At 61.2% G+C, this 57,671-nt stretch carries 54 protein-coding genes, 1 tRNA gene and 1 pseudogene (2 of these 56 cut by a window edge); 41 read left to right on the top strand and 15 right to left on the bottom strand.

The genetic code is table 11. The annotated features are described in order from the left end of the window. Positions 1–517, bottom strand: the 5' portion of a protein-coding gene (gene phoU / locus FEF26_RS03035) for a phosphate signaling complex protein PhoU (RefSeq protein WP_138252055.1). Its footprint begins 140 nt before the window's first position; the window shows 517 of its 657 coding nt (coding positions 1–517); the start codon lies at positions 515–517; the stop codon falls past the left edge of the window. A 176-nt stretch (positions 518–693) separates the two neighbouring features. Between phoU and FEF26_RS03030 the strand changes: the two genes are divergently transcribed. The 12 genes from FEF26_RS03030 to katG all read left to right on the top strand — a co-directional run bounded on the left by FEF26_RS03030 (position 694) and on the right by katG (position 16,425). Next, positions 694–1,932, top strand: a complete 1,239-nt coding sequence (locus FEF26_RS03030) for a sensor histidine kinase (protein WP_166432895.1) — start codon at positions 694–696, stop codon at positions 1,930–1,932. Positions 1,933–1,958: 26 nt separating this feature from the next. Next, positions 1,959–2,639: a response regulator transcription factor gene (locus FEF26_RS03025; protein WP_138252053.1), complete on the top strand. Its 681-nt coding sequence runs from the start codon at positions 1,959–1,961 to the stop codon at positions 2,637–2,639. 71 nt (positions 2,640–2,710) lie between these two features. Further along, on the top strand, positions 2,711–4,345 hold the full coding sequence (purH, locus tag FEF26_RS03020; protein ID WP_138252052.1) for a bifunctional phosphoribosylaminoimidazolecarboxamide formyltransferase/IMP cyclohydrolase: 1,635 nt from the start codon (positions 2,711–2,713) through the stop codon (positions 4,343–4,345). 133 nt (positions 4,346–4,478) lie between these two features. After that, the gene (gene mgtE / locus FEF26_RS03015) at positions 4,479–5,822 is read left to right on the top strand and encodes a magnesium transporter (RefSeq protein ID WP_243730373.1); all 1,344 of its coding nucleotides are present in this window, start codon (positions 4,479–4,481) and stop codon (positions 5,820–5,822) included. A 60-nt stretch (positions 5,823–5,882) separates the two neighbouring features. Next, the gene (locus FEF26_RS03010; protein ID WP_138252051.1) at positions 5,883–8,102 is read left to right on the top strand and encodes an NADP-dependent isocitrate dehydrogenase; all 2,220 of its coding nucleotides are present in this window, start codon (positions 5,883–5,885) and stop codon (positions 8,100–8,102) included. 57 nt (positions 8,103–8,159) lie between these two features. Next, the gene (locus FEF26_RS03005) at positions 8,160–8,678 is read left to right on the top strand and encodes a gamma carbonic anhydrase family protein (protein ID WP_138252050.1); all 519 of its coding nucleotides are present in this window, start codon (positions 8,160–8,162) and stop codon (positions 8,676–8,678) included. 109 nt (positions 8,679–8,787) lie between these two features. Continuing rightward, positions 8,788–9,768 (top strand): TIGR03885 family FMN-dependent LLM class oxidoreductase, encoded by a 981-nt coding sequence (locus FEF26_RS03000; RefSeq protein WP_138252049.1) that lies wholly within the window; start codon positions 8,788–8,790, stop codon positions 9,766–9,768. Further along, positions 9,765–11,459, top strand: coding sequence for an alpha-amylase family protein (locus FEF26_RS02995; RefSeq protein ID WP_341805135.1), 1,695 nt, complete (start codon positions 9,765–9,767; stop codon positions 11,457–11,459). Before FEF26_RS03000 ends, FEF26_RS02995 begins: the two co-directional genes overlap by 4 nt. A gap of 154 nt (positions 11,460–11,613) precedes the next feature. Next, positions 11,614–12,483, top strand: a complete 870-nt coding sequence (locus FEF26_RS02990) for a hypothetical protein (RefSeq protein WP_138252048.1) — start codon at positions 11,614–11,616, stop codon at positions 12,481–12,483. A gap of 27 nt (positions 12,484–12,510) precedes the next feature. Then, complete coding sequence (locus FEF26_RS02985; RefSeq protein ID WP_138252047.1) at positions 12,511–13,533, top strand: hypothetical protein; 1,023 nt, start codon at positions 12,511–12,513, stop codon at positions 13,531–13,533. 111 nt (positions 13,534–13,644) lie between these two features. Continuing rightward, positions 13,645–14,091: a Fur family transcriptional regulator gene (locus FEF26_RS02980; RefSeq protein WP_138252046.1), complete on the top strand. Its 447-nt coding sequence runs from the start codon at positions 13,645–13,647 to the stop codon at positions 14,089–14,091. A gap of 63 nt (positions 14,092–14,154) precedes the next feature. Beyond that, positions 14,155–16,425 (top strand): catalase/peroxidase HPI, encoded by a 2,271-nt coding sequence (gene katG / locus FEF26_RS02975; protein WP_138252045.1) that lies wholly within the window; start codon positions 14,155–14,157, stop codon positions 16,423–16,425. A 142-nt stretch (positions 16,426–16,567) separates the two neighbouring features. On the opposite strand, the gene FEF26_RS02970 is transcribed toward katG, so the two are convergent. Both FEF26_RS02970 and FEF26_RS02965 read right to left on the bottom strand, forming a co-directional pair. Beyond that, positions 16,568–16,786 carry a hypothetical protein gene (locus FEF26_RS02970; protein WP_138252044.1) on the bottom strand — a complete coding sequence of 73 codons (219 nt, stop codon included), beginning with the start codon at positions 16,784–16,786 and terminating at the stop codon, positions 16,568–16,570. 254 nt (positions 16,787–17,040) lie between these two features. Further along, the gene (locus FEF26_RS02965; RefSeq protein ID WP_166432892.1) at positions 17,041–17,961 is read right to left on the bottom strand and encodes a serine hydrolase; all 921 of its coding nucleotides are present in this window, start codon (positions 17,959–17,961) and stop codon (positions 17,041–17,043) included. Between the two features lie 90 nt (positions 17,962–18,051). Between FEF26_RS02965 and FEF26_RS02960 the strand changes: the two are divergent. Next, positions 18,052–19,241 (top strand): annotated as a pseudogene (locus FEF26_RS02960) (IS3 family transposase). Here FEF26_RS02960 and FEF26_RS02955 read toward each other — a convergent pair. The 4 genes from FEF26_RS02955 to glyA form a co-directional block, all read right to left on the bottom strand. After that, entirely contained in the window at positions 19,147–19,755 is a 609-nt protein-coding gene (locus FEF26_RS02955) for a Cpe/LpqF family protein (protein WP_138252042.1), read from the bottom strand. The pseudogene FEF26_RS02960 and the gene FEF26_RS02955 sit on opposite strands and share 95 nt — an antisense overlap. A gap of 67 nt (positions 19,756–19,822) precedes the next feature. After that, positions 19,823–20,845, bottom strand: a complete 1,023-nt coding sequence (locus tag FEF26_RS02950; RefSeq protein WP_138252075.1) for an LLM class flavin-dependent oxidoreductase — start codon at positions 20,843–20,845, stop codon at positions 19,823–19,825. Positions 20,846–20,873: 28 nt separating this feature from the next. Continuing rightward, entirely contained in the window at positions 20,874–21,761 is an 888-nt protein-coding gene (locus FEF26_RS02945) for a bifunctional methylenetetrahydrofolate dehydrogenase/methenyltetrahydrofolate cyclohydrolase (RefSeq protein WP_138252074.1), read from the bottom strand. Positions 21,762–21,772: 11 nt separating this feature from the next. Further along, the gene (glyA, locus tag FEF26_RS02940) at positions 21,773–23,044 is read right to left on the bottom strand and encodes a serine hydroxymethyltransferase (RefSeq protein WP_138252041.1); all 1,272 of its coding nucleotides are present in this window, start codon (positions 23,042–23,044) and stop codon (positions 21,773–21,775) included. A 111-nt stretch (positions 23,045–23,155) separates the two neighbouring features. Here glyA and FEF26_RS02935 point away from each other — a divergent pair, with 111 nt between their 5' ends. Further along, complete coding sequence (locus FEF26_RS02935) at positions 23,156–24,292, top strand: serine hydrolase (protein ID WP_138252040.1); 1,137 nt, start codon at positions 23,156–23,158, stop codon at positions 24,290–24,292. A gap of 202 nt (positions 24,293–24,494) precedes the next feature. Here FEF26_RS02935 and FEF26_RS02930 read toward each other — a convergent pair whose 3' ends face one another. Together FEF26_RS02930 and FEF26_RS02925 are read right to left on the bottom strand one after the other, a co-directional pair. After that, the gene (locus FEF26_RS02930; RefSeq protein ID WP_243730372.1) at positions 24,495–26,261 is read right to left on the bottom strand and encodes an ABC transporter permease; all 1,767 of its coding nucleotides are present in this window, start codon (positions 26,259–26,261) and stop codon (positions 24,495–24,497) included. A 25-nt stretch (positions 26,262–26,286) separates the two neighbouring features. Then, entirely contained in the window at positions 26,287–27,294 is a 1,008-nt protein-coding gene (locus tag FEF26_RS02925) for an ABC transporter ATP-binding protein (RefSeq protein ID WP_138252039.1), read from the bottom strand. A 186-nt stretch (positions 27,295–27,480) separates the two neighbouring features. On the opposite strand from FEF26_RS02925, the gene FEF26_RS02920 reads away from it, so the two are divergent. The 4 genes from FEF26_RS02920 to FEF26_RS02905 all read left to right on the top strand — a co-directional run bounded on the left by FEF26_RS02920 (position 27,481) and on the right by FEF26_RS02905 (position 31,806). Then, positions 27,481–28,275 (top strand): ABC transporter ATP-binding protein, encoded by a 795-nt coding sequence (locus tag FEF26_RS02920; protein WP_138252072.1) that lies wholly within the window; start codon positions 27,481–27,483, stop codon positions 28,273–28,275. Then, the gene (locus FEF26_RS02915) at positions 28,272–29,555 is read left to right on the top strand and encodes an ABC transporter permease (protein ID WP_138252038.1); all 1,284 of its coding nucleotides are present in this window, start codon (positions 28,272–28,274) and stop codon (positions 29,553–29,555) included. The genes FEF26_RS02920 and FEF26_RS02915 overlap by 4 nt, the downstream gene beginning before the upstream one ends. Before the next feature lie 63 nt (positions 29,556–29,618). Then, on the top strand, positions 29,619–30,242 hold the full coding sequence (locus FEF26_RS02910) for a hypothetical protein (protein ID WP_138252037.1): 624 nt from the start codon (positions 29,619–29,621) through the stop codon (positions 30,240–30,242). 82 nt (positions 30,243–30,324) lie between these two features. Next, entirely contained in the window at positions 30,325–31,806 is a 1,482-nt protein-coding gene (locus FEF26_RS02905; protein WP_166432891.1) for an MFS transporter, read from the top strand. Here FEF26_RS02905 and FEF26_RS02900 read toward each other — a convergent pair. Then, positions 31,790–32,128, bottom strand: coding sequence for a hypothetical protein (locus tag FEF26_RS02900; RefSeq protein ID WP_138252035.1), 339 nt, complete (start codon positions 32,126–32,128; stop codon positions 31,790–31,792). The two genes, FEF26_RS02905 and FEF26_RS02900, sit on opposite strands and share 17 nt — an antisense overlap. A gap of 69 nt (positions 32,129–32,197) precedes the next feature. On the opposite strand from FEF26_RS02900, the gene FEF26_RS02895 reads away from it, so the two are divergent. The 3 genes from FEF26_RS02895 to menC all read left to right on the top strand — a co-directional run bounded on the left by FEF26_RS02895 (position 32,198) and on the right by menC (position 34,886). Beyond that, positions 32,198–32,764, top strand: a complete 567-nt coding sequence (locus tag FEF26_RS02895; RefSeq protein WP_208012831.1) for a hypothetical protein — start codon at positions 32,198–32,200, stop codon at positions 32,762–32,764. A gap of 141 nt (positions 32,765–32,905) precedes the next feature. Beyond that, positions 32,906–33,760: an exodeoxyribonuclease III gene (locus FEF26_RS02890; RefSeq protein WP_138252071.1), complete on the top strand. Its 855-nt coding sequence runs from the start codon at positions 32,906–32,908 to the stop codon at positions 33,758–33,760. Between the two features lie 13 nt (positions 33,761–33,773). Then, the gene (gene menC, locus FEF26_RS02885; RefSeq protein WP_138252034.1) at positions 33,774–34,886 is read left to right on the top strand and encodes an o-succinylbenzoate synthase; all 1,113 of its coding nucleotides are present in this window, start codon (positions 33,774–33,776) and stop codon (positions 34,884–34,886) included. Between the two features lie 33 nt (positions 34,887–34,919). Here the strand turns inward: menC and FEF26_RS02880 are convergent, their stop codons facing one another. Further along, positions 34,920–35,756 (bottom strand): hypothetical protein, encoded by an 837-nt coding sequence (locus FEF26_RS02880; RefSeq protein ID WP_138252033.1) that lies wholly within the window; start codon positions 35,754–35,756, stop codon positions 34,920–34,922. 154 nt (positions 35,757–35,910) lie between these two features. Here FEF26_RS02880 and trpS point away from each other — a divergent pair, with 154 nt between their 5' ends. Together trpS and FEF26_RS02870 are read left to right on the top strand one after the other, a co-directional pair. After that, positions 35,911–37,023: a tryptophan--tRNA ligase gene (trpS, locus tag FEF26_RS02875; RefSeq protein WP_138252032.1), complete on the top strand. Its 1,113-nt coding sequence runs from the start codon at positions 35,911–35,913 to the stop codon at positions 37,021–37,023. 5 nt (positions 37,024–37,028) lie between these two features. After that, the gene (locus FEF26_RS02870) at positions 37,029–38,138 is read left to right on the top strand and encodes a YihY/virulence factor BrkB family protein (protein WP_138252031.1); all 1,110 of its coding nucleotides are present in this window, start codon (positions 37,029–37,031) and stop codon (positions 38,136–38,138) included. A 58-nt stretch (positions 38,139–38,196) separates the two neighbouring features. Here FEF26_RS02870 and FEF26_RS02865 read toward each other — a convergent pair whose 3' ends face one another. From FEF26_RS02865 to sdhC, 4 genes are all read right to left on the bottom strand, one after another. Then, on the bottom strand, positions 38,197–38,982 hold the full coding sequence (locus FEF26_RS02865) for a succinate dehydrogenase iron-sulfur subunit (protein WP_138252030.1): 786 nt from the start codon (positions 38,980–38,982) through the stop codon (positions 38,197–38,199). Further along, positions 38,982–40,769 carry a succinate dehydrogenase flavoprotein subunit gene (gene sdhA / locus FEF26_RS02860; protein ID WP_138252029.1) on the bottom strand — a complete coding sequence of 596 codons (1,788 nt, stop codon included), beginning with the start codon at positions 40,767–40,769 and terminating at the stop codon, positions 38,982–38,984. Before sdhA ends, FEF26_RS02865 begins: the two co-directional genes overlap by 1 nt. 64 nt (positions 40,770–40,833) lie before the next feature. After that, positions 40,834–41,343, bottom strand: a complete 510-nt coding sequence (locus FEF26_RS02855; protein ID WP_138252028.1) for a succinate dehydrogenase hydrophobic membrane anchor subunit — start codon at positions 41,341–41,343, stop codon at positions 40,834–40,836. Between the two features lies 1 nt (position 41,344). After that, on the bottom strand, positions 41,345–41,749 hold the full coding sequence (gene sdhC, locus FEF26_RS02850; RefSeq protein ID WP_279536470.1) for a succinate dehydrogenase, cytochrome b556 subunit: 405 nt from the start codon (positions 41,747–41,749) through the stop codon (positions 41,345–41,347). Positions 41,750–41,992: 243 nt separating this feature from the next. On the opposite strand from sdhC, the gene FEF26_RS02845 reads away from it, so the two are divergent. The 18 genes from FEF26_RS02845 to FEF26_RS02760 all read left to right on the top strand — a co-directional run. Further along, positions 41,993–43,162 (top strand): mannose-1-phosphate guanylyltransferase, encoded by a 1,170-nt coding sequence (locus tag FEF26_RS02845; RefSeq protein WP_243730370.1) that lies wholly within the window; start codon positions 41,993–41,995, stop codon positions 43,160–43,162. Then, on the top strand, positions 43,152–44,435 hold the full coding sequence (locus FEF26_RS02840) for an amidohydrolase (protein WP_138252026.1): 1,284 nt from the start codon (positions 43,152–43,154) through the stop codon (positions 44,433–44,435). The genes FEF26_RS02845 and FEF26_RS02840 overlap by 11 nt, the downstream gene beginning before the upstream one ends. A 9-nt stretch (positions 44,436–44,444) precedes the next feature. Beyond that, on the top strand, positions 44,445–44,849 hold the full coding sequence (locus FEF26_RS02835; RefSeq protein ID WP_138252025.1) for a cytidine deaminase: 405 nt from the start codon (positions 44,445–44,447) through the stop codon (positions 44,847–44,849). Further along, positions 44,846–46,162: a thymidine phosphorylase gene (locus FEF26_RS02830; RefSeq protein ID WP_138252024.1), complete on the top strand. Its 1,317-nt coding sequence runs from the start codon at positions 44,846–44,848 to the stop codon at positions 46,160–46,162. The genes FEF26_RS02835 and FEF26_RS02830 overlap by 4 nt, the downstream gene beginning before the upstream one ends. A gap of 10 nt (positions 46,163–46,172) precedes the next feature. Then, the gene (locus FEF26_RS02825; protein WP_138252023.1) at positions 46,173–46,904 is read left to right on the top strand and encodes a DedA family protein; all 732 of its coding nucleotides are present in this window, start codon (positions 46,173–46,175) and stop codon (positions 46,902–46,904) included. Between the two features lie 30 nt (positions 46,905–46,934). Then, positions 46,935–48,074 (top strand): adenosine deaminase, encoded by a 1,140-nt coding sequence (locus tag FEF26_RS02820; RefSeq protein ID WP_138252022.1) that lies wholly within the window; start codon positions 46,935–46,937, stop codon positions 48,072–48,074. Further along, positions 48,071–48,472, top strand: a complete 402-nt coding sequence (locus FEF26_RS02815; RefSeq protein ID WP_243730380.1) for a MazG nucleotide pyrophosphohydrolase domain-containing protein — start codon at positions 48,071–48,073, stop codon at positions 48,470–48,472. Before FEF26_RS02820 ends, FEF26_RS02815 begins: the two co-directional genes overlap by 4 nt. 59 nt (positions 48,473–48,531) lie before the next feature. Then, entirely contained in the window at positions 48,532–49,818 is a 1,287-nt protein-coding gene (gene eno, locus FEF26_RS02810) for a phosphopyruvate hydratase (RefSeq protein ID WP_138252020.1), read from the top strand. A 232-nt stretch (positions 49,819–50,050) separates the two neighbouring features. Further along, on the top strand, positions 50,051–50,677 hold the full coding sequence (locus FEF26_RS02805) for an FtsB family cell division protein (RefSeq protein WP_138252019.1): 627 nt from the start codon (positions 50,051–50,053) through the stop codon (positions 50,675–50,677). A gap of 11 nt (positions 50,678–50,688) precedes the next feature. After that, entirely contained in the window at positions 50,689–51,300 is a 612-nt protein-coding gene (locus FEF26_RS02800; RefSeq protein ID WP_138252018.1) for a DUF501 domain-containing protein, read from the top strand. Next, on the top strand, positions 51,297–52,271 hold the full coding sequence (locus FEF26_RS02795; RefSeq protein ID WP_166432890.1) for a Ppx/GppA phosphatase family protein: 975 nt from the start codon (positions 51,297–51,299) through the stop codon (positions 52,269–52,271). The genes FEF26_RS02800 and FEF26_RS02795 overlap by 4 nt, the downstream gene beginning before the upstream one ends. Then, positions 52,268–53,752 (top strand): S8 family peptidase, encoded by a 1,485-nt coding sequence (locus FEF26_RS02790; RefSeq protein WP_138252016.1) that lies wholly within the window; start codon positions 52,268–52,270, stop codon positions 53,750–53,752. Before FEF26_RS02795 ends, FEF26_RS02790 begins: the two co-directional genes overlap by 4 nt. Positions 53,753–53,839: 87 nt before the next feature. After that, positions 53,840–55,216 (top strand): NAD(P)/FAD-dependent oxidoreductase, encoded by a 1,377-nt coding sequence (locus tag FEF26_RS02785; protein ID WP_138252015.1) that lies wholly within the window; start codon positions 53,840–53,842, stop codon positions 55,214–55,216. 56 nt (positions 55,217–55,272) lie between these two features. Beyond that, positions 55,273–55,346, top strand: a tRNA-Leu gene (locus tag FEF26_RS02780). A 71-nt stretch (positions 55,347–55,417) separates the two neighbouring features. Then, positions 55,418–55,936 (top strand): TetR/AcrR family transcriptional regulator, encoded by a 519-nt coding sequence (locus FEF26_RS02775; RefSeq protein WP_138252014.1) that lies wholly within the window; start codon positions 55,418–55,420, stop codon positions 55,934–55,936. 78 nt (positions 55,937–56,014) lie between these two features. Further along, the gene (locus FEF26_RS02770) at positions 56,015–56,638 is read left to right on the top strand and encodes a biotin transporter BioY (RefSeq protein WP_138252013.1); all 624 of its coding nucleotides are present in this window, start codon (positions 56,015–56,017) and stop codon (positions 56,636–56,638) included. Beyond that, positions 56,635–57,345, top strand: coding sequence for an energy-coupling factor ABC transporter ATP-binding protein (locus FEF26_RS02765; RefSeq protein WP_138252012.1), 711 nt, complete (start codon positions 56,635–56,637; stop codon positions 57,343–57,345). The genes FEF26_RS02770 and FEF26_RS02765 overlap by 4 nt, the downstream gene beginning before the upstream one ends. Positions 57,346–57,422: 77 nt before the next feature. Continuing rightward, positions 57,423–57,671: the start of an energy-coupling factor transporter transmembrane component T family protein gene (locus FEF26_RS02760; RefSeq protein ID WP_166432889.1), read on the top strand. It continues 318 nt past the right edge of the window; only the first 249 of its 567 coding nucleotides appear in the window; the start codon lies at positions 57,423–57,425; its stop codon lies off the right edge, out of view.

Raw genomic sequence — 57,671 nt, 5'->3', positions numbered from 1 at the left:
ACTCCGGCTTGGCGATCGTGGTGAAGATCCCGGCGTGGAGCTCGTTGATCTGCTCATTCAGGGCGAAGATCTCAGAAACCAGTCCCAACTCACGGGTGTCCATGAGTTCCACGAGCTTCCTGGCGATCTCAACGTCTTTCGCCGCCATATCGCGGTACACCGTTACCAGCGGCGCGGGTGCCACTGGGTCTGGATAACGCAACCTCGTCAGCTGGGCGATATGCCGGGCCAGGTCGCCCATCCGCTCCAATGAGGTCGACATCCGCAGTGCGCCCACCACCAGCCGCAGGTCAGAGGCCACCGGTCCCTGCAGGGCCAGCAGTTCGATGGCCTTCTCATCGAGGTCATTCTGCTTGGAGTCGATCCGCGCATCGGCGGCAATGACCTCCTCCGCCAGCTGAACATCAGCGGTTTCAAACGACCGGTAGGCCTTCTCCATCGCCTCGGTCACCAACGCTGCGATGTCACTGAGCTGATCGCCCAGATTGTGAAGATCGTCCTGAAAGAGTTTGCGCATACTAAGTGGTCCTTTCTTGGCGCAGGGGCATGGTCAGATACTCCCCGGGGCGGATGAACACCGTCCCGCTGATCAGGCAACCAACAGGTGAACAGCTTATGAACTGTTGACCATCTGTCCACCGTTCGGCAACCGCCAGGCGATTTTTGCGCCTAAGCTGGGGCACTGTGGATTCCCTGCTCATTGCGGTACTGGCCGGCGTCGTCGGCATCGCCATAGGCGTGGTCGGTATGCACGCCTTCCGTGTGAGTGAGCGTCAGCGCGCCGAGGGAATCGATGTGGACGAGCCCACGATGCCCGAAGGCGCCAATGAAGTCCTCGCGTCACTGGGATTGGCCTACATTGTGGTGGACACAGTAGACGGTGTGGTCCGGGCGAATCCGGCCGCCTACGCATTCGGCCTGGTCCGCGGCCATACGGTGGTTCACCGGGAGGTGCTCCGGCTGACCGCCCGCGTCCGCGGCGACGGAGTCATCATCGAAGAGCAGCTGGAGCTTCCCCGCGGCCTGCAGGGGGAGACCTCCATTGTGGTGAACCTCAGAGTCGCACCCCTGGGGGATGAGTACATTCTGGTGCTGGCCGATGACCGCACCGAGGTCAGCCGAACCGAGGCGGTCCGCAACGATTTCGTCGCGAACGTCTCCCATGAGCTGAAGACCCCTGTCGGCGCTATCAGCCTGCTGGCGGAGACCATCGAGGGCGCGGCCGAGGATGATGAAGCCGTCCGCCGCTTCTCCAAACGCCTCCACAAGGAGGCGAACCGGCTCGCCGTTCTGGTCCAGGACATCATTGAACTCTCCCGGGTGCAGGGCAAGAACGTTGTCCACGCCGGTGTCCCGGTGGACCTCAGCATGGTGATCGCCGAAGCTGTGGACCGCTCCAGGTTGCCGGCGGAGGTCAAGACCATCGACCTGCGCGTAGGCGGAGACCTGCCGCGCCGGGTGCACGGCGACCCGGACCAGCTGACCATGGCTTTCCGCAACCTCATAGACAACGCAGTCCGCTACTCTCCGGAGGACACCCGGGTGGGGATCGGCCTGTCCTCCCGGGACGGGATCGTCCAGGTGACCATCACCGACCAGGGGATCGGGATCGCCCCGGAGAACCAGGAGCGGATCTTCGAACGGTTCTACCGGGTGGACCCCGCGCGCTCGCGGTCCACCGGAGGCACCGGACTGGGATTGAGCATCGTCAAGCATGTGGTGAGCAATCATGGTGGCGAGGTTGCGTTGTGGTCGCAGCCGGGCCGCGGGTCCACCTTCACCGTGCGGCTGCCCGAACTTGAAGAGGGCCTCGATGACCTCAGCGGCCTGGGGTATGAGGATTTCACGCACGACGACGCCGCACTGAGCCCCACCGAAAACACCTCTGACCACGCGCCACGCATCGAGAAGAAACAACGTCCGGCCTCCTAGCCGGATTCCATACAAGAGGAGACACCTTGACCAGGATTCTCATCGTCGAGGACGAGCCCTCGTTCTCTGAGGCGCTGTCCTACACCCTCCAGAAGGAGGGCTACGACGTGGTAGTTGCCGAAGACGGTAATGAAGCAGTCGACATTTTCGACAGAGAGGGTGCAGATTTGGTGCTGCTGGACCTAATGCTCCCCGGCCAGCCTGGGACGGAGGTGTGCCGGCAGATCCGATTGCGCTCGGCAGTACCGGTGATCATGCTCACCGCGAAAGATTCAGAGATCGACAAAGTCGTGGGCCTCGAACTCGGTGCCGATGACTACGTGACAAAGCCCTACTCCTCCCGCGAGCTGCTGGCCCGGGTTCGCGCCGTGCTCCGGCGGCATGTGGACACCGAGTTCGACGACTCCTCCACCATCGTGGCCGGCCCAGTCCGGATGGACATCGAGCGGCACAGCGTGGAGGTGGCTGGGCGCAGTGTGAGCCTTCCGCTGAAAGAGTTCGAACTCCTGGAAATTCTCATCCGCAACGCAGGCCGAGTTCTCACCCGCGGGCAGATCATCGACCGCGTCTGGGGCAGTGACTACGTTGGCGACACCAAGACTCTCGATGTGCACGTGAAGCGGCTGCGGTCCAAAGTCGAAACTGACCCCGCCAACCCCCGGCTGCTGGTCACGGTCCGTGGCCTCGGCTATAAGTTCGACGACTGAGTCGGCAGAACGGTCCGGGCATCCAGCTAGACTGGCCCATGGTCCAGTTCGGAGATGTATAAGGAGAGACGATGACCAGTTCAGAAGGCTTCCACCCGATCAGGCGGGCGCTCATCTCCGTGTTCGACAAGACGGGCCTTGCGGAGCTCGCCGCAGGTCTGCACCAGGCCGGGGTTGAGATTGTCTCCACCGGGTCCACAGCGGCACGGATCGCTCAGACAGGCGTTCCCGTCACCGCAGTAGAGCAGGTGACAGAGTTCCCAGAGATGCTCGACGGCCGCGTCAAAACTCTGCACCCGCGCATCCACGGCGGCATTCTGGCTGACCGGGACAATCCGGAGCACGTGAGAACTTTGGACGATCACGGCATCGCCGCATTCGATCTGGTCGTCGTCAACCTCTACCCCTTTGCCGAAACTGTGGCATCCGGCGCGGCCGAGGACGAGATCATCGAGAAGATCGACATCGGTGGTCCCTCCATGGTGCGCGCAGCAGCCAAGAACCACTCCTCAGTGGCCATTGTGGTCGACCCCCTGCGCTACCGTGAAACAGTCTCAGCCGCTCAAGGCGAAGGGTTCAGCCTCGCTGCCCGCAAACGTCTGGCCGCCCTGGCATTTGCCCACACTGCGAGCTATGACACCGCAGTGGCCCGCTGGACTGCGGCAGAGTTCGCTGATGACGTGGACACCGCGGACATTCCCGCACCGGCCACGCTGGGTGAGGGCCGGAAGGTGGAGTTCCCGCGCTTCGCCGGATTGGCACTAGACCGTGTTCAGACCCTGCGTTACGGAGAGAACTCCCACCAGCCGGCCGCACTCTACGCCGAGCACAATGGTAGGCCTGGCCTGGCCCAGGCCAGTGTGCTGCACGGCAAGGAGATGAGCTACAACAACTACGTCGATGCTGACGCCGCGGTGCGTACCGCATATGACTTCGACGACCCGGCTGTGGCCATCATCAAGCACGCGAACCCCTGTGGTGCGGCCACCGCGGCCACCATCGCCGAGGCGCACCGGGCGGCCCACGCCTGCGACCCGCTCTCCGCATTCGGCGGCGTCATCGCCGCCAACCGGGAAGTCAGCGCGGAGATGGCATCAGCAATTGCTGAAATCTTCACGGAGGTCGTCGTCGCCCCAGCTTTTGAGCCGGAGGCACTGGAGATTCTGAAACGGAAGAAGAACGTTCGGCTGATCCAACTCAGCTCACAGCACAGCCGGGATCCTGTCGAGTACAAGCAGATCTCCGGTGGCATGCTGCTGCAAGCGTCCGACCGTTTCCAAGCATCCGGTGATGAGCCTTCAGGGTGGAAGCTGGCTGCCGGACCAGCAGCAGAAGGTGCCCAGCTTCAGGATCTGGCCTTCGCCTGGCGGGCGGTGCGTTCGGTGAAGTCCAATGCCATCCTGCTGGCTAAGAACCAGGCGACTGTGGGTATCGGCATGGGTCAGGTCAATCGACTGGACTCCTGCCGGCTCGCAGTCCAACGCGCCAACACCCTTGGCGGAGACGGCGTGGAACGCGCGCGGGGATCTGTCGCGGCTTCTGACGCCTTCTTCCCCTTCGCCGACGGGCTGCAGAGTCTCGTCGCCGCAGGGGTCAGCGCGGTGGTCCAGCCTGGCGGTTCACAGCGCGACGCAGAGGTCATCGCCGCAGCGGAAGAGGCGGGGCTGACCATGTACCTCACAGGAACCCGGCACTTCTATCACTGAGAGTTTAGGTAGGCTACCCCAAATGAGCCGATCGAGTAGCTAGCCCCGCGGTGCAGGCATGGACTGTCTTGGCACCGACTGGGGCGTTCTGTGACCACAGCAGACCTCAAACCTGACCAAGGGCGGCGGAGCCATGACAGATATGACCGAACAGCTTGATGACCTGGCGGATCTGATCCGTGACGAGCGGCTGACCGATCTCCGGGTGGCTCTTGATGAGCTCAACACCGGAGATGTTGTTGACTTCCTGGAACGTCTGGGTGTGAAGGACCGCGCCGTCACGTTCCGCCTGTTGCCCAAGGACACTGCCGTGCATGTGTTCGACCAGCTGGATCAGGCGCTCCAGCATGAAATTGTTGAAGGGCTCAAAGACGGCGACGTCGCGCACTTCTTCGAATCCCTGGACCCTGATGACCGTGTGCGGCTCATGGATGAGATGCCAGCATCAGTGGCGCGCAAGATGCTGCGCCACTTGGACGCCAGGGAACGCTCACTGACGAACATTGTCCTCGGTTACGCCTCCGGGACGATTGGCCGCGCGATGAGCCCCGAGTTCGTGGCGATCCCCGAACACTGGACGGTGAAGCAGGCCATGGAAAAGATTCGTCGAGCCGGCGTCGACGCAGAGACCATCTACACGCTTCCGGTCGTTGACGGGCATCGTCTACTTAAAGGCGTGGTGTCGTTGCGCGAACTGATGTTCAGCGATGAAGACACTGTGGTAAGTACCATCATGTCTGAGGCGGATTCTGTCGATGCCGATCATGACGCGGAGGATGCAGCGCGCCGGTGCGCTGATCGGAAGCATCTCGCGGTGCCGGTTACCGATAAAGAACACCGCGTCGTGGGCATCTTCACCGTCGACGACGCTATGGACATCCTGGAGCGAGCCGAAACTGAGGACGCCGCCCGCCACGGTGGCGCCGAGCCGCTGCACCGGCCATACCTTTCGACCCCGGTCCTGACAATTATGCGCTCGCGGATCGTGTGGCTGCTGGTGCTCGCACTGGGCGCCACACTGACGGTGCAGGTTCTCGACACCTTTGAAGAGACACTCGAAGCAGTCGTGGTGCTTGCCCTGTTCGTGCCGCTGCTCATCGGCACCGGCGGAAACACCGGCAACCAGGCCGCGACTACGGTCACCCGCGCGCTGGCTCTGGGCGATGTCGCCACCCGCGATGTCTTTCGGGTGTTGTGGCGCGAAGTGCGCGTGGGGATCACACTGGGCTCGGTGCTGGGCGTATTGGGATTCCTGCTCGTCAGCTGGCGCTGGGACTGGGACGTTGGGGCAGTCATTGGTCTGACGCTGCTCGCAGTCTGCACACTGGCGGCCTCAGCTGGCGGAATGATGCCGCTGCTGGGCAAGAAGATCGGTGCCGATCCGGCCGTCTTCGCTAACCCGTTCATCTCCACATTCGTGGACGCCACAGGCTTGATCATCTACTTCCTGATCGCCATGGCCGTCCTCGGACTCTGACAAGTTGATAGATTGACCTCATACCGCAAATCCGTTCGACCTCAAGGGAGCTGCCGCTCTATGGCAAAAATCATCTTCACCAATACTGACGAAGCGCCAATGCTGGCCACTTTTTCGTTGAAGCCCATCGTGGAGGCATTCGCCTCAACTGCGGGCGTGGAGATTGAGACACGCGACATCTCACTGGCGGGGCGCATCATCGCGCAGTTCCCCGACTACGTCGGCGAGGACAAAGCCGAGCCGGATGCGCTTGCTGAGCTGGGCAAGCTCGCCAAGACACCCGAGGCGAACATCATCAAGCTTCCCAATATCTCCGCCTCCACCCCTCAGCTCAAAGCAGCCATCGCGGAGCTTCAGCAGCACGGATACAACCTTCCAGAGTTCCCCGAGTCCCCTGAGACTGACGAGGACAAGGACGTGCGCGCCCGCTATGACAAGGTCAAGGGCTCGGCAGTCAACCCCGTGCTGCGTGAAGGAAACTCCGATCGGCGCGCCCCGGCCTCCATCAAGCAGTACGTCCGTTCGAACCCGCACCGCATGGGGGAGTGGAGCAGCGAATCCAAGACCGCTGTGGCCACCATGGGCGAGCATGACTTCGCCGCCAATGAGCAGTCCGTCATCATTGAATCCGCAGATGAGCTCACCATCCAGCACGTAGCCACAGACGGCACGGTCACCACGCTGAAAGAGGGCCTCACCGTCCAGGCCGGCGAGGTGGTGGACGGTACGTTCATGTCCGCCAAAGCGCTGGATGCGTTCCTTCGCGAGCAGGTCGAGCGCGCCAAGAAAGAGGACGTTCTCTTCTCCATGCACCTGAAGGCCACCATGATGAAGGTCTCTGACCCCATCATCTTCGGTCATGTGGTCCGCGCGTTCTTCCCCACAATCTTCGAAAAGTTCGGCGACCAGCTCGCTGAAGCAGGACTGTCACCCAACGACGGCCTGGCCTCCATCCTCTCCGGCGCCAAGAAGATGGGCACCGTGGGTGAGAAGATCCAAGCCGAGTACGAGCAGGCGCTCAAGGACGGTCCTAAGATGTCCATGGTGGATGACCGCAAGGGCATCACCAACCTCCACACTCCCTCCGATGTCATCGTTGATGCCTCGATGCCGGCCATGATTCGCAATGGTGGCCAGCTCTGGGGCCCCACCGGAGAAACTGACGACACCCTGGCGGTCATCCCAGACTCTTCCTATGCAGGCGTCTACCAGGCGGTCATCGACGACTGCCGGACTAACGGAGCGTTCGATCCCACCAAACTGGGCACAGTGCCCAATGTGGGACTCATGGCCCAGAAGGCCGAAGAGTACGGCTCACATGACAAGACCTTCGAAATCCCCGCCGACGGCACCGTTCAGGTCCTGAACTCTGCCGGCGATGTGCTCATCGAGCACCAGGTGGAGACCGGCGACATCTGGCGCGCATGCCAGACCAAGGACGCCCCCATCGAGGACTGGGTCAAGCTCGCCGTCAATCGTGCCCGGGACACCGGATGGCCCGCCGTGTTCTGGCTGGACGAGAACCGAGCGCATGACGCCAACCTCATCAGCAAGGTCAAGACCTACCTGGCGGATCACGACACTGATGGCCTGACACTGGACATCCTCAACCCGGTGGAGGCCACCAAGTACTCCGTGGACCGTATCCGTCGCGGAGAGAACACCATCAGCGTCACCGGCAACGTGCTCCGCGACTACCTGACCGACCTTTTCCCCATCCTGGAGTTGGGAACCTCAGCGAAGATGCTCTCCATCGTCCCGCTGATGGCCGGCGGTGGACTGTTTGAAACGGGAGCCGGCGGCTCTGCTCCTAAGCACGTCCAGCAGCTCACCGAGGAGAACTACCTGCGTTGGGACTCCCTGGGTGAGTTCTTCGCGATCGTCCCCTCCCTGGAAAAGTACGCTGAGCAGGCAGATGCCCCACGAGCCAAGGTCCTCGCAGCAGCCCTGGACAAGGCGACGGCGACCTTCCTCATGGAGAACCGCAGCCCAGGCCGCAGCCTCGGCACCATCGACAACCGCGGCAGCCACTTCTACCTGGCTCAGTACTGGGCCCAGGAACTGGCTGACCAGAACGACGACGCGGACTTGGCCTCCCTGTTCAAGCCCGTGGCAGCGGCGCTGGTGGAGCAGGAAGACACGATCCTCACCGAACTCAAAGAGGTCCAGGGAAGCCCCGCCGATATTGGTGGGTACTACCGGCCCGATGAGCAGAAGGCTTTCCGCGTGATGCGGCCCTCAGCCACCCTGAACAAGATTGTCGACGACCTGGTCAACTGACCAGGCTGTTGGCCTACCACGGCACCTCCACCATTCCGGCCGCGAAGGGAGAACCTCTTGGCTCATGTGATCACCGTTGCGGACAAAACCCCCCGGGTGGGTGAGCGGGTGTTTCTCGCGCCCACCGCCGCCATCACTGGGGACGTCGTCATGGACAACGACTCCAGTGCGTTCTATGGGGTCTCCGTCCGCGGTGACAGATCTCAGATCACCATTGGGGAGAAGACCAACCTCCAAGACAATGTCTCCGTCCACTCAGACGCCGATGCCCCCTGCACCCTGGGTGTCGGCGTCTCAGTGGGGCACGGGGCGGTGGTGCACGGCTGCACAGTCGGCGATGGCGCACTCATCGGCATGAACGCCACCGTGCTGTCCTACTCCACCATTGGCTCCGAATCGCTCATCGCAGCGGGAACAGTGGTGCTGGAGGGTACGGAAGTTCCGCCCAGATCACTGGTGGCGGGCATCCCGGGAAAAGTCCGTCGGGAACTCACCGAGACTGAGGTGGCCGGACTGCGTGAAAACGCTGAGGTCTACCTGACGTTGAAAGAGCAGCATATCGAAGCTCTCACCTAGGCCACCTCCAGCTGATGCCCAGCTAGCATTCACTGGATCTCGGGAGGGCACCCCTAGTGTGCGGTACACCATGAGGAGTAACCGACACGCAAGATAAGGGTGAGCACGCTTGACCATATACGGATTCCACGCCTCTCAGGAGCAGATAGCCCCCTCGCAGCTGTTGCGCGATGTCCAGCACGCTGAGGCCGCCGGTTTCGACGCCGCGATGAGTTCGGATCACTTCTTCCCCTGGTCCGAACGTCAAGGTCACTCCGGATTCACCTTTGCCTGGTTGGGTGCGGCGATGGCCTCCACCAGCTTCCCTATAGGTTCGGTCTGCGCACCCGGGCAGCGCTACCACCCGGCGGTGGTGGCACAGGCCACCGCCACCATCGGCGAGATGTTTCCGGGTCGCTACTGGGTGGCTCTAGGGGCCGGTCAGGCCATGAATGAGCACATCACCGGAGACAAATGGCTCGATCTGGAAGACCGAAGGACCAGACTGGAAGAATCGGCGGACATCATCCGGAGGCTCCACGCCGGTGAATGGATCGGCGGGCACAAGGGGTTCGTGGAGGTTGATGAAGCCTACCTCTACGACAGACCTGAAACGCCCATCCCGCTATACGCAACCTGCATCACTGCAGGGTCGGCCCAGCGGGCCGCGAAGTGGGCCGACGGATTCATCACCCTCAACCTCCCCGGAGGTGGTCATACGGAGGTACTCAAAGCCTACCGTGGAGCCGGGGGCCGAGGCCCAGCCATGCTGCAGATACACCTCAGCTGGGCGGAGTCGGAAAAGAAAGCCCAGGAGATCGCCTACGAGCAGTGGCGCACCAACGTCTTCGGGCCCCCACTGGATCAAGACCTCCCCACCCCGGAGCACTTCGACTCAGCCGCTTCTGAAGTCAGTCTCCGCACCGTCCTGAAGGCCGTGTGGGCGTCGTCGTCCCTCACCGCCCATACCGAGTGGATCGCTGAAGCGAGCCAGAGTTTCGACCACATCTACCTGCACCACGTGGGACAAGACCAGGCCCCATGGCTGGACGCTGCAGGAGAGCACGTCCTGCCCGCACTGGCCGAAGACAACCCGACGACGGGAGCATGATGCGGATCACCGAGACTGCCGACCTTTGGTACAACAACGCGGTCATCTACTGCATTGACGTGGAGACCTATCTGGATTCCACCGGTTCCGGCACTGGTGACCTCCACGGAATCACTCAGCGGATCGACTACTTGGCCGAAATCGGAGTCACGTGCCTGTGGCTCATGCCGTTCTACCCATCCCCGCGCAGAGACAACGGCTACGACATCTCCGATATGTACGGTGTCGATTCGCGCTACGGAGACCACGGCGACTTTGTGGAACTCATCCGGGTCGCTCACGACCGCGGCGTCCGAGTGATCATCGACCTGGTCATCAACCACACCTCCGACCAGCACCCCTGGTTCAAAGCCGCGCGCCGCTCCACCGACAACCCGTACCGGGACTACTACGTGTGGCGGGCTGATGACCCCGGCGACACCAGCGACCAGGCCATGTTCCCGGATGAGGAAGATGGCATCTGGACACTCGACGAGAGAACCGGTCAGTGGTACCTCCACCACTTCCTGCACACTCAACCTGACCTCAACACCGCGAACCCGCAGGTGCGTGACGAAATCGCCAAGCTCATGGGCTTCTGGCTGCAGCTAGGGGTGGATGGGTTCAGGGTCGACGCCGTGCCCTTCGCCATTAACCAGCGCACTCTGGTGGGGATGGACGAACACGAGTTTGAAGAACCCCACGACTATCTCCGGGAGCTGCGGGGATTCCTCCAGCGCAGGGCATCAGGTCAGGGTTCGGCCATCATGCTGGGCGAGGTCAACCTTCCCCACGAAGAGCAGGTCGCGTTCTTCGGCGGTGAGAACAGCGATCAGCTCACCATGCAGTTCGATTTCTTCACCAACCAGCGGCTCTTCCTCGCCCTAGCCCGGAACGACGCCGCCCCCTTGGCTGAGGCGCTGCGGTCGCGTCCTACTGGTCTCCGCATAGAGTCGCAATACGCCAACTTCCTCCGCAATCATGACGAACTGACTGTGGACCTGTTGGACGAGGACGAGCAGGACGAGGTGCTGGATGCCTTCGGCCCCGAGGAGGACATGCGGTTCGCCGGGAGAGGGCTCCGGCGCAGACTTCCGGGGATGTTCAACGGTGACCCGCGAAAGCTGAAGATGGCCTACTCTCTGCTTTTCACTCTGCCCGGGACTCCCGTAATGTTCTACGGCGAGGAAATCGGTATGGGAGAGAACCTGGATGTGCCGGGCCGGGAAGCGGTGCGGACCCCTATGCAGTGGAGTTCAGGCAAGAACGCAGGCTTCTCCACCGCGAAGCCATCGCAGTTGAGTCGAGCGGTCACCCACGGCCCGTTTGGGCCGGAACACGTCAACGCCGCCCAAGCGCGCCGGGACCAGAGTTCGATGCTCCACCACATCACGCGGTTGGCTAAGCGGTACCGGGAATCTCCCGAACTGGGGTGGGGTGACGTGACCGTCATTGACACCGAAGTTCCTCAGGTGCTGGTGCATATGACCACATGGGAGAACCGGTCCATGGTGCTGCTGCACAATTTGGGCTCGGAGCCGACGATTGTGCCGTTTGCGTTGGAGGATCTGGAGCCGGGCACACCGCTGGTGGACCTCCTCAGTGAGGAGTCATGCGAACTGGATGAGGACCGTATGACCCGAATGCCTATGGACGGCTACGGGTACCGGTGGCTGCGCGTGGCTAACGAGGACGATCATCGCCTCCTTTGACGCTGTGCGGTAGTCCAGTGTGGCAATGCAAGTTTTTTTCAGAGCGCGGGCCTACGCTGGAACGATCATTCTTGCCGCTGTGTCCGGCGTACGCCAAGGACACGTCCAGATACGGCAAATACTCTCGCAAGGACTTATGTGTAGGAGGTGAACCGTGAAGCGTATCACCGTGGCGATCGCTGCACTCGCGGCCGTAAGCCTGGCTGGCTGCAGCAACCCCTTCGATGCACGCGATGCAGAGACCACGGGGCCGGGCCAGCTGGAGGCTGACGCCACAGAGGCTGAGGTGCCCGCTTTCGGTGACATCCGCGAGGACATGTTCTCCGCAATGCTCGCCGCAGACTCTGTGAGCATCAACGGCGAGGTAGAGGCCGGGGAGGCTGACCTCGACGAGCTTTTCGATGGGCTCGATGATGACACCACCGGGTCTCTGTCCATCTCAGGGGCACTGGATGGCAGCGAATCAGAGATGAGCTTTTCGGCAGGTGGCTCCAGCTTCACCCAGCGCGCCGTTGACGGACAAGAGTACTTCCGCGGTGAGGACTTCGCCGCGCTCCTGGTCAGCGAACTTGATGATGAAGTCGCCGACCTGGTGGAAGAAAACTTCGTAGAGGACACCATTTCCGACAGTTGGGTACTGTTCGAAGACTCAGCGGGGTCGGTGTTCTCCGCTGAAGAGTTCATCACCACCTGGCAGAGCGAACTCACCGGCGAGGACGTAGACGCTATGGCCGCCCACGCTGAGGAACGCGACGGCGAGACTGTATGGGTCTACACCGCAGACGGTGGAGAGAGCGAATTCGTTGTCACCACAGGCGACGAGCCCTTCCTATTGGAGATCACAGATGAAGACTCCCACTACGAATTCACCGAATGGAACGCTTCCGGACCTCCTGAGGCTCCGGATAATGTCATCACTTTGGATGAGATCTTCGAGGCCATAGCTGAAGACCAGGGCTGGGACTCGGACGCACTCGACAATGACGAGAACGATGACGACGGCGCCGAGGAACCCGACGCCTGAACCGCTGCACCCACTTTAGGAGGAAGAATGTCGAAGCACGCCCTATACAGAACCACCGGTATCTTCGGTGTAGCGGTACTGGCGCTCACCGCCTGCGGCCCGGATGACGAGGGTGCCCAGGAGGATCTCACCGACGAAGCCGGCCAGGAAGACGTGGATCCAGACGGCGCCGAAGACCAGGGGGACACCCCCGGCGAAATTGCTGATGAGGACGGTGAAGAACCAGATCCTGACGAAGAGGCCGACGCTGAGGCCGGAGACGCTCCCGAACTGGCCGATATCGAGGACAGCGTATGGGAGGCCTCAAGCTCCCAGGACTCCGTCACCATCACCTCTGATGTGCCGGCGTCGATGATGGGAATGGACGAGGTCACTCACCAGGACGAGATCGACGATCTCAGTGAAGAGGATGAGGAGGCGACCGAGGACGAGGCTGAAGACGAGGCTGAAGAGGAAGAGACCCTCCAGGTGGTTGTTGCCGGAGACATGACTGGGGAAGGGTCGGTCTGGCAGCTTGAAGACCTTGTGGACTACCTGCTCTACGACGGTGGAGAGTCCATCTACCAGACAGTGGAATCCTTCATCGAAGAGTACCGCGAGTTTCAGCCGGATGAAGCTGCCGGTCCTGACCCTGACGAACTCCGCGAAGAGTTGGAAGCTCAAGGGAGCTGGGTAGATGTCACCACCACGCTCGGAGGCCAGATCGAGACGCCTCAGCAGTACGTGGAGAACTTCCGAACAGAGATGTTGGCCTCCGCCGGCATGGACTCGCTCGCCGACTCGGGGATCACCGGGGAATCAGAGAACCGCGACGGCGAGGACGTGTGGGTCTACCGCGAAGAAGTGGATGATGAGTTCATTGAGTTCGTTATCACCGCCGATGAGGAAGAACCACTGCTGTCGGAGATATCCATGGATTCCGAGGGCGTTGAGATCTCCATCCGCTTCAGCGACTGGAACGAATCCGAGGACATCGCCGAGGATGAGCCCGCCGAGGAAGACGTGATCACCGAAGACGAGCTGGAATCCATTGCGCAGGACCTGATGTAACCGGTCCGCCAGATCAGGCAGAAGGAGGCCGCCCGAAGGATATCGGGCGGCCTCCTTCTGGCTCTGACGCTCTAATTGTGAGTTATTCAGAATTAGGGCAAAATGATCAGTATGACAACCACATTCGATTGGTCGCAGGCGCTTCGGGAACGTGGCCTCCGCGTGACCCGTCAACGCCTGGCTGTGCTTGAGGCCGTCGCCGAGAATCCGCATCAGTCTGCTGAGACTATCCATGCGCAGGTGGCCCGAGCACTTCCTGTCATTACCGTGCAGTCGGTCTACACTGTCCTGCACGATCTAGCATCTCACCGGCTCTTGCGGCGATTTGATGCCCCCGGCTCAGCGGCTCGCTACGAAACACGCACTGAAGACAACCATCACCATGCCGTATGCACCGAATGCGGTCGCATCGAAGATGTCGACTGCGTCCACGGCCAGGCACCATGCTTGGAACCGCCTACCTCACTCGGTATGCACATCAGCGTGGCCGATGTGGTCTTCCGTGGCGTTTGTGAAGAATGCGCAGCAGCGATGGCCAAGGAGCCTTCTGCCCCATAGGCGAAGAGCACTGCTGATCTATCGTCCACCTCAAGAGTCATCACCACCCAAGAGAGGAATCACATGACCGAAGAAACCACCGGCTGTCCAGTGGCGCATAACGACGGTTCAGGGGCTCTCCCAACGGCCGAAGCGCCGTCGGGCCCTGCTCACCCCACCATGGGAGGAGGGAACCGATACTGGTGGCCCCATCAGCTGAATCTCAAGGTGCTGGCGAAGAACCCAGCCGAAGCCGATCCCTTCAGCGGTGACGATTTCGACTATGCGGAGGAGTTCCTCAAGCTTGACCTCGCCGAAGTCAAGAAAGACATTGAAGAAACCTTGACCACCTCGCAGGACTGGTGGCCGGCTGACTTCGGCCACTACGGCCCGCTGATCATCCGGATGGCCTGGCACTCCGCCGGGACTTACCGAGCGGTAGACGGACGCGGTGGCGGAGGCACCGGGCAGCAGCGGTTCGCTCCACTGAACTCCTGGCCGGACAACGTTGGCTTGGACAAGGCCCGGCGTGTTCTTTGGCCCGTCAAGAAGAAGTATGGCCGCAGGCTCTCCTGGGCTGACCTCATGATCCTGGCAGGCAACGTGGCCCTGGAGTCGATGGGGATGGAAACCTATGGCTTCGCTGGCGGACGGGCTGACGTCTGGGAGCCCGAGGATGATGTGTACTGGGGAGCCGAAGAGGAATGGCTCGGCAGTGAGAAGCGCTTCGCCAAGGGCGACGAGCGCGACCTCGACAAACCACTCGGAGCCACGCACCTTGGCTTGATCTACGTCAACCCCGAGGGCCCGGAGGGTGAACCGGACCCGGTGAAGGCAGCTCACGACATTCGGGTGACATTCGCCCGCATGGGTATGAATGATGAAGAGACCGTGGCGCTCAACGCTGGTGGTCACACATTTGGCAAAGCTCACGGGGCCAACACAGATGATCATCTCGGCCCCGATCCTGAGGGCGCCGACGTGGACCTCCAGGGTCTCGGCTGGAAGAACTCCAACGGTTCGGGTAAGGGAGATGACCAGATCACCTCAGGACTGGAGGTGACGTGGACGTATAACCCCACCCGGTGGGACAACGAGTACTTCGACGTCCTCTACGGATACGAGTGGGAGGTGTACAAGGGGCCAGGGGGCGCCTGGCAGTGGCGCCCAGTCAACGGTGAAGGAGCTGGCACAGTTCCCGAGGCACACGGCGATGGTAAGCGCGAGCCCCGCATGCTCACGACCGACCTTTCCATGCGTTTCGATCCCGAGTATGACAAGATCTCCCGCCGCTTCCATCAGAACCCAGAGGAGTTCCACAAAGCGTTCTCCCGCGCGTGGTTCAAGCTCACGCACCGCGATATGGGGCCTAAGGCGCGCTATCTCGGACCGGAAGTTCCTGAGGAAGATCTGATTTGGCAGGATCCGCTTCCGGACGTGGACCATGAGCTCATCGACCACGCCGATGCCGCCGCACTGAAGCAGGAGATTCTGGATTCAGGACTGACCGTCTCCGAGCTGGTCTCAACCGCCTGGGCGTCAGCTTCGACCTTCCGGCACGGCGATAAGCGTGGTGGAGCCAATGGCGCGCGTGTTCGTTTAGCTCCCCAGAAGGACTGGGAAGTCAACAACCCAGAGCAGTTGGCCAAGGTCCTTTCCGTCCTGGAAGGAATCCAAGCGAAGTTCAACTCTGAAGCTGCCGCTTCCGGTAAGCAGGTCTCCTTGGCTGACCTGATTGTATTGGCCGGTAATGCCGCAGTGGAGAAGGCCGCCGCAGACGCGGGGGTCCCAACTGAGGTGCCCTTCAACCCAGGACGGGTGGATGCTTCACCGGAGCAGACCGATGAGGAGTCTTTCGCCTACCTTGAGCCGGTGACTGATGGTTTCCGCAACTATGTGGGACCCGACAACTCCCTTCCGGCAGAACATGCCCTGGTGGACAAAGCCAACCTGCTTTCACTCTCCGCACCGGAGATGACAGTGCTGGTTGGAGGCCTCAGGGTGCTCGGCACTAACTGGGATCAGTCGGACTACGGAGTGTTCACCGACCGCGTTGGGGTGCTCAGTAACGACTTCTTCGTCAATCTGCTTGACCTTGGGAAGACGTGGAAAGCTCTAGACTCCGACAAGAAGGTTTTCGAGGCCACCTACGACGCCACGGGCGAGGTCTTCGGTCGAGGTACGCGCGTGGACCTGGTCTTCGGTTCGAACTCGGAGCTGCGAGCAGTGGCAGAGGTCTACGCCGCTGACGATGCTCAAGAGAAGTTCGTGAAGGACTTTGTCCGGGCATGGGCGCGGGTTTCGGAGCTTGACCGCTTCGACCTGCGTACACCTGCCGCTAAGACAGCAGCCTAAGACGCACTACCCATAGTGAAGCCCCCGCGGGTCATTTCCGCGGGGGCTTCACTATGCACATCATGACCTCAGCTGGGTCATGTTAAACAAAAGGTCCCTGCGGGTTTCCCGCAGGGACCTTTCAACGACTAGCAGTCGAGAATCAGAGGTCGCCCTCTTCTTCCTCTTCCATGCCGTCGTCTTCCATGCCATCGTCCTCGACGCCTTCGTCTTCGACGCCGTCGTCACCGTTCTCGATACCTGTGTCATCGGTATCGTCTGCAGCGCCGTTGTCGTCGCAGGCTGAAACGCCTACGAGAGCCAGGGAGCCAATGCCGAGGACTGCTGCGATTGAACGAAGCTTGTTATCGGTGGTAGCCATAAGCTTGTTACCTCCGTACATAAACTGCATCGCTTGGGATGCTGGGCGGGCTTTCCGCCTTGCACCCGGTCTGCGGTTTCTGCATCCCTGGGTGAACTGACTCCATCATGACCACGGACCCCGCCCTAACGGAAGCCAAAATGGGGGTTTTTGGGAGAACTATGGGGAGACTCTAGGGAAGTGTCCAGGTAACGTGCACCGCAAGGCCGATTCGCCAAGGGTCTGTCCAGCTGGGGATCCGCTCTAAGGCGCGCCTATGGCGCATCGAGTGTCAGGGGACCTTCCGCCAGTGACCAGTATTCGAGCTCCGCTTCGTGAACCATCTCCGGCTCGCCTGACACCTGCAGGACAACAGTCCGGCTCGTCCCGTCGTCGCTGACGGCATGCCATGAGGCTGCTAGAACTCCGGGGCTCGAACCGCCCTTAAAAGCGAGGTCGTCCCACCAGGGTCGGTCTGCCACAACTGCGGGATTCGCTCCGAGAATTTCTCGCAGCTGGTGGTGATCACCAGAGAGGGATTCGAGCTCTTGATAAACGGCGGCAACGTCTCCAGGGGTGGCAAACCATTCCAAGCCACGTGCAGCGCCGTCGTCGACCTCGACCTCCTCCGGAGCAAGCTCAAAGGGCTTCTGTGCGAGCTCTTCGAGAATCGCGTACTGCCGGTCCTCATCTGACTCTGTGTACTCCTGCCCGAGAGCCTCGTGCTCCCAGCGCAGCTGGAACACCTCACGTGTTGTCATCAGTGGCCGCATCAGCTCCGGTTGGTGATGCCCACTGGCGTCGATGGCCTCTTCCACGGCGTCGCGTCCCACATGACGTATCAACAGGTCGGTGGCGGTGTTGTCGCTTTTTTCAATCATGGCCTGCGAGGCGTCTCGGACCGAGATTTCGAATCCAGGTTCTTCCAGCTGTAGTTCTCCGCTTGGCAGACTCATATGTTCTTGCCCGAGTTCCAGCGTCTCGTCCCAAGAAGTGTCGCCTTCCTCCACAGCCTCCACCAAGGCAAGCAGTACCCAAAGCTTGAAGACTGAGCCGACCCCGGTGGGGTCTCCGGAACCGACGGAGAGCAGTTCTTCGCCATCTTCAACGACGAGAAGTTTGGCGTCGCCGGGCAGCTCATCTATGCGGTCCTCCAACTCATCGAAGGACGTCGCAGCCTCCGGAAGTTCCGGCACCTCCTGCTGGAATGACCCCCTGATTTCGGTCCACGAGTTATGAGAGTCGCACTAGCGCCCGGTGCTCCGGGCAGGAAAACTGGTGTGACCATGACAAGCAAGAGAAGACGCCACACCCCGGAACAGATCATCCGGAAGCTCCAAGACGCTGAGAAGCTCCAGGCAGAAGGCCACGACGCTGCCGCTATCGCCGGCCACCTCGGAGTCACCGAGGCCACCTACTACCGGTGGAAGAACCAATACGGCGGGCTCAAAGCCGAAGACGCCAAACGGCTGAAGGAACTTCAGAAGCAAAACGACCGGCTCAAGAAGCTCCTGGCCGAGGCCGAGCTGGAGAAGGCCGCGCTGAAGGAGCTGGCGGAGGGAAACTTCTAAGCCCGGACCGGCGCCGAGCAGCTGCGCGACACCTGATGGCCACCATGGGCATCAGTGAACGCAAAGCCACCGCGCTGGCCGGGCTTGCCCGATCCGCTTTCCGCCGGACCCTGAAGTCCGATCACCCTGATGATCCCGATGCTGGGCTGCGGACATAGCTGCGCGGCTATGCGAAGGACCATCCGCGCTGGGGCTACCGGCGGGCCTATCATGATGCCCGCGCCCNGCGGGCCTGGCTACGGGCTTATGCAAAGGACCACCCGCGCTGGGGCTACCGACGGGCCTATCATGATGCCCGCGCCGAGGGCTGGGCGGTCAATCATAAGAAGGTCCAGCGGCTCTGGCGTGAAGAGGGGCTGCGGGTTCCGGTGAGACGTCGACGCAAACGCGTAGGGTCCTCCACCGCGGAAGCCCCGCAGGCGGACGCGCCGACTGTGGTGTGGGTGGTGGACTTCCAGTTCGACGCCGATGAGACCGGCCGGGCGATCAAGATCGCCTCGATCGTCGATGAGCACACCCGCGAATGCCTGGGCGGGATCGTGGCCCGCAGCATCACCGGTGATGACCTCACCGCCCACCTCGACGCTATCGCCGCTGACCGGGGGCTTCCAGAGGTCCTACGGTGTGACAACGGCCCGGAGCTGATCTGCCACGCGATGGCCGACTGGGCCGGGGAGGTCACGGGGATCCACTACATCCCGCCGGGTGCGCCGTGGCGCAATGGGTACGTGGAGTCCTTCAACAGCAGGATCCGGGATGAGTGCCTGAACATCACCAGCTTCTGGTCTTTGACCCATGCTCGGGTGATCATCACGGATTGGAAGAAGGAATACAACACCATCCGGCGCCACTCAGCGCTCGGGTACCGCAGCCCGGCTGAGTATGCTGAAATCTGTGCCCATTGAAGAAACCGCGGCCCGCATAACGCGTGGACCTACTTCCGGGGGCAACCCACTGCCAGAACAACGCCACCACCTGGTCGTCAGCGTCAATCTGCAGCACAAGGTTCAGTTCTCCCGCTGAACCTTCCACTCGAGTCGTCGATTGCGTTTCGGTCCCCTGGTACTCCGTGGCAGTCCACGGTGAGCCGGGAAGGATGCTTTGGTTGAGCACCTCGGCGAGCTGGGTCTCATCGACTTCGCTGCGGAAGCTCTCGCTGAGCAGCCCTTCCCAATCCTCCGCTGTGGAGTCCTGGTCGGAGTTGACGACCTCCAACACATGGTCGGTGACCTCTCCGACAGCCGTGTCGGGAATGCTCACTGGCGCAGAAGGGGCGGGCTCGTCATTGGCCGTTGACGGTGCTCCTGAGTTCGGGGCTCCATCAGGTGCGTCGCTGCTGCAGGAGGCCATCAGCAGCGCTAGAACTGCCGCTGACGCTGTGGTGGCCACGTTGCCGGGGTGGAAGCCAGTAGAAGTCATACTGGCGATTCTCTCGCCAGAGAACCCTCCGGGGCATCACCCCCAGGGATGAACGCAGGCAGTGGCGCTAGTGCCAGCCCAGTGGTTTGGCGACGTGCTCGAGGATGTTGTTCAGCACCTGGGTGTTGTAGTCCACCCCGAGTTGGTTAGGAACCGTGACCAGCACAGTGTCGGCTTCGTGGACGGCCTCATCCCCTGCCAGCTGCTCCACCAGGTCGTCGGGCTCGGCAGTGTAGCTGCGGCCGAAGACAGCCCGAGTGTTCTCATCGATGTGGCCGAACTTGTCTTGGCTCTCACGCTGACCGATGAAATAGGCGCGATCCTGGTCGGAGACGATCGGAATGATAGACCGGCTGACAGATACTCGAGGTTCGAATCCATGGTCGTGCCGGGACCACTCTGCCCTGAACGCCTGGATTTGTTTGCGCTGCTGCACGTGCAGTGGCTCACCGGATTCGTCATCCTTAAGCGTCGAGCTCATGAGGTTCATGCCCATTGTGGCGGCCCATTCGGCTGTCGCATTGGAGCCGGCACCCCACCAAATGCGCTGGCGCAGGCCCTCAGAGTGGGGCTCAAGGCGCAACAGGCCAGGAGGGTTGGGAAACATCGGGCGTGGGTTGGGCTCGGCGAACCCTTCTCCTTCGAGCATCTTCAGGGCCACTTCGGCATGCCGACGGCCCATATCGGCATCAGTTTCCCCTTGAGCAGGCTGGTACCCGAAGTAGCGGTAGCCCTCAACCACCTGCTCCGGGGACCCACGGGAGATGCCGAGCTGAAGCCGTCCTTCGGCGATGAGATCGGCCGCACCTGCATCCTCGGCGAAATACCCGGGATTCTCATACCGCATGTCGATGATTCCGGTGCCGATTTCAATGCGCCGGGTCTTCGCTCCCACGGCGGCAAGCAGCGGAAACGGGCTCGCAAGCTGCCGCGCAAAGTGATGAACACGGAAATACGCGCCATCGGCCCCCAGCTCTTCCGCCGCTACCGCTAAGTCAATGCTCTGCAGCAGCGCATCTTGGCTTGACTGGGTATGCGAATGCGGGGACGGAGTCCAATGCCCGAAGGACAGAAAGCCTATCTTCTTCACACTCAGGGCAACCATTCTGCCCGCCGACTCATTCCTTCGCGGAGCGCTGTTCGGCGCTCAGCACCACGTTCTGCAGCAGCTCCACTCGGGTCATGGGCCCGACCCCACCGGGATTAGGCGAGTACCAGCTGGCGCGGGTCTCGATTCCTGGAGCGATGTCCCCGAAGATCCGGGCTTTGCCGGTCTCAGGGTTCACCTCACGGGTGACGCCCACATCCAGGGCGATGACCCCATCCTTCAGATCAGCAGGATCAATCATGTGCTTGACGCCTGCTGCAGCTACCACGACATCTGCTTCACGCAGGTGCCGGGCCAAGTCCTGAGTCCCCGTGTGACAGAGCGTCACCGTGGCGTTGACAGCACGGCGGGTCAGCAGCAGCCCGATAGGCCGTCCGATCGTCACGCCGCGTCCCACGACCACGACGTGCTTTCCGGCCAAATCGATTCCGTAGTGCCCCAGCAGATCCACACAGCCCTTGGGGGTGCACGGCAGGGGAGAGGTGAGGTCCCCGTTCACACCAGCCACCAGGCGGCCCAAATTCATGGGATGAAGGCCATCAGCATCCTTGTCCGGGGAGATGGCCTCCAGTACTTTCTGCTGGTCCAGGTGCCGTGGCAGCGGGAGCTGAACGATGTAACCGGTGCAGGCGTCCTCGTTATTGAGCCGGTCCAACTCCGCCAGAAGATCAGCCTCGCTGATGTCTTCAGGAAGCGTCACTTGGATGGACTCAATGCCTACCTGTTGGCAGTCGCGGTGCTTACCCGCCACATAGGACTCACTTGCCGGATCGGAGCCCACCAGGACGGTTCCCAGACCGGGGGTGATTCCCTGTGCCTTCAGGGCGGTGACGCGGTCAGCAAGATCGGACTTTATGGCCTGTGCGGTGGCGCGGCCGTCGAGCAGCTGAGCAGTCATAGAAGTACCAGTCACCAATCCTCAAGACCTTCGTAGAGCGGGAAATCGGCAGCCAGCTTGGCTACTCGGGCGCTGAGCGCGTCGATATCGGCACCCGGCTTGAGAGTTTCAGCAATGATTTCCGCCGTTTCGCGGAACTCGGCTTCTCCGAATCCGCGCGATGCCAGAGCAGGTGTACCGATCCGCAGACCTGAGGTCACCATAGGCGGGCGAGGATCGTTGGGCACCGCATTACGGTTGACCGTGATGCCGGCCTGGTGAAGCAGATCCTCAGCCTGCTTGCCGTCCAGTTCGGAGTTCCGCAGATCCACCAGAATCAGGTGCACATCAGTGCCACCGGTGAGCACAGAGACACCGGCATCGGCGACGTCGTTGGCAGTCAGCCGGTCGGCAATGATGCGAGCGCCCTCAACGGTCCGCCTCTGCTGCTCAGCGAAATCCTCAGTTCCGGCGATCTTGAACGCAATGGCTTTGGCAGCGATGACATGCATCAGAGGTCCACCCTGCTGTCCCGGGAAAACACCAGAGTTGATCTTCTTTTTGTGCTCCTCCTTGCAGAGGATCAGGCCCGAACGCGGCCCGGCCAGGGTCTTGTGCACGGTCGTGGTCACCACATCGGCATAGGGAACCGGGTTCGCGTGCAGGCCAGCAGCCACGAGTCCTGCGAAGTGCGCCATGTCTACCCAGAGAATGGCGCCCACCTCGTCGGCGATCTCGCGGAACGCGGCGAAGTCCAGTTCCCTCGGGTAGGCCGACCAGCCGGCGACTATCATGTCCGGTTTCTCCGCCAGGGCCACCTCGCGGACCTTTTTCATGTCGATCAGTCCGGTTTCGGGGTCCACCTCGTAGGCGGCGACCTCGTAGAACTTGCCGGAGTGGTTGAGCTTCATGCCGTGGGTCAGATGCCCGCCATGAGCCAGTGACAGGCCCATCAACTTGTCACCGGGCTTCAGGAAGGCGGTCATCACGGCCACGTTCGCCTGTGCTCCGGCGTGGGGCTGGACATTCGCGTGGTCCGCGCCGAAGAGTGCTTTCGCCCGTTCGATGGCCAGGTTCTCGGCCACATCCACGAACTCGCACCCGCCGTAGTAGCGGCGCCCGGGGTAGCCTTCGGCGTACTTATTGGTCAGGACAGAACCCTGAGCTTCCAGGATGGCGCGGGGAACAAAGTTCTCCGAAGCGATCATCTCCAGAGTCCCGCGCTGACGGCCAAGCTCATCAGCCAGCGCCTGAGCGATCTCAGGATCAACCTCGGAGAGCGGAGCGGTGTGGATGTCAGACAAAGGGGTCCTCCTACGGAAGTGGTGCCGTGAACTGTGCTGCGCGATGCCGCAGGTCAGTCTATCTCTTCTGCACGTGGCGCCGCCGGGCTTCAGCAACTAGTCTCGTCCGTTGTGAATTGCCCATCCGTTTTGCGAATCGGTGCTGCCGCGGCTGCATCGCTGATGGTGCTTGCCTCCTGCGCAGAAGATGACGTGACCGAGCAGCGAAATCAGCAGGAAATTCCACTGGACGGGGGGTATCAGCCCACTGAGGCCGACGCTGCCGAACCAGAAGATAACGACGACGCCCCCGAGACCGCACCAGAGGTAGCTCAGGTTGAGCCGGCCGAGGGATTCGAGGACATAGCTGAACGCATCGAGGAGTTGCCCGGCGAGGCGGAAGCGCTGGTCGTGGAGGATGGGGACGTTCTGCTTCAGCTGGGTCATGGGGGCCCAGCGCCGCTGGCCTCAGTGTCCAAGGTGTACGTATTGGCCGCCTTGGTTGAGGCGGTCGAAAACGGTGAAGTCGATTGGATGGACGAACTCGAGCTCACAGACGAGCTGCGCAGCCTGCCTTCCGGGACCTTGCAGGACCAGGCTGACGGCTATACGACCACGGTCTACGATGCAGCGCACCGGATGATCTCGATCAGCGACAACACCGGAACAGACATGGTCATGGCTCTGCTTGGCCGGAACGCCGTGGAGCAGGCTGCCGCTGACTTTGGCCATCATGACCCGGAGCTGCTGAAGCCCTTCCTGAGCACGCGGGAGTTGTTCCAACTGCGTTGGGGGCTGCCTGAGCTCGGTGAGGATTGGGCGGACTTGGATGACTCCGCACGATTAGAGGTCCTGGAGGAAGTCGCGGAGCAGGACCTGGAGATTACGTCAGAAGACACCTCGCGGCATGACCTTGACGACGCTATTGATTGGTATGCCACGGCGGAGGACGTGGCCGCTGTGACCCAGGAACTTGCGGCGCGGGTTGAAGATCATCCGGAGGTGGGGGAGATTCTCACCGCCAACCCCGGGCTGGTCGACGAGGTGGACGATGAGTGGTGGGACAGCCTGGCGTTCAAGGGCGGCGGTCTGCCGGGAGTCGTGACCGGCACATGGCATGCCCAGACGGACGACGGCACGCAGCGCACGGTGGTTCTCCTATTGAGCACCCACGACACCGAGGGCGCCCCTGATCATCGGGCTGAGCTGTTCTCCCTTGCAGTGGACGCGCTGATCGCGGGGACCGACACCGAGCGCGACGAGGACTGATCCACTCCCGGCCCCGCTGACGCGCGCACCTCCTCTCGGCTCCCGCGCACACTTCCTCTAAATAGCGTCTCGGGATGTGGGAAATGAGCGCCAGTGAGCGCGGAGTTTCCCACATCCCGCGACGCTCTGCGAAAGGTGCGGCGATGCTGTGGCGGCGGGACTGAGGCAGGCCTGCGCTCGACGGGGCCCGTCAGAGCCGGGCCTACCTCAGGAAGAGGGCCTTCATGCGGTAGGCGGCGAGCGCTCCGCCGACTCCGATCATCACCAGGTAGTAGCCGATGTGTACCAGAGTCAGCATGCTGAAATCCCAGAATGCTATATCGCGCATGAGTTCCACACCGTGCCACAGCGGAAGCGCCTGAATGACGGCTTGAACCCCCGCCGGGTAGACACTGATGGGGAACAGCGTTGCCGAGAACAGGAACATGGGGATGAGCACCATCATCATCCAGTCCATCTGTTGGAAACGCTTCATGAAGCTGGTAGCTGCCATGCCCACGCAGGCGAACCCCAGCGCGATGAACAGCGCGGTGAACCACATCAGCACTGCTGAAAGAGGAGTCACCAAGCCAGTGGCTAAGAGCACACCAAGGAAGCCGAATGCGTAGATGCCGCCGCGGAAGAGAGCCAGACAGATTTCACCCACGGCAACATCCACCGGACCCAGCGACGTCGACATCATGGTCTGGTAGAGCTTGGTGATCTTCAGCTTGAAGAACACGTTCCAGGTGGAGTCGAACACAGCCCCGTTCATGGCAGCGACCGCCAGCAGCGCCGGTGCGATGAAGGCCGCGTAGCTGATGGTGTCCTGACCGGCAACCCCAGCCTGCTCAGCCTCAATCCCAGAGATCATGGGGGAGACGCCCAGTCCGAAGCTGGTGAGGAACAGCACCGGCTCCAGGAATCCGGATATGAGAATGATGCCGCGATTGTTCCGAATGGCCGCCATACCGCGGCTGAACACCGCGCGGATGTTCCCGGAGTAGTAGTTGGCGCCGACGCCGCGGCGGAACGTGACATCTGGGCGGCTTTCCCCGCGTTGGTAGGGCCCGCCGCGCGATTCTTTGGCGTCCTGCTTGTTCTGCCGACGTTGGTCGGCCTTCAGGCCAGGGATCCGGCCCCGCCACTCCTCAAAACCCAGGCGTCGGATGAAGACGTGGCGGACTGCGAACCAAGCCAAGACGACCACTGTCACCAGGTATCCAGCGTGGATCAGCAGCATCCACAGTGGTGTCGGTTGCCCGAAGGCGAGGGTCCGGCCGAGCTCATTCGCATGCCACATGGGAGAGATCCACCCAATGACCTGCAGAAACTGGGGAAGGTTCGTCAGAGGGTAGAAGGTCCCTGAGAACAGAAACAGGGGCATGATCACGAACCTTTGGATCATTGACGCGTGACCCTTCTCATCACGCAGTGTGGAGATGTAGGCCATGATGGGCAGGCCCATCGCCAGTCCACCGAGCATTGCGGAGAAGATCATCAGCACAGCGGCCGGGGAGCTCAGCGCGCCGAAGGCGAACAGGACCCCAGTGAAGATCAGGGCATGAATGCCGAACCTGCAGCACACGCCCAAAATGTGGCCGGCCGCGACCTGCTGCGGTGTCAGCGCTGTTGCCTGAGCCCCGAAGTACTTTCTGCGCCACCTGAAGCCTTCCATCACGGGGAAGGTGAACTCGATACCTGCAGTCATCGCGACTGTTGAGGCGAGGATCGCAGGCGCGATATACATCAGATAGGAGTCCGCACCATAGGCGGAAAAATCAGTCTCAGCACCAACCAGCACGCCCAGCCCGAGCCCCATGGCCAGGACGTACATGATTGGCTGGAAAGTGGAAGAGAAGAGGATGACGCCACCGTAGGCGCGCATCGAGCGCAGTGTTGCCTCGGCCTGGTAGAGCGCGCCGAAGCATCGAACCCGCCGGCTCAGCACGTCCTTGTCTGCCGCCAGAGACCCGGCGCTGCTGGGCACAGAGTCCTTTGGCGTCGTCGTTGTGTCAGTCAATGAGAGACCGCCCTGTCAGACGAAGGAAAACATCTTCCAGTGAGGACCTGCGGACCAACGAAGTCATGGGGTGGTGGCCAGCGGCATGGATCTTCTCCATGGCAGACTCGGCCTGCTCCGCGTAGACCATGAGCCGGTCGGGGAGGACCTCCACGTGGCTGAAGCCGACATCCCCGGACCCAGCATCTGTCTTCTTGAGCAGCTCTTCAATGGTTTTGGCCTGCTCCGCGTTGCGATCGGTGCCGAAACGCAGCTCCAGAACCTCCCGGGTGGAGTGCTCGCGGATCAGCCCCGAGGGCGAGCCTTCGGCCATGATGGTGCCGTGATCAACCACTACGAGTCGGTCACAGAGCTGCTCAGCCTCATCCATGTGGTGAGTTGTCAGGACCAGGGTGGTGCCGGCTTCTTTGAGTCGGAAGAGTCGGTCCCACAAAACATGCCTGGCTTGCGGGTCCAGACCGGTGGTGGGCTCATCGAGCAGCAGAACTTCAGGCTCATTCACAAGGGCTCGGGCGATGGTCAGCCGACGCTTCATCCCCCCGGAGAGGTCCTCCACTCGGGAGTTCGCCTTGTGGCTGAGCTGGGCGAATTCCAGCAGTTCGTCGGCTTTGGCCACCAAGTAGCGGCGGGGCAGGCCGAAGTAGCGGCCGTACATGATGATGTTCTCCCGGACGGTGAGTTCCTCATCCAGGTTGTCCTGCTGGGGGATGACACCGAGCCGAGCGCGCACCTCTGGCCCCTGCTGTTCGGGGTCTAAACCAGCGACCCGCATCTGGCCGCTGGTCCGGGCGGCCACTGCGGCGACCATTCGCATCGTGGTGGACTTGCCGGCTCCGTTGGGGCCCAGCAGCCCGAACGATTCTCCCTTGGATACGCTAAAGCTGATTCCGTCGACGGCGGTGAAGTCTCCATACTTCTTGACCAGGTCGACGGCGTGAATCGCTGGTTCAGGTGTAGTTTGTGAGGGCACACTGGACTCCAGTGCAGAAGAAATGGACATGCGCGATAGTTTACACGGCGAACTAGCTATATTGCTAGCATCCTACTCCGAGAAATTTGTGGAGGAGCCGCTTGTTTATCCCGCATTCGTCCCCTATTCGCCCCTATTTCATCCTTACGGTCGATGCGCAGTCGCCTCTCATCCGGAAGACTGATTTCAACACTGAAGAGCAATCGAGAGGCAATGATGAGTACACCCGTTCTAGAGACGGAGAATTTGGTCAAGGTCTACGGCCGTGGCCCCGCGCAGTTCCATGCGCTCAAGGGCCTGACCTTCGAGATCCACCGGGGCGAATCGGTGGCCATTGTGGGCAAATCCGGATCTGGTAAATCGACTTTGATGCACCTGCTCGCCCTCCTGGATGAGCCGACCTCTGGGGTGGTGGCCCTAGATGGCCGACCAGTGAGCAAACTCAAGCCCAAAACTGTCTCTGCCCTGCGCAATGAGACGTTCGGCTTCGTCTTCCAGCAGTTCTTCCTCAATCCCAACCAAACGGTTTTGGAGAACGTCACGCTGCCGTTGAAGATCGCGGGTGTGTCCAAATCAGAGCGGGACAAGCGAGGTATGGACGCTCTGGAACAACTTAAGATGGCGGACAAGGCCAAGAACAAGGCCACCGATCTCTCCGGCGGACAGAAGCAGCGCGTATGCATTGCCCGTGCGCTCATCAATAACCCCGAGGTGCTCTTCGCCGATGAGCCCACCGGAAACCTGGACAGCGCCACCAGCGAGACAGTGGAAGACATCCTGCTCAACCTTCAGCGCGACCACGGCATCACCCTGGTTGTGGTCACCCATGATGAAGACCTGGCGTCCAAGTGCCAGCGCCGACTCATCATGCAGGACGGTGAGATCGTAGACGAGCAGGTCGGGGTCAAGGACTCCGCTTCCCATAAAGCTCCCGTAACTGCTGGTCACAGTGGACCCGCAACACGGCGGCGTCGTCGTATCCTCCCATTCGGCAAAGGAGCGGCACGTTGAAATCACTGGATGTGACCAAATCAGCGCTGAGCAACACGCTCCGCTCCAAGCTGCGCACTGCACTGACCGTTATCGCGATCGTCATTGGCGCCTTCACTCTGACCCTGACCTCAGGGCTGGGAGCAGGGATCAACCAAACGGTCGACCGTATCTTCGGCGGTTTCGGCGAAGACGATGCCATCTACGTTGTCCCGCAGGTAGAGGCTGATGCCCAAGAGCAGGATGGACCAGCCGAATACGACCCAGACGCCGGAGCAGAGGTGGACTCCGGGTTCGGTACGGGAATGCTCTCAGCCGAGGATGTGGAAACCATCGAGGGTCTGGATCATGTGGTCGGGGTCGACACGGAGGTGGCCGCGCAGATCGAATACGTCGAGGCCCCGGAGGGCGGACAGTACCAGGCGCAGTTCGACTTCGCCCTCAATGACGTGCTGGCAGAGTTCGCAGCCGGCGGCGCACCTGACCGCAGTGCCATGGAGATCACCATCCCCGAGGATTGGCTGGAGATCTACGGCACGGACAATCCAGACGAAGTGCTCGGCGAAACTCTGATTGTGGCCGCACCCAACGCGGTGGGGCAGACCAGCGATGTCGAAGTCGAAGTCGTCGGCGTCACCCAAGGAACACTGGCAGGAGTGGGGTTCACCCCTATTCCCTCCGTGGCGCTTGCTGAAGAGGTTGCCGACATCAACGCTGAAGGGTTCGAAGGACAAATGCCCGAGGCCTACATCATGGCCTCTGCGGAGATTGAGAACCTGGAGCAGAATGAGGAAGCAGTTAAGGAAGCGCTCGCCGATGAGGGCCTATGGGGCCTGACCGTTGAAGATCAGATCGCCATGTTTGAGGCGGTCATTGACGCCATCACCTGGATCCTCTCCGGATTCGCGCTCATCGCTCTGCTTGCTGCAAGCTTCGGCATCGTCAATACTCTGCTGATGAGCGTGCAGGAGCGCACTCGGGAAATTGGTCTGATGAAGGCACTGGGTATGTCCCGGGCTAAGGTCTTCAGTTTGTTCTCGATGGAGGCTGTGATGATCGGAATCATGGGCTCTGTGGTCGGCATCGGCCTCGGTCTTGCCACAGGGTTCGTCACCGATGGGTTCCTCACCGCAGAGGATGGACCACTGGGTGGATTCGCGGAGTTGAGTCTCTTCGGGTTGGACCCGCTGGCTATCGGCGGCATCTTCCTGCTCATCATCCTCATCGCATTCTTGGCGGGCACATTGCCAGCAGCACGCGCGGCGAAGAAAGACCCGATCGAAGCTCTGCGGTACGAGTAGCGAGTGTTATGACGCTCAGAATTTTCGAAGAATCACAGTGGCAACATCACAGGAGGAGGAGCAATGACTAACCCACCACAGGACAATAACCCGCAGTGGGGAGCCAATCCAGAGGGTGCACCGCAGTCCGGAGGAGACAACCCGTATGCGGACCAGAGCCCTTCAAAGTTTGGGACTGAGGCCTATCACCCGAACGCCTACGGTGGGCCGGTGGAGCAGCCGGACAAGTTCCGCAAACTCAAGCTGTTCACACTGGTGTCCCTGGCTATCTTCTTGTTCAACCAGGTGGTCAGCTTTGTCATGATCAGTTCGGCGGAGTACCGAAATGAGATGATCAACGATCTTGAACAGCAGATGTCCGCCACGGGCCAGGCATTCGACCGCGACCAGTTGGAAACCTACGTTGACGCTGTCGTGGGAGTGAGCGTAGCCATTGCCCTGATCGGAGTGGCAATTTACCTGCTGGTCTTCTTCGGTCTTCGGGCCAACAAGAACTGGGCCAGGATCGTCGGCATCGTCTTCGCGATGCTCGGAGCCGTGGTCAGCGTCGGTGGGTTCGTCTTCGGTGGTGCCTCCGACATCATCACCGTCGTTGTCACACTGCTCTGGGTCGGCGTGAACATCTATTGGCTGGTCCTGGCGTTCAGCCCGGATGTTGGCCGTTACCTCCGGGAGGTCCGGAGCTGACGCTTCGCGCTGAACCTGTCCGATGGGGAGGATTTCGTTGCCTTTCGCAACGGAACCTCCCCATCGGTATAGAGTGCATCAAATGAGTCAGGAACAGCAGAGCTCCGAGGAAGCGCCGAGCGCACGCGTTCTGATCGCACTGCTGCTTCCACTGTTCGCGTCGCTGATGAGCATCTCCTCAGTGATGGTCGCACTGCCCGCAATTGAGGAAGGACTCGGCGCTACCTCCTCCGATCTCCAGTGGGTGCTCTCGGGCTACGCGTTGGCCTTCGGCGTGGGCCTTGTCCCGGCCGGTAGAGCCGGAGACCTCTGGGGACGCAGACGCTTCTTCCTCATAGGCACAGCAGTCTTCGCCGCCACCTCGTTGGCAGCAGCGTTCTCACCCACCCCCTTGGTGCTCAACGCCATGCGCGTTGCCGCGGGCCTAGGTGCGGCCATGCTGGTGCCGCAGATCATCGGGATGATCCAACGGCTGTTCACCGGACAGGCGCGCGGCCGCGCTTACGGCCTCATGAGCACAGTCATCGGGGTGGCCGTGGCCATCGGTCCGCTGCTGGGCGGCGGGCTGATTGACGCAGCCCCTGCTGATACCGGCTGGCGACTGGTGTTCCTGCTCAACGTTCCGGTCACTGCCGTGGCGCTGATCGCAGCATTCCTCTGGCTGCCCAAATTCCAAGACCGGGACGCTGCCAAGGCTGAATCCGCCGGGACTTTCCGCAGTCTGCTCAGACTGGACCCCCTGGGCGCAGGGCTGCTGTCAGTGGGAATCGTCTGCATCATGCTGCCCGTTATCCAGTTCACGAACCTACTGGGCGCAGCGATAGGTGCTGCTGGGCTCGCCCTGCTGTTCCTCTGGTTCTGGTGGGAGAAGCGCCTCGGAGAACGTGACCCGGACGCCCCTATGGTCAATCTGAAGCTCTTCACCCTGCCCAGCTACACCTGGAACTCCGCAGTGATCATCATCTACTTTGCCGGCATGCCAGGCATTTGGGCTGTGGTGGCGATCTACATTCAGCAAGGCCTCGGGCTCGGAGCCTTGACCGCCGGCCTGGTGATGCTGCCCAGCGCGGCCATGGTCATCCTGCTGGCCTCTCAGGTAGGCCGCCGTGTGGAGCGGGTGGGCCCACAGATGCTGATTCTCGGAAGCGTCGCCGCCTTTGTTTCCATGCTCGTGCTCGCCGGGGCCGCGCTGCTGCAGAGCACCGAGTGGGCCTCGATCGGCTGGGTGGCTCTCGCGCTGGGGGTCAACGGGTTGTCGCAGGCCCTGATTATCCCCAGTGCCCAAACACTGTCCATGCAGGACGTGCCCGAAAGCATGGCTGGTGCAGCTGGGGGAGTGGCGCAGAGTGCGCAACGCGTCGTCACAGCAATCGGCCTGGCCGTCGTCACCGCGGTGTACTTTATGGTCCTCCCAGGGGGAGACCATCAAACGGCCATGCTGGTTGCCGCACTGGTGATTGCCGGAATCATGCTCACCGCCGTCGCTGCCGCAGTGGGTGCAGCCCGACGAGCCGCAGCCGAGCGCAGGATCGGTTCAGGCGCCGCGTTTACCGCAGACGGGTGACTTCACGGACATCTTTGTCCGTCACATACTTCGGCTTGCCAGCGAAAATCTCAGCACGCTCCTCGGATTCCTCCCAGGCCCGCTCCGCTGCGGCGAACTCCGCCGAATCTCCCAGTCGGGAAACGAACCAGGTCAGCTGGGACTTCTCACTGTCCAACCAGACAGACTCCACTGTGAAGCCACGGCCCTCACGGGCAGGGAACACCTCTTTGGTCAGGAATTCGACAAACTCTTCAGCCAGCGCAGGATCCAGGGTGTACCGCCGCATCCAGGTGGTGCGATCAGCGGTATCAGCGCTCATGGTTTCCGGCAGTTCTGTCACGTGAAGCTCCTCGGGTTTGCGTTGGGGGCCTTTCGATCTTATCCCTGCAGTCTGGAACAATGGTGCTTTGTGAGCAATTCTCTTCCCTCCCCCCATAGAGCGCATGAAGCCTTGCGCAACGCAGGCCGCAGAGGCACCAGTATCGTCTTCGCGGTGATGATCACCGTTCTCCTGGTCGCGTTGATCTTCGCCGCCAATGAGAACGACATCATCGGATGGATTCTCGTGGTGATCGCCGGCGGCTGGTTGCTGCTGGCCACCGTGGTGGTTACTGCGTTCTCCCGCAGCGCGAAGAAGTTCGGCCAAGCAGTCGACTCCGCCAGGGCAGACGTCGCAGCTCAGCGCGGTCCCCGATCCGGTGGCACTGCAGTGGTGGATGAGGACACCCACACCCGGAATTTGAAATTGGACCACTCCTTCAAAATCGTTCAGGTCCAAGCCAGGGTCATTAAGCAGGAGCTGGCCAAAGGCCAAGAGGCTGACACCGAGATGGTGGATCGTGCCCTGGAAACTCTGGAGATTACTGCTCACAACGGCCGCGATATGCTCGCCGAGCACGTGGGTCGCAAAAAGAAAAACCGGGACCAGAACGACGACGGCAACGGCGAAACTATCAAAGGCGACGTCGTGCGCTAAAGCATTTTTCATTGCCGTGTTGGGGATTCAGGCTCCTAGAGGAACCTGAATCCCCAACAAACGCCTGACAACCGCTAAGGAGACCCAGTGAGCGAGTCTGAAGAGCACCCGCACCGGATTGTGGACCCCAAATCCGCAGAGATGACCAGGATCGCCTCCGTCAACGTCAATGGCATCCGGGCGGCTGCACGCAAGGGGATGGGCGAATGGTTGGCCTCCCGTGAGATAGATATTTTGGCCCTGCAGGAGGTGCGTGCCTCCCCGGATATTCTCAGCAAGCTGGTGGCCGACTTCGCCGAGCAGGCAGGGGCGCACCACCCGCAGTCACAGTGGCATATCCACGAGCACGAAGCGGCAGACAAGGGCCGGGCTGGAGTGGCCATCCTCTCCCGGCAGGCCCCGATCGAGACCCGAACGAGAATCGGTGAAGGGCACCCAGAAGACGACGGCCGTTGGATCGAAGCTGACTACGAACTTGGCGACGGAAGCACACTCACAGTGGTCAGCGTCTATGTCCACTCCGGGGAGGTCGGAACCACCCGCCAAGAGAACAAGATGCGCTTTCTGCAAGACATGGTGGACTACCTGCCCCAACTCGCTGAACGCTCAGATCACGTGCTGGTTCTGGGCGACCTCAATGTGGGCCATACGGAGTTGGACATCAAGAACTGGAAGGGCAACGTCAAGAACTCCGGGTTCCTCCCTGAGGAGCGGGCCTTCTTCGACACATTCTTCGGCGACGCCGGTTACGTTGATGTGGCTCGGTCGCTCGCGGGGGAAGTTGATGGCCCCTACACATGGTGGTCCTACCGCGGAAAAGCCTTTGACAATGACACCGGCTGGCGCATCGACTACCACATGGCGACCCCCGCCCTCGCCGAGTGGGCTGCCAATCCCACGGTGGACCGTGCGGCCGACTACTCGCTGCGCTGGTCCGACCACGCCCCGCTCGTGGTCGACTACAAACTGCCCCGGTCCTCCAACAGTGCAGAGTGATTGGCCCTCGATTATGAACCTCACATCTATCACGGTGCGCCGGTTGACCCTTGAGATGCGCACTCCGTTCACCACAAGCTTCGGGACTCAGACTCACAGAGACCTGTTGATCGTGGAAGCCCACGACGACGCCGGCACGGTCGGCTACGGGGAATGCGTGGCGGGAGCCGAACCCACCTACTCCGAAGAGGCCACCAGCACGTGTGAGGTAGCCCTGGCCGAGTATATTCTGCCGCGGCTGCAGAACGCTGATGTGAATCATCCAGAAGACATCAGCCGGCTACTGGCGCCCATCAAACGGAACAACATGGCCAAAGCGTCCATAGAGGGCGCAGTATGGGATCTGTGGGCCAAGCAACAAGGCATCTCTCTGGCAGAAGCCTTGAAGGGTACCAAGAGCCGGGTAGATGTCGGCCTGAGCATCGGCATCAAGCCCACCGACGCGGAGCTCATTGAGGCTGTGGGCGACGCCGTCAACGCCGGGTACCGACGGATCAAAATCAAGATCGCTCCGGGTCGGGACCTTGACATGATGCGCGCGGTACGGCGGGAGTTCCCGGAGACTCCCATCATGGTCGATGCTAATTCCGCGTACACCCTCAATGACCGTGATCTGTTCACAGCGCTGGATGACCTAGACCTCATGATGATCGAACAGCCACTAGGGCACGATGACATAGTCGACCACCGGCATCTGCAGGCAGCCATCAGGACCCCCATATGCCTTGACGAGTCCATTCACTCAGTCGACGACGCACGCAAAGCCTTGGAGCTTGGCTCTGGCAAGATCATCAACATCAAGATCGGCCGCGTCGGAGGAATCGCTGAAGCCCTCAAGATTGAGAAGCTCTGCCGCAATGCTGGAGTGGACGCCTGGTGCGGTGGGATGCTGGAGACGGGAATTGGTCGGGCGCATAACGTGGCCATCGCCAGCCTGGCCGGATTCACCCTTCCTGGCGATACGGCACCCTCTGCCCGCTACTGGCACGAAGACATCATTTCCCCTGAAGTGACCATGAACGATGGTCAGATCGAAGTGCCCACCACGCCTGGCCTGGGCTATGAGGTAAAAACCTCCATGCTGGAGGAACTGACGACCCGGAAGTTCACTGTCGAGCTCAGCTGAGACCGCGAACCTCCGGGATCGCCTAGTGCGTTGCTAGAAGTCGATGTAGTTCATCAGGAGCTCTTCCAGCTCCTGCTCAGTCATGGCGTCGTCTTGGGAAGGCTCTTCAGTTTCCGGAGCTTCATTCCAGTTCGAGTAGTGCTCGGTGACGAGCAGATCGTCGTCGTAGTAGGTCAGCTCCACAAAGTATGGCTCCTCTGAGTCGGCCAAGACCACGAGCTCGGCCTCGTCTTCACCGTCGTAGACCCACACTTCGGTGCCGTCGCGCTCCTGAAGTTCGCCTTCATTGGAGAACTGCTCAGCCAGGCTTGAGGCGTCGTCGAAGCCGTACTCGGACAGCAAACCCTCGATTTCCAGCTCTTCCATGTCCGAGGCGGGAATGTCCTCAATGATCAACCAACGGTCACCGGCCTCTTCGCGGAAGCCGTCTACGTCAATGAAGGAGCTGATGTCGTCCCCTTCAGCCTCTGCGCCGAACTCCATAAGGTCCACGAACGCTGAGACTGGCATGTACGCTGTTGCTTCAGGACGCAGGAACAGCATGTCCCATTCCACATCAAGCACATGAGCTTGCATGAAGACGCGGTCCCCACCCTCGGTGAAGTGGACGAGAACTTCCTGGTCGTCTTCATCAACGTCCATGTCATCGAGCATAGGATCAGATGCGAAGGCCGCATCCCAGTCACCGTCGCTGAGAACCGTGAAGGAATCCGCTTCCTGAACCGATTCCAGAATGTTCTCCGCGAGCTCATCCAGTGGTGGCGGCTCGTCATCGTCGCCGCAGCTGGTCAGGACCAGAAGCCCTGCAGTTCCGATACCTAGTGCTGCGGTCCTGCCCGGGCGCCGAGCAAATGAATAGAGTGGTGTCACCGTTCCTCCTGCGTATGTATCAACCCTGAGGGGCCCTGCGTACCCAACATGCCGTTGGTTCGGTGTAACTCTAGCGTGATTCCAGCTGACGTTCAGAGTCATGGATCTTCAGGTGGAGCACCAGAACTTTGGTGGTTTTCACCAGGGCCATAGAATGACCGCAGACTCGCCCCGAACTGAACAGGACAAGGATCTCTCCGTGACAGACGACGCCGCCTCCACCACTGAGCAGCAGGGCACCACTCGAAAGGCTCCCGAAGCTGGTGCTCGGGTGATTTCCGGTATGCAGCCATCAGGGGAATCACTGCACCTGGGTAACTACGTGGGGGCACTGGTCAATTGGGTGAAGACCCAGGAGCAGTATGAGTCCTTCTTCTTCATCCCGGACCTTCATGGGATCACTGTGCCGCACGATCCGCAGTTCCTGCGCGAGCGGACCAGGAACACTGCCGCGCAGTTCATTGCTGGAGGAATCGATCCTGATCGATCCACACTGTTCGTCCAATCCCATGTGCCTGAACACGCCCAACTCGCGTGGGTTCTGACCTGCATCACTGGAATGGGCGAGGCAGCTCGTATGACCCAGTTCAAAGACAAATCTGCCAAGCAGGGGACCGAGGCCGCCTCCGTCGGTCTGCTGAGCTACCCAATGCTCATGGCAGCCGACATTCTGCTCTACCAGCCTGATGGGGTCCCCGTAGGTGATGACCAGAAACAGCATGTGGAGCTGACTCGGAATCTCGCGCAGCGCTTCAACCACCGCTTCGGCGAGACGTTCAGAGTTCCTGAACCATTCATCCCTGAAGTAGGCGCCCGGATATACGACCTCCAAGAGCCGACTGTGAAGATGTCCAAATCGGCATCTTCTCCGAACGGGCTCATCAACATCAATGACACTGATAAGAAGATCGCCAAGAAGATCAAGGCTGCGGTGACCGATGATGGCACCGAGATCCGTTTCGACCGCGAGGCCAAGCCGGGAGTCTCCAACTTACTCAGCATTTACTCTGCCGTGACGGGAAAGTCCATCCAAGAATTGGTCAGTGAGTACCAAGGAAAAATGTACGGACACCTCAAAGCGGACCTGGCTGAAGTGGTCGTCGCAACTGTTGGACCGGTCAGGGACCGGACCCAGGAGCTGCTGGCAGATCCCGGTGAATTGGATGCCCTGCTGTCCAAAGGCGCGGCGAAGGCACGCCACACCGCGGCGGGAACATTGGCCGAGGTCTATGACAAAGTGGGTTTCCTGCCCGCAGCTCCGGTATAGCCCTCATGCCCCGCAGTTCCCGCCTACGGCCACAAAACCAAGCAGCACGCCGCGGGCACCAACGAGGGAACACCGGTGCCATTCTTGATGCGGCCAAAGCACGAGTTGAGAAGTTCGACGACAGCCATGAGGTCAAGCCCCGAAATAACCCGGTAGATCATGACCTGCTCAAGCGTGAAGAGCTCCAAGCGCGGATGGCCTATGGGAGAGCGAAACGAGAAGGTCGAAGCGGCACTGCCCTGTTTGTTCCGATGCTGGAATGGTGGCTCACTAGGCTGAATCGTACTCGTGCGATGCGGTCACTGAACCTCTTCTTCTTCCACTACGGCACGGTGATGGCCGCCGGCGCCGCGTACATGATGTTCTTCTCCGTGTCCGCAATGCTTGTTGCAGGCTTCTCAGTGGCTGGTCTTGTGATCAGTGGAGATGAAGAGCTGCAGGCCTTCATTGTCGAGGCTGTTGAAACGGCTGTGCCGGGAGTGATCGATACTGGCGATGGGGGGTTGGCCCGCCCAGATCAGCTCTTCGATACAGCAGGCTTCAATACTGCTCTGGTGGTGTCACTGTTGGTCGCGATAGTAGCCTCACTGAGCTGGATCCACGGGTTGCGGTCTGGAATTCGCAGTATCTTCGACCGGCCACTCATGGCCGAATACATCTGGGTGGTGAAGGCCCGAGACTTTCTCATCATGCTCGTTCTAGGTGCCGTCTTGGCGGCGACGACAGCCGCCAACTTGATTACCACGGTGTCACTTGATGCGACCCTGGGATTCCTTGGTTGGGAGGCTCTAGACGGCCCGGTCACACGACTGGCGGCTATCGGTGTGTCCTTTGTCTTGGACGTTCTGGTTGCCATCCTGGTGATGCGCGTAGCCTCGCGCATAGTGATCCCGGTCGCGGCCCTGTGGCAAGTTGCGATCATCGCCGGTGTCGGGTCCTCGCTGTTGAGGCAGCTGTCTACTCAGCTCATCTCGAATGCGACCTCCAATGATGTCCTGCTGCCCTTCGCCACCGTGCTGGGCCTGTTCTTCTACTTCTATCTGTTCAGCTTGGTCTACCTTATGGCCGCCAGCTGGGGTGCAATTGTGGCCTCGGACCAGGCTGTCCGGAGCTGAACGCAGAAGGAGGGGCCCACCGCGCAAAGCAGTGGGCCCCTCCTTCTGCAGGAGAACCTCACATAGATCGAGTGAGAATCGCGGTCTTGACCTCTTGGATAGCCTTGGTGACCTCGATGCCTCGGGGGCACGCCTCAGAGCAGTTGAAGGTGGTGCGGCAGCGCCACACGCCTTCCTTGTCGTTGAGGATCTCCAGGCGCATATCTCCGGCGTCATCACGGGAGTCGAAGATGAAGCGGTGGGCGTTCACGATCGCCGCAGGACCAAAGTACTGGCCGTCGGTCCAGAACACCGGGCAGGAGCTGGTGCATGCTGCACACAGAATGCACTTGGTGGTGTCATCGAAGCGTTCCCGCTCCTCTGGCGACTGCACACGCTCGGCAGTCGGGGCAGGGGAGTTGTTAATCATGAAGGGCATGATCTCCCGGTAGGACTGGAAGAACGGCTCCATGTCCACGATCAGATCCTTCTCTACGGGAAGGCCCTTGATCGCTTCGACCACAATGGGCTTGGAGGTGTCCAGATCCTTCAGCAGCGTTTTGCAGGCCAGCCGGTTGCGTCCGTTGATCCGCATAGCGTCTGAGCCGCAGATACCGTGTGCGCAGGAGCGGCGGAACGTCAGCGTGCCATCGACTTCCCATTTGACCCGGTGGAGGGCGTCCAGGACACGGTCAGTGCCGAACATGGTGAGTTCCCATTCGTCCCACCAGGCATCCTCAGCACGTTCAGGATCGTAGCGCCGGACTTTCAGGGTGATATTAAATTCCTGCACCGCGCCAGCCTCGCCGGAATCAGCGAGGTCGATCTTGGAAGCGGGTTCTTTCTCAACAGTGGGAGTGCTCATCAGTACTTACGCTCCATCGGCTCGTAGCGGGTGAAGGTGACCGGTTTGGTGTCGAAGCGAATACCCTCGACCCCTTCGGTCACAAAGTCGGGATCCTTGTACAGCATCGAATGCAGCATAAAGTTCTCGTCATCGCGGTCAGGATAGTCCTCGCGGTAGTGACCACCACGGGACTCCTTCCGGTGCATAGCGGAGACTGTCATCACCTCAGCCATGTCCAGCAGGAAACCGAGTTCGAGGGCTTCCAACAGGTCCAGGTTGAAGCGTTTGCCCTTGTCCTGAACAGTGATCTGCTGGTAACGCGCCTTGAGCTCGTAGATCTTATCCAGAGCTTCTCTGATGCTTTCCTCGGACCGGAAGACCTGCATATTGAGGTCCATCGTGTCTTGGAGTTCAGCGCGGATGGTGGCGACGCGTTGTTCTCCGGTGGAGTTGCGCAGCATATCCAGTTGCTCGGTGACGAAGGTTTCCGGGGCCTCCGGAAGTTCGACGAACTCAGCGCTGTTGGCGTACTCGGCCGCGTAGAGACCAGCGCGCTTGCCGAAGACATTGATGTCGAGCAGCGAGTTGGTACCCAGGCGGTTGGACCCGTGAACTGACACGCACGCCACCTCGCCGGCAGCGTAGAGTCCAGGGACCACGGTGTCGTTGTCCTGGAGCACCTCCGCCTTGATATTGGTCGGGACACCGCCCATGGCGTAGTGGCAGGTGGGGAACACTGGGACAGGCTCAGTATGAGGTTCCACTGCCAGGTACGTGCGGGCGAACTCGGTGATGTCCGGCAGTTTGGCGTCGATGTGTTCGGGCTCGAGGTGCGTGAGGTCCAGGTACACGTAGTCCTTATTGGGGCCTGCGCCGCGGCCTTCGCGGACCTCCTGGGACATGGCACGAGCCACGATATCCCGGGGTGCGAGGTCCTTGATGGTGGGGGCGTATCGCTCCATGAAACGCTCACCCTCACTATTGCGCAGAATGCCGCCTTCGCCACGGGCCGCTTCGGAGAGCAGCACGCCCAGGCCCGCTAGTCCGGTGGGGTGGAACTGGACGAACTCCATGTCCTCAAGTGGAATACCTGCACGGTAGGCGATGGCCATGCCATCAGCTGTCAGCGTGTGAGCGTTGGACGTCGTCTTGAAGATCTTGCCCAGGCCGCCTGTGGCGAACACGACGGACTTGGCCTGGAAGATGTGCAGCTCGCCGGAAGCGAGGTCGTAGGTGACGACGCCTGCCACGCGCTTCTGCTTATAGGTGCTTCCGTCTTCCCGGGTCGCATCCTCTTCCACGGTGATGAGGTCCAGAACGTAGTACTCGTTGTAGAACTCAACATTGTGCTTGACGCAGTTTTGGTAGAGCGTCTGCAGGATCATGTGACCGGTGCGGTCTGCGGCATAGCACGCCCTGCGCACGGCGGCCTTGCCGTGATCGCGGGTGTGTCCGCCGAAGCGCCTTTGATCAATCTTGCCTTCGGGCGTCCGGTTGAAGGGGAGCCCCATCTTCTCCAGGTCCAAGACCGCGTCGATGGCCTCTTTGGCCATGACCTCGGCGGCGTCCTGGTCGACGAGGTAGTCGCCACCTTTGACAGTGTCGAAAGTGTGCCACTCCCAGTTGTCTTCTTCAACATTCGCCAGCGCTGCACACATACCGCCTTGGGCGGCTCCTGTGTGCGAGCGGGTCGGGTAAAGCTTGGTCAGCACCGCAGTGTGCGCGCGCTGACCTGACTCGATGGCGGCGCGCATCCCTGCGCCGCCGGCGCCGACGATCACAACGTCGTACTTATGAACCTGCATGTTCTGTTCGGCTCTTTTCTCTTGGTGCGTGTGGGTGCGTGCGGTGCGGGGGCGTCGTCGTGCTCTAGTTGACGACGCTCTCGCAGAACGACGGTGCGTAGTCCATCAGGTTCCCGGCGTCGTCGACCAGGCAGGGCTCGAAGGTGAAGATCACCAGGGTGCCCAGAATGATGATGACCGCAGTAGCCGAGTAAAGGATCGACTTCAGCCAGAGCCGCGTCGAATCTTTTTCCGCGTAGTCGTTGATGATGGTGCGCATGCCATTAGTGCCGTGGAGCATAGCCAGCCACAGCATGGTGAGATCCCAGAACTGCCAGACGGGATTGGCCCATTTGCCGGCTACGAATGCGAAGTCGATCTGGTGGATGCCTTCCCCGACCATGAGGTTGGAGAACAGGTGTACGAAGATGAGCACCACAAGTGCCGCACCTGAGACTCGCATAAACACCCAAGCGACCATTTCAAAGGAGCCAGACGAGGGGTTGGAGCGAAGGTACTTGGGGTCGATCCGTCCCGAGCGGGGGGCTTCAATGCCCTGCGCTGGGAGTACCGCTTCAGAGTTCGTGGTGGTCATCTCAGAAACCCTCCCAGCCTTCGAAAAAGATCATCAGATGGCGGATTGAGAACGCCACCATTGTCACGAACCACAGGATCATGACGGCCCAAAGCATCTGGCGGTGATACCGGGTGCCCTGCTTCCAGAAGTCCACCAGAATAATGCGCAGACCGTTGAATGCGTGGAAGACGATGGCGCCCACCAGGCCGATCTCTCCCATGATCATGATGGGGTGTTTATATGCGCCGATGACCGCGTCATAAGCCTCAGGCGAGACGCGGACCAGCGAGGTGTCCAGTACATGGACTAGAAGAAAGAAGAAGATTCCGACACCGGTGATGCGGTGCCCAACCCAGGACCACATACCTTCGCGGCCTCTGTAGAGCGTCCCCCGTCCACCGGAGGTGCTTTTTGTCTGCGTCACGTTCAGTTACCTTTCCAGCGTCGTCGCATGGCACTGAGCCCCATCCTAATCTTTCGAGGTGCAGCTTTGTTTTCTACACGTTGTAGAAAAGTCCTCTGCTTCGGGTTGTCGTATAATGGCCCACGTCAGCCTGTTGTGGTATCGACGCCGCTAAAAGCTCCCCGCCAGATGTGCCGCCATTTCGTCATGACCTGTTTCACAGGGTACTCAGTGAGATCCGGCTCAGGGGATACGCTAGGTCGAGTGACTTCCAGCTCCAACTCCACACAGGCCAGTATCCCCCCATCAGCACTGGATCGATTCCACGCAGTGATCCCCGCAGGTGGTGTGGGAACAAGACTGTGGCCGCTGTCCCGCGCAGGCGCACCCAAGTTTCTGCACGACCTGACCGGAGCGGGAACGACGCTCATCCGATCCACCTATGAACGACTGCTTCCCCTCTCCGGGCACTCAGTCATGGTAGTGACCGGAGAGGCCCACGGCGAGGCGGTGCTCGGCCAGATTCCAGAGCTCAACTTGGAGGATCTGGTCCTCGAGCCCGAACCCAAAGACTCTGCAGCGGCCATTGGATTGGCCGCCGCCATACTTCACTCCCGCGATGTAGCCGCCGGACGCACCGGTTCTGCGGGGACCATCATGGGGTCTTTTGCAGCCGATCATGTGATCGCACCAGTGCAGATCTTCCGTGATGCGGTCGGACAAGCTGTGGTCACTGCCGCCACCGACAAGATTGTGACCATCGGCATCAAGCCCACGCACCCCTCCACCGGGTTCGGGTACATCCGCACCGGTGAGAAGTACCAGGTGGCAGATGCCCCCGACGCACACCACGTGATCGAGTTTGTGGAAAAGCCGGGAGAACAGATCGCGCAGGAATATGTGGCCAGCGGAGACTACCTCTGGAATGCCGGGATGTTCGTCGCGCCAGTCTCCTTGCTGCTTGATCACCTGGCAGCCGCCGAACCGGAGCTTCACGCGGGACTGACCGAAATCGCGGCCGCGTGGGGCACCGACCACCAGGCGGAGACACTCGCCCGCGTCTGGCCCACCCTGCCCAAGACGGCCATTGACTACGCGGTCGCCGAACCGGCTGCTGATGCCGGAGATGTGGCCGTCATCCCAGGGAACTTCACCTGGGACGACGTCGGTGACTTCGCGGCCATAGCGCGGCTCAACCCGGCGGCTCAGCAGGAGAACATGACAGTCCTCGGCAAAAAACCGAGAGTGTATTCCGAGGACTCATCCGGCGTCGTCGTGTCCGAAACTCAACGCGTGGTGGCACTGATCGGTGTCAAAGACATTGTGGTGGTCGACACTGAGGACGCACTTCTGGTGACCACCACCGATCACGCGCAGAGCGTGAAACAGGCGGTTGAAGCGCTCAAAGCGAAAGGAGACTCCGATGTCCTCTGATGCGGAGGCAACCGGGCGGGAAACCACAGCACGTGTCGACGCCGAAGTCACGCGCCTCACCGCGCCAGCCACTGCCACAGCAGACCTCGTGGCAGAACTGGAAAGTGACCTGATCTCCTTCCGCAGAGACCTCCACGCCCATCCGGAGTTGTCCTGGAAAGAAAAACGCACCACAGCGAGTATCGCGGCCCACCTGCGTGAGGCCGGTCTGGAACCTCAGCTGCTGCCGGAGACCACCGGATGTTATGTGGATGTCGGGCCAGCGGATGCCCCGATCGCCGCTGCTTTTCGGGGTGACATCGACGCACTGCCCATCACTGAAACCACCGGACTCGACTACGCCTCGCAGAACACGGGAGTAGCGCACTCCTGCGGCCACGACCTGCACACCACAGTCATGATGGGCCTGGCATGGACCCTCCAGCGGTTGCACACACAACGGTCATCACAGACTGGCGGCGACCAAGGACTCGCGTGCCGCATCCGCATCATCTTTCAGCCGGCTGAAGAGCACTTTCCCGGTGGTGCCCAAGAGATCGTGAGGCAGGGTGTGCTCCGGGACGTGCCTCGGATCTTCGCCCTGCACGCCGACCCCAAGCTCACCGTCGGTTCAGTCGGCACCCGGATCGGTCCCATCACCTCGGCATCGGACCTGGTGCGGGTCGAGGTCACGGGCCGCGGCGGCCACACTTCACGGCCGCACCTGACCGAAGACGTCATCGGAGCGCTGGGGCATATCGCCACCAGTGTCCCCGCCATCCTGGCCAGACGGATCGACGTCCGCAGCGGAGTCTCCTTGGTTTGGGGACATATCAGCGCCGGAAACGCTGCCAACGCCATACCCTCCAACGGGGCGCTGCACGGCACCATGCGCATACTTGACGCCGATGCGTGGAAAGAGGCCGGGGGAGTGCTGGTTCCCATCGTCGAGCAGGCCGCTGCCGCGTACGGGGTCAGCGTCACCCTCGACCACGTGCGAGGCGTGCCGCCTGTGGTCAATGACGAAGACTGCACCGGAATCATCGACCGGGCCGCGAAGAAGGCCCTCGGGGAATCGAGTCTGACTCTCGCGGAGCAGTCCATGGGCGGTGAGGACTTCGGCTGGATGACCCAGGAGGTTCCTGGCTCCATGTTCCGACTCGGCACCATGACCCCAGGAGGGGAAGCCTACGATTTGCACAGGGGAGACTACATCCCGGATGAGCGCGCCATCGCAATAGGCGTCAGAGTGATGGCGGAAGTGGCCCACATCTGCCTCTCCGCCAACGCTTAGGATTACTCCATGGCTGACGACGTCGATTTCAGTGTGCTCACTGCCGCCGCAAACCACGCCCGGAGCCGCGCATACGCTCCCTACTCGCAGTATCAAGTGGGGGCAGCTGCGCTGACCACAGACGGTCGGCTCATCACCGGCTGCAATGTGGAGAACGCCTCCTACGGCGTCGGCCAGTGCGCTGAGAACACACTGGTCGGCCAGCTTCACCTCACCGGCGGGGGCCAGATCGCCGCCTTCACCTGCGTCAACGCCAACGGGGAGACCATCATGCCCTGCGGGCGCTGCCGCCAACTGCTCAACGAGTTCGCCGCAGAAACGTTCCAGATCTTGACCCCTGAAGGAATCACGAACATGGAGGGCATCCTGCCGCAGGCTTTCGGCCCCGCAGACCTAGGAAAGGTGGCTCCGTGAGCCCGTCACATGACGTCGTCGACCTCATCCGCACCAAACGTGATGGCGGCACCCTGAACCAGGAACAGATCGACTGGCTGATCAACGCCTACACCGATGGCACCGTCGCGGAGGAACAGATGAGTGCCCTCGCCATGGCGATCCTGCTGCGCGGGATGAACCGAGCGGAGATCCGGCAGTGGACCGCTGCAATGATCGGCACCGGGGATCGGATGAACTTCAGTTCCCTGACCAGGCCAGAAGGTGGCCGGCGGCTCACAGCAGATAAGCACTCCACCGGCGGCGTCGGCGATAAGATCACCCTGCCGCTGGCGCCACTGGTCGCCTCCTATGGGGTGCCTGTGCCGCAGCTCTCAGGCCGCGGGCTGGGACATACCGGTGGCACCCTGGACAAGCTGGAAGCCATCCCCGGCTGGCGTGCGCATCTGACCAATGCCGAGATCCTCCACCAGCTGGACACAGTTGGTGCTGTGATCTGCGCTGCCGGCTCCGGCCTGGCTCCAGCGGATAAGAAGCTCTACGCACTGCGCGATGTCACAGGCACCGTAGAGTCCATACCGCTCATCGCCAGTTCCATCATGTCCAAGAAGATCGCTGAGGGCACCGACGCTTTGGTCCTGGACGTGAAGGTCGGCACCGGGGCCTTTATGAAGAACTACGACGACGCCTTCGAACTTGCTCAGACCATGGTCGCTTTGGGCGCTGACGCTGGGGTGAACACCACGGCCCTGCTCACCGATATGGACACCCCTTTAGGTCTCACCGCAGGCAACGCTGTGGAAATTCAAGAATCTGTGGAGGTGCTGGCCGGAGGGGGCCCGGCGGACGTCGTCGAGCTCACTGTGGCCCTGGCTGCAGAAATGCTGGCAGGCGTGGGACTGACCGGTGTGGACCCGCAGGAAAACCTGAAGAACGGCAAAGCAATGGACGCCTGGCGGGGGATGATCGCCGCTCAGGGGGGAGACCCTGACGCGCCGCTGCCTGAACCTCGGCACATGCACACCATCCACGCCGCGGAGACAGGCACACTGACTCGCATGGACGCCTACGCGGTGGGGATAGCGGCCTGGAGACTGGGCGCTGGACGGGCACGCAAGGAGGACCAGGTTCAAGCCGCCGCCGGTCTCAGGCTGCACGCCAAGCCCGGTGACGCCGTACGCGCCGGAGAACCGCTCATCACGCTGCACACCGATGAGGAGCATCGCATTCAGCGAGCCGAGCAGGCGCTGCGTAAGGCGATCGACATCTCTGAGGGCAGCCACGCTCAGCCCTCAACCCTGATCAAGACCCGGATCGCAGCCGCGGACATCTGAAACACCAAACATGGGACTCGGCCAACTACTCGACCAGCTCAACGACCTGATCCTCACAGCCGCCTCCGGCTGGTGGACCCTGGTGGGCCTGTTCGTCTTCTGCGTGGCTGACGGCATCTTCCCCGTCCTGCCCTCGGACACGCTGGTCGTCGGCTTGGGCTCGGTCCAAGACTCTCCCGGCACGCCGCACTGGCTGTGGGTCATCCTCATTGCCGCCGGCGGTGCAGTGCTGGGCGACTTCATCGCGTGGACTCTGGGCCGCTGGATCGGTACCCACAGGTTCCGGTGGATGCGTCAGCCCACGCCGCAGAAAACCCTGGTCTGGGCCAGACACGAACTGGACAAGCGGGGTGTGCTGCTGATTTTCGTCGGTCGCTTCATCCCTGGTGCTCGTGTTGCCATCAACTTCGTCGCCGGTTCGACACAGTTCTCACTGCGCAGATTCCTGCTGATCGACAGCGCCGCCTCACTGCTGTGGGCGACCTGGCTGACCGGCCTGGGAATGCTCGGTGAGGCAATCTTCGGAAATATGCTCATCGCCATGGCGGTGGGAATCGGCGTCGCCATCGTGCTGGGCTGGATCAGTGAGCGGCTGTTCAAATTGTTCACTGCCTGGCTCGACCGCCGTGGCTACCACCTTGACCCTGAGGGCTACCAGGACATTGGTGAGGTGCCGGTGGAGCCGCCCATTCATCTGCGCCGCAAACAGCGTGACAAGAACGATGACGACGACGCCGCTTGAGACACCGAGCCCACCGGTAGGCTAAGGGCCATGAGCACTTACGAGGGTTTTGAAGCCCAGCTGCGCGACCTGCCCAAAGTTTCCCTGCACGACCACCTGGATGGGTCCCTTCGACCCTCCACTCTGATCGAGTTAGCCGCAGAGATAGAGCATGATTTGCCGAGCTCCGACCCGGCGGCACTGCAGGAGATCTTCCGGACCAACGCCAACTCCGGTGACCTTCTCAAATACTTGGAAGCCTTTGCGCACACCACCGCCGTGATGCAGTCGGCCGACAACCTGCGCCGAGTTGCGCGGGAATACGTTGAAGACTTAGCAGCTGATGGGGTGATCTACGCCGAGGTGCGGTGGGCGCCCGAGCAGCACATTGCTGGCGGTCTGACACTGGATGAGGCCGTGGAGGCTGTCCAAGCCGGGCTCAACGAGGGCGCCCAAGCCGTCGAAGAGAATGACGGGGTCATCGCCGTCGGGCAGCTGCTCTCCGCCATGCGGCAGGCTGACTATGCGGAAGACATCGTCGAACTGGCGCTGCGGCACCGGGAAGCCGGAGTGGTGGGCTTTGATATTGCGGGACCTGAGGCCGGGTTCCCACCGTCACAATTTGCTTCAAGCTTCACTCGCTTAGCCGAGCAGATGCTGCCTGCCACCGTCCACGCAGGCGAAGCCGATGGGCTGGAATCCGTGCGCAGCGCCCTGGTTGACGGCAGAGCCCAGCGGTTAGGTCATGGAATCCGTATCGCGGAGGACATTGTGCTGACCACAGGACCTGACTCTCGGTCCAAAACCGGTGATGGCGGTGAAGACCTCATTGAAGTCGAGCTGGGTCCGATCGCTGCCTGGGTGCGTGACCGGCAGATCCACCTGGAGACCTCACCGACTTCCAATCTCCAAACCGGCGCCGTGACAGCTCTCACCGGAGAGTCATCCGCGCAGATGGCCCACCACCCCTTCGACATGCTCTACCAGCTGGGCTTCAACGTCGGCGTCAACACGGACAACCGGTTGGTCTCCGGCGTGACCCTCAGCGGAGAGTTGGCCGCGCTCGCGGAAGCCTTCGACTACGGGCTGGCCGAACTGGTGGACTTCCAGGTCAACGCCATTGAGGCTAGTTTCCTGGGATACGAAGAACGCGAGGTGCTCGCCGCTCATATCCTCGAGGCTTGGCAGTGACTTCACTTCCGCATATGGAGCAGCTGAGGGACATCATCGCTCAGCTGCGGGAGCACTGCCCCTGGACTGCCCAGCTGACGCATGAGGCCCTCACCCCGTATCTCATCGAGGAAGCTCAGGAAGTCGCCGAGGAGATTGACGCCGGCATCACTGGGGAACCGCTGCGCAAAGAACTGGGGGACATCCTGCTTCAGGTAGCGCTGCATGCTGCTATTTCCCAGGAGCGCGGCGAGTTCGATCTGGATGGCGTTGCCGAAGCACTCTGCGCCAAGCTCATCCGGCGCAATCCCCATGTTTTCGAACCGCATGGTGCGCTCAACCCCAAAGAGGCGACCGTGGAAGAGATCGATGCTGCATGGGACCGGATTAAGGCCCAGGAGAAAGCTGAACTCGACTAGGCTGGAGACCAGTCAATGGTGACCGTTGTTCCGTCATCCCCTTTAGGCAAGGAGAATCCATGTCCCTGATCGCAAGCGTCTTCGGCCGCGAAATACTCGACTCCCGCGGAAATCCCACGGTGGAGGTTGATGTCCTGCTCGACGATGGAAGCTTCGGCCAGGCCGTCGTTCCTTCAGGCGCCTCCACTGGCGCCTTCGAGGCTGTGGAGCGCCGCGACGGCGATAAGCAGCGTTACCTCGGCAAGGGCGTGACTGAGGCCGTCAAAGCAGTCAATGACGTCATCGCTCCAGCTTTGGAAGCGCTCGACGCCACCGAGCAGCGGTCGATCGATCAGGTGCTTCTGGACCTTGACGGCACAGAGAACAAGGCCAGCCTTGGAGCCAATGCCATTCTGGGTGTCTCCCTTGCCGTGGCGAAGGCTGCCGCTGACGCCTCGGATCTGCCGCTCTACAAGTACCTGGGTGGTCCGAACGCCCATCTGCTGCCAGTACCCATGATGAACATCCTCAACGGCGGTTCGCACGCCGACTCTAATGTGGACATTCAGGAATTCATGATTGCTCCCATCGGTGCTGCGACCTTCTCGGAAGCTCTGCGCTCCGGAGTCGAGGTCTACCACGCGCTGAAAGCGCTGCTGAAGGAGAAGGGCCTCTCTACCGGGCTGGGCGACGAGGGCGGCTTCGCCCCGGACCTGCCTTCGAACCGAGCAGCGTTGGACCTCATCACTGAGGCCATTCACCGGGCAGGGTACAAGCCGGGTCAAGACGTTGCTCTGGCACTTGATGTGGCGGCCAGCGAGTTCTTCTCCGAGGGCTCTTACACCTTCGAAGGCGAACAGAAGACGCCTGAGCAGATGAGCCAGTATTACAAGGAACTCGTCGAGGCTTACCCGCTGGTTTCCATCGAGGACCCCCTGGACGAAGACGACTGGGAAGGGTGGAAGACCCTGACCGATATGATCGGCGCCCAGGTCCAGTTGGTCGGTGATGACCTCTTCGTGACCAACCCCGATCGCCTCGGAAAGGGCATCGCCAACGGCACGGCCAACTCGTTGTTGGTGAAGGTCAACCAGATCGGGTCGCTCACGGAGACGCTGGACGCCATCTCACTGGCCCAGCGCAGTCAGTACACCACTATGATCAGCCACCGTTCCGGTGAAACTGAGGACACCACGATCGCTGATATTTCCGTGGCCGTGAACTCGGGCCAGATCAAAACGGGCGCACCAGCTCGTTCCGAGCGGGTGGCTAAGTACAACCAGCTTCTGCGAATCGAAGAAGAGCTCGGAGACGCGGCCCGTTTCGCCGGCGCTTCAGCGTTTCCGCGTTTCTCTGCCGGTTCCTAAAGCTGCACCACGGTGAGATGAGCGGTCTGACTACCCGAGCCCCTGGGTGATCAGGCCGTTCGTCGTTTAAACGACGAATCCGGGATCTTCTGCGTGTCCTAGGGTCGGCATATACTGCCCCGCCAGTACGCTGAGGTTCTGTAACAGAACGCTTCCCATCAGTGGTGTGCTCGCCGGTTCGGCCTTCCACAGCTGAACCGGCGAGACATACCTAGTTAAGGCGGTGACGGCCGTGCCTCGACACGCACGCGGCTCAGATGCGTCCACCGCTGCACCCGAAACCTCAAGCACCGGCGGTCAGCGACGCGCTCAGGCTCGAGCAGAACGCGCCAGGGCTCGGCGTCTTCAGGAACGTGAACAGGTCTCAGGCGAGATCCGCACCCCGGATGAAATCACCGCTCGGCGTGCTCGCCGGGCGGACAAGCCACAGCAGCACGCCCAGCGCCCATCCACCAAAACCCCAGTCTCAGCCCGAACGCTTGTGCCGGAAAGAACGTTCTCCGGGCGGATGATTGTGCTGACGATCGTCACCCTGGTGGTCATCTCGTTCCTGGTGCCGACTGTTCGGACATACATGCAGCAGCGGGAAGAAATCAACGAGCTTGCCGGGCAAATATCCGAGGAGCAGCAGCGTCAGGACGAGCTGTACTCCGAGTTGGCGCGCTGGGATGATCCGCAGTTCGTTCAGCGCCAGGCGAGGGAGCGGATCAACCTCATGGTGCCAGGTGAACGCAGGTACCACGTGATCGGTGATCTGCAGGAGCATGAGGTCCATACGGACTCGGCGGACGACGCCGCTGAAGACCGAGATTGGACAGACGACCTCTGGGAATCGGTCATCGAGTCTGCTGAGCAGTAAAGTGGTGTGCTGTGAACCGCGCGCCTGTACCTTCTCCCACTCCGTCCCAAGCAGACCTTGACACGCTCAGCCTGCAGCTGGGCAGGCCGGTGCGCGACGTCGTCGAAATTCCTTCCCGCTGCATCTGCGGCAATCCGCTGGTTGCCGCAACGTCACCGCGGCTGTCCAACGGGATACCTTTTCCCACCACTTTCTATCTGACTCACCCCACACTGACCGGTGCAGTGTCTCGGCTCGAAGCGGCGGGCGTGATGGTGGAGATGACTGAGCGCTTGAGCCAGGATGCACACCTTGCCGAGCAGTACCGGCAAGCGCATGAGAAGTACCTCGAAGAACGGGAACGGATCCGGAAGAAGGCGGGCGTAGACCCAGTCTGGGAGATCGAAGGCATCACCGCTGGCGGTATGCCGAACCGAGTCAAGTGTCTTCACGTTCTCGCTGGACACGCCCTTGCCGCTGGCCCTGGCATCAATCCTCTGGGCGACCAGACACTGGACATGATCAGTCCCGAATGGACCCCGGACACCTGCACATGTGAGACTGCGTGGGACCACAGTGCCGAAGTCCCCGCTAAAGACCTGTCGCGCCACGTGCGCCGTCTTGAGGAAAGAGAAGCATCATGAGAGTTGCCGCTATCGACTGTGGCACCAACTCGATCCGTCTGCTGATCGCTGACGTCGACCTGCCCGGCTCTGGTGCGCTCACCGATGTGGTGCGCCGCATGACGGTGGTGCGTTTGGGCGAGGGCGTTGACCAGACCGGTGAGTTCTCTGCCGAGGCTCTGCAACGCACTTTCGCTGCCGTGGACGACTACGCCGCGCTCATTCGCAAACACCAGGCGCAGGCCGTTCGGTTCGTCGCCACGTCAGCCTCAAGAGATGTCAGCAACCGCACCGAGTTCATCTCCGGAGTCAAGGAGCGCCTCGGCGTCGAACCGGAAGTCATCCGCGGTTCCGAAGAAGCTGGCTTCTCCTTCTCCGGTGCGGCCTCGGTGCTCGATTGGGACTCTGAGCGAAAAGTTCTCGTGGTGGACCTCGGGGGTGGATCCACAGAGTTCGTCATGGGCACCTGCAAAGGGGCAGAGCACGCGATTTCCACCGATATGGGCTGCGTGCGGTTCAGCGAACGCCATATGCGCACTGATCCGCCGGCAGAAACCGAATGCTCTATGGCGGCTTTCGAAACTCTGAGTTTCCTCGAAAATGTTGCGCAGGTGATGCCGCTGCACGAGACAGAGACAGTGATCGGTGTCGCCGGGACCGTCACGACAGTCGCTGCTCACGCGCTCAAACTTGAAGATTACGACGCCGAGACCATCCACGGTGCCGAACTCTCCCTCGATGCCATCCAACAGTCGGTGGAGCAACTTGTGCACAGCACCCGTGACCAGCGTGCGGCAATGCCGTTCATGCACCCAGGCCGGGTTGATGTCATAGGTGCCGGAGCTTTGATCTGGGGCACCATCCTTGACTACCTCAACAAAGTCACCGACGGTCGGGTCACGAGTGCGATCGCCTCCGAGCACGACATCCTCGATGGACTGGTGATGTCTGTTGCCCGCGGAGAACTCGATGCCCAGGAGGTCGCCAGTTGAGCCGGGTTGGTCGCAGAGTCTGCTCGGTCGGCGTTGTCGGGATTCTCGCCGCGCAACTGGTCGCCACGCCGGCCTACGGCCAGGGCACTCGAGAGGAACAGTTCTGGCTCGAAGACTATGGAGTCACGGAAGCTTGGGAGACCACTCAGGGCGAAGGCATCACCATCGCGGTGATCGACACCGGTGTTGATGGAGACCATCCTTCGCTGGAGGGCGCCATGATGGGTGGCACCGACGTGTCAGGAGGCGGAGACGGCAGCGGTGGCCCGGTCTCGCAGACAAACACCGAGCACGGCACATTGGTGGCGTCCCTCGCCGCCGGACGCGGCGAAGAGATGCCCGAACCCGAAGAGATCGAAGCAGAGGACTTCGACGACCTCTCCGACGACGAATGGGATGAATGGTTTGATGACTTCCTCGCCGACATCGAGGAAATCTACGGGGAAGACTGGGAAGACGAAATCGATGAGGAAGCTCTCGACGAGTTCTATGACACTCGAGTCTTCCCAGGCATTGAGGATGCGGAGGAAGACGAATCCGATGAGGAAGTGGACGAATCCGCACCTTGGCCGGAGCGTCCCGCCGGAGTAGTAGGCGTAGCGCCAGAGGCGGATATCCTCTCCCTCTCTTTGGTGCTGGAAGATCCCAATCCCTACGGGCCCGGCACTGAAGACCAGATAGCCCAAGCGGTGACCTGGGCGGTGGACAACGGAGCGGACATCATCAACATGTCCATCGGCTCAGGCTCGCAGGACTGGCCAGAAAGCTGGGATGAAGCGTTCCTGCACGCCGAGCAGAACGATGTGCTGGTCATCGCCGCCGCAGGAAACAGGGCCGCTGGGCATTGGTCAGTCGGAGCTCCGGCCACCATCCCAGGCGTCCTCACAGTCGCTGGCGTCGATGAGGAACGAAACATCAGTGAAGACTCATCTTCCCAAGGAATTGCTGTTGACATCGCCGCAGCCTCGGAGCCGTTGGTCGGCGCGCTTCCGGAAGGTGGCTATGCCATGTGGACGGGGACATCCGGTGCCACACCCATAGTCGCCGGTGCGGCAGCCCTGACAATGGCTGCTCACCCGGAGCTGTCTGCTCAAGAGGTCAAACACCGTTTGCTCACCTCCGCGGATTCTGCAGGAGCCGACGGGATTGACCCCGAGTTCGGCCATGGCGTGCTCAACGTCGACGCCGCCGTCAACGGCAGCGTCCCTGAGTTCAACGCAGAGGACTACGACACCCTAGAAGACTGGATTCGGGTGCACCGCCGCACCGACACGGATGAGCAGGACTCCGAGGGCGTTCCAGAGGACTCCGATGTGGTGGCTGGCCCTGAAGGTGAGCCACGGGACCTTCCGCAAGCAGCTGAAGTCAGGTCAGCCCAGGACTGGGCCGGACCCGTCACTCTAGGAGTTGGCGCTCTGGTCCTTGCGGCGCTCATGACTCTGGCGGCGGTCCACCTGCTGTCACGCCGCGACACCAACTGATCCACACTTCGGCAACGGCGCCGTGCCAGATTGAACGCGCAAGCAATACCGATCACCCCCGTTTGAAACCGATATAGGATGGAGCCCATGGCACTGAAGCTCTCTGAGAAACCCCGAATTCTGATCGTTGGCGGCGGATACGTCGGCCTGACGGTTGCCCAACAGTTGCAGAAAAAGGTCAAAGCAGCCGGGGGGATCGTCACGTTGATCGATCCGCTGCCCTACATGACCTACCAGCCGTTCCTCCCAGAGGTAGTGGGCGGACACATTGAGGCTCGTCACGCCGTGGTACCGCACCGCAAACATCTGAAGGACACTGAGGTGATCACCGGCAAAGTCACCTCCGTGGACCACGAGGCCAAGGTTGCGATAGTCGGTCTGGATGAAGGCGAAAGCGTGGAGGTGCCCTACCAGGACATCGTCATGGCTGCCGGCGCGACGACTCGGACATTCCCCATCGAAGGACTGGCTGAGAACGGCATTGGTCTGAAGACCATTGAGGAAGCCTTGGGCCTGCGCAACCACATCCTGGAACGCCTGGAGTCAGCATCGGTGATGACTGACGAGGCTGCCAAGAAGCGTGCCCTGACCTTCGCAGTAGTGGGCGGTGGGTTCGCCGGCATCGAATGCGTCGCGGAGATGGAAGACATCATCCGCGCCTATGTGAGCGAGAACCCCCGGCTCTCCCAGTCTGACGTCCGTATTGTGCTGGTCGAGGCCATGGGACGGATCATGCCAGAAGTCACTGAGGACCAAGCGGTCGGTGTCGTTGAACACCTGCGTGGTCGGGGCGTCGAAGTGCTGCTCAACACCTCCCTGGGTTCAGCAGTTGATGGCGAACTGACCCTGATCGCGATGGCCGACAAGTCTGAAGTAGATGTCTTCGGTGCTGACACGTTGGTCTGGACCGCAGGCGTGGCTGCCAACGCCATCGCTCGCAGCTCTTCATTCCCAGTGGATGAGCGCGGACGCCTCACCGGCTCGGCAACACTGCAGATCCTCAACGAGGACGGCGACGTCATTGACGGAGCGTGGACTGCTGGTGACATCGCTGCAATCCCTGACCTGACCGGCGCTGGACCCGGCGGCTTCTGCGTTCCTAACGCTCAGCACGCTTGGCGTCAGGCAAAGCTGCTGGCAAAGAACCTCTTTTCTGCGCGGTTCGGCAACGGCTCAATCGCTGAGTACAAGCACGACTCTCTCGGTGCCGTTGCAGGTCTGGGCCTCTACAAGGGCGTCGGCAACCCGATGGGTGTCAAGATCAAGGGCATCGTGGCATGGGCGGCTCACCGTGGGTACCACGGCATGGCCATCCCGACTGTGGAGCGCAAAGTCCGCGTGGCTGGCGGTTGGGTCAACGAACTTGTCTTCGGCCGTGACGTCACACCGCTGCGTGACCTTGAGAACCCCACCAAGGCGTTTTATGAGGCAGCCGGCGGGAAGAAAGAAAAAGCCAAGAACTAGTAGGACCATCTGTCCTTAGATGGGGAAGCTGCATCGAGTGTGCAGCTCTCCCATTTCCCCCTATAGCCCAACTGGTAGAGGCAGTCGACTTAAAATCGATACAGTCTGGGTTCGAATCCCAGTAGGGGGACCTCTGAAGCTCGGCCCTCTGGATGTGTCTGGGTTCATGAACAGATTCACCTTCGCCCGTATGCTGGTCCAATGGCATTGACGGCTGGGCAGATTGTTGACGCTGCCCATGATCTGGTGGCCCAGTACGGAGTGCAGGACGTTTCCATGCGCAGGGTAGCCGCCGAACTAGGTGTTCAGCCTGGAGCTCTCTACTATCACGTGCCCAATAAGCAAGAAATGCTGCGGCGTGTGGCGCACCGAGTGCTCCAGCCCCTCCGAGATGTCCCGGGTGAGCCGCTGGAGCTTATGCAGCACCTGCGGAGACTGATCCTCGCGCTTCCGGATGGCGGCGACTTGATCCTCATTGCCTACGCTCTGGACCCAGACCTCCCTCCCGTGCCGGCGCTGCGCAATGCGCTGGCCAGCAGAAGTGAGGACGTGCGTCTTAGGAGTGTTGATGCTGGTGTACTGATGCGGTACGCATTGGGGGCGCTGGCGATTGAGCAGAACTCAGTCCTGTTCGGCCGCAGCGCAGATGAGAGCGCCCTGCTCTATGATCGGGGAATCAAAGCGATCCTAGGTCAACCCAGGGAAGTGCCGCGCGAGTAACTTGAACACCGTTCAAAAACCGCTTAGTGTGCTCGAAACAGAATGTTCAAGCGCGAATATCCCCGGAGGATGCACATCATGTCCCAATCGTCATCGGAGACCTCTCACATCGCAGAAGGAACTCGACGCACTCGAGGTCTCAATCCCGCTCAGGACATCGCGCTTATCGGGGTCTTCGCCGCCCTCATTGCCGTATTGGCTTTTGCCCCCCCGATACCTATCGGGAATTTTGGAGTGCCCATCACCCTGCAGACCATGGGCATTGCGCTTGCCGGTCTGGTCCTGGGGCCATGGCGTGGTGCTGCCGCTGCGGCGCTCTATGTAGTCCTCGGCCTATTGGGGCTGCCGATCTTTGCTGGATTCGTCGGCGGTTTCGGTGTCTTGGCCGGACCCTCCGCTGGGTACTTGCTCGCCTGGCCACTCACCGCCCTGGTCACCGGATTCATCGCACGCATTGTGCTCCGTCGGGGGTCCGTTCGCTGGCGGGTGCCCTTGCTGTTTGTCGCGGCAATCGCTGGCAGCATCCTGGTGACTCACCCGGCCGGCATCGTCGGCATGAGCATCAACCTTGAGGTCAGCCTGCGTGAAGCATTCTTCTTTGACATCGTCTTCTGGCCGGGCGATGTGATCAAGTCTCTGGTCGCAGCTGGGGCTGCCGCTCTTGTGCACCGGTCTGCCCCCTGGATTCTGGCTCGGGGATGATGCCGTCGGCCTCAGTGGAAATAGCGTTCAGGGACGTCCGTGTCCTGGCGGGGACCCGCCTCCTGCTGAGCATTGCGCAGCTGCAGCTCACCCAACGGAGGATCAGCGTGATCGGGCCCAATGGCGGCGGCAAATCAACACTGCTGCAACTGGTCAACGGTCTGGTCGAGCCGACTGAGGGCTATGTCAGTGTGGATGGCCAGGACACCGTCGATCATGGGCGAGCTGTCCGGCAGCAGGCCGGGTTCGTGTTCTCCAATCCGGCCGCCCAACTGGTCATGCCCACCCCTTTGGAAGATGTGGAGCTCTCGCTACGACGCACCCTGCGTGAGACATCCCAACGCCGTTCGGCTGCCATGCGGAGTCTTGACGAGCTGGGTATCGCCGAGCTGGCAGAGCGGAGCTCCCAGGAACTCTCTTCAGGGCAGCAGCAGCTGGTCGCCCTGGCCACAGTTCTTGCGCTGAAGCCGAGCGTCCTGCTGCTCGATGAACCCACCACCCTGCTTGACCTGGTCAATGCTCAACGCTTCACTCAGCAGGTGGAGAAGCTGGCTCAGCTACACGGCATCATGACCATCACCGCCACTCATGACCTCGACCTGGCGGCGCAGGCTGAGCGAACACTGCTGATCCACGACGGTGAAGTCGTGGCAGACGGAGATCCTGAAGCTGTGATCACCACATACCGACGCCGCAGCGCCGTATGAGACGACTACGACGCCGTCCCCGCCCACTGCGACCACGTGAGCAGGTATTAGGTCGCCGCGCCCCGGGAGACAGCTTTATGCACCGAGCGCCTAGTGGAGTCAAGGTGCTGGTGCTTGCACTGGTGACCGCTGCAGTGCTGATCGCGCGTGACCCGTTGGTGAGTGCCGGCGTCGTCGTCCTCGTGTTCTGCACGGCCCTGGTGGCACGCATACCTCTGCTGATGCTCCTCGTCCTGCTGAGACGCCTCTGGCTTGTGCTTGCCGTGCTTGCAATCCTGCAGCTGATCCTCAATGATCCCGCCACCGGGACGGAAGTCCTGAGTCGA

Source organism: Nesterenkonia salmonea (assembly GCF_005771525.1).
GTDB classification, from domain to species: domain Bacteria; phylum Actinomycetota; class Actinomycetes; order Actinomycetales; family Micrococcaceae; genus Nesterenkonia; species Nesterenkonia salmonea.
This window is presented reverse-complemented; position numbering and strand designations above follow the sequence as displayed.

Coding starts and splice junctions, on each gene's coding strand:
- FEF26_RS02870 (WP_138252031.1), top strand. CDS start 37,029: ATGCCCCGCAGTTCCCGCCTACGGCCACAAAACCAAGCAGCACGCCGC.
- FEF26_RS02980 (WP_138252046.1), top strand. CDS start 13,645: ATGACAACCACATTCGATTGGTCGCAGGCGCTTCGGGAACGTGGCCTC.
- FEF26_RS02785 (WP_138252015.1), top strand. CDS start 53,840: ATGGCACTGAAGCTCTCTGAGAAACCCCGAATTCTGATCGTTGGCGGC.
- FEF26_RS02905 (WP_166432891.1), top strand. CDS start 30,325: ATGAGTCAGGAACAGCAGAGCTCCGAGGAAGCGCCGAGCGCACGCGTT.
- FEF26_RS02770 (WP_138252013.1), top strand. CDS start 56,015: ATGTCCCAATCGTCATCGGAGACCTCTCACATCGCAGAAGGAACTCGA.
- FEF26_RS02855 (WP_138252028.1), bottom strand. CDS start 41,343: ATGACCACCACGAACTCTGAAGCGGTACTCCCAGCGCAGGGCATTGAA.
- FEF26_RS02890 (WP_138252071.1), top strand. CDS start 32,906: ATGACCAGGATCGCCTCCGTCAACGTCAATGGCATCCGGGCGGCTGCA.
- FEF26_RS02840 (WP_138252026.1), top strand. CDS start 43,152: ATGTCCTCTGATGCGGAGGCAACCGGGCGGGAAACCACAGCACGTGTC.
- FEF26_RS02995 (WP_341805135.1), top strand. CDS start 9,765: ATGATGCGGATCACCGAGACTGCCGACCTTTGGTACAACAACGCGGTC.
- FEF26_RS03010 (WP_138252051.1), top strand. CDS start 5,883: ATGGCAAAAATCATCTTCACCAATACTGACGAAGCGCCAATGCTGGCC.
- purH (WP_138252052.1), top strand. CDS start 2,711: ATGACCAGTTCAGAAGGCTTCCACCCGATCAGGCGGGCGCTCATCTCC.
- FEF26_RS02865 (WP_138252030.1), bottom strand. CDS start 38,982: ATGAGCACTCCCACTGTTGAGAAAGAACCCGCTTCCAAGATCGACCTC.
- FEF26_RS02925 (WP_138252039.1), bottom strand. CDS start 27,294: ATGTCCATTTCTTCTGCACTGGAGTCCAGTGTGCCCTCACAAACTACA.
- FEF26_RS02945 (WP_138252074.1), bottom strand. CDS start 21,761: ATGACTGCTCAGCTGCTCGACGGCCGCGCCACCGCACAGGCCATAAAG.
- eno (WP_138252020.1), top strand. CDS start 48,532: ATGTCCCTGATCGCAAGCGTCTTCGGCCGCGAAATACTCGACTCCCGC.
- FEF26_RS02910 (WP_138252037.1), top strand. CDS start 29,619: ATGACTAACCCACCACAGGACAATAACCCGCAGTGGGGAGCCAATCCA.
- FEF26_RS02825 (WP_138252023.1), top strand. CDS start 46,173: ATGGGACTCGGCCAACTACTCGACCAGCTCAACGACCTGATCCTCACA.
- FEF26_RS02775 (WP_138252014.1), top strand. CDS start 55,418: ATGGCATTGACGGCTGGGCAGATTGTTGACGCTGCCCATGATCTGGTG.
- FEF26_RS02970 (WP_138252044.1), bottom strand. CDS start 16,786: ATGGCTACCACCGATAACAAGCTTCGTTCAATCGCAGCAGTCCTCGGC.
- FEF26_RS02765 (WP_138252012.1), top strand. CDS start 56,635: ATGATGCCGTCGGCCTCAGTGGAAATAGCGTTCAGGGACGTCCGTGTC.
- menC (WP_138252034.1), top strand. CDS start 33,774: ATGAACCTCACATCTATCACGGTGCGCCGGTTGACCCTTGAGATGCGC.
- trpS (WP_138252032.1), top strand. CDS start 35,911: ATGACCGCAGACTCGCCCCGAACTGAACAGGACAAGGATCTCTCCGTG.
- FEF26_RS02795 (WP_166432890.1), top strand. CDS start 51,297: ATGAGAGTTGCCGCTATCGACTGTGGCACCAACTCGATCCGTCTGCTG.
- sdhA (WP_138252029.1), bottom strand. CDS start 40,769: ATGCAGGTTCATAAGTACGACGTTGTGATCGTCGGCGCCGGCGGCGCA.
- katG (WP_138252045.1), top strand. CDS start 14,155: ATGACCGAAGAAACCACCGGCTGTCCAGTGGCGCATAACGACGGTTCA.
- FEF26_RS02920 (WP_138252072.1), top strand. CDS start 27,481: ATGAGTACACCCGTTCTAGAGACGGAGAATTTGGTCAAGGTCTACGGC.
- FEF26_RS02820 (WP_138252022.1), top strand. CDS start 46,935: ATGAGCACTTACGAGGGTTTTGAAGCCCAGCTGCGCGACCTGCCCAAA.
- FEF26_RS02955 (WP_138252042.1), bottom strand. CDS start 19,755: ATGACTTCTACTGGCTTCCACCCCGGCAACGTGGCCACCACAGCGTCA.
- FEF26_RS02985 (WP_138252047.1), top strand. CDS start 12,511: ATGTCGAAGCACGCCCTATACAGAACCACCGGTATCTTCGGTGTAGCG.
- mgtE (WP_243730373.1), top strand. CDS start 4,479: ATGACAGATATGACCGAACAGCTTGATGACCTGGCGGATCTGATCCGT.
- FEF26_RS02835 (WP_138252025.1), top strand. CDS start 44,445: ATGGCTGACGACGTCGATTTCAGTGTGCTCACTGCCGCCGCAAACCAC.